Origin of the sequence: Microcystis sp. LEGE 00066, assembly GCF_015207925.1 — a bacterium.
GTDB lineage: Bacteria > Cyanobacteriota > Cyanobacteriia > Cyanobacteriales > Microcystaceae > Microcystis > Microcystis ichthyoblabe_A.
In genome coordinates, this window is record NZ_JADEVX010000013.1 from 1 (window position 1) to 48,561 (window position 48,561).

Consider the following 48,561-nt stretch of genomic DNA (forward strand, 5'->3'; position numbering starts at 1 on the left):
TTGCGGGGGTGTCTTCGCTGGTTTTTTGTTCTTCCCGGGGACAGGCTGCCGATTCTAAACCGAGATGACATCGGACTTCCTCCCGTCCCAAAGATACGGCAATTCCCGACACCGACATTAAAAAAGCTAGGATGGGTAAGATATTCTTCATAAAATTAGACTTGATTCTACTCCTCGACATCACATTATCTATTTTAGATAGGATCGAACTGATATTGAGAACCCTTTGGCCCCTCATTGCCGCGATTAGCGCGTACTAGGGGAACTTGATTAAAAATGTTAAAATCCGTGGTGCTTCCCTGCAAGGTGATTCCTCGATTTAAAGTTTCGACTGCACTAGCACGGTCAGAACTTTTAGCGATCGCTTCTCCTAATACTTTCATGGTATCGTAGGCGGTAGCAGTACGCCAACTGACGCGACCGCGCCAACTTTTCAGCGCATCTTTGGCAAAAGGATCCGTTGCTTGGAAACTCCAAGGTACTGCTAAAACTAATCCGTCGATGCTATCCGCTCCTTGAATAAGGATATCGGGTGTATAAAGTTCATTTCCGCCCAATAATAGCATTCCAGACGATTCTTGGGCAATAGCCACGGCTTGATTAATGCGATCGCCATCTTTGCTGAGGGCCAAAAATACCACCTTAGCGCCGGCTTGTTTTGCCTGATCTATGGCGGTTTTAGCGTTAAAATTGGCTTTGGTGGTGTCTATTTCCTTAACTATCTTGCCTCCCGGTTGCTTTATTGCTTTAGCAAAGGAATCCCTTAATTTTTGACTATAGGGACTATCGGAATTATAAAAAAGAACCACTGACGGAGAATTCTCTTGCTGACTAGCATAATTAGCCAAAGTTTTGGCCACTGCTTCCAGATAACTACCGAAAACTTCCTGAGATTTATCGTCAAGGGGAATAGTTTTCAGGGTTGATTTTCCCGTTTGACTAACACGGGTAGTCAGGGGAGAAAGAATCGCTAATCCTTCTTTTTCGTAACTTTCAATCGCTTTTTGACTAAAAGGATCGATTCCGTGGCCCATAACTGCTAAAACTTGACCGGATTGAATCAGATCATCGGCGATCGCTTTTGATTGTAACCCACCACCATCATTAGCGATAACTATTTCCAAAGGATTACCCGGATTAGAATTATTAAACTCCTCTTGATACCTGGCCACACCTCGGAGAATTTCCTTGGCGCTGTTGGGGTCGTTAGCGATGGGGACAACGACGGCTATAGTATTTTGATTACCTTTTTGTCTAGCTTTGGCGTTATTGTAATAGATTTTGCCCTCCGGATCATTTGCTTGGGGAGTGGCTGCTAGTTGGTAAGCTGCGATCGCATTTGCCCAATCTTCCTTTTTAAAGGCCGCTGCGCCTTTTTCTTTGTTAGGAGTGGAATTAAGCAGTATTTTCTCACCTTGGCTAAATAAATCGGGATTTTTAGCCGTATCACTCACAAAAGTTGCCTCGGTTTGCTTGTCTGGGGTTTCTTCCCCGACAACTTGGGGAGTATCGGGTTTGGGAATCAGCATTTGCAATAGACTCCAACCCCCTAAACCTGCGGTTAAAGCGGTAATTATCAAAGCGAAGGGAAGTAACCAGTTAGATTTTTGACCGACTCTAGTTGTACCCCCCGGAGACACCACCACCGTGGTTTTAACCGTGGTTGTTACGGGATCCATCGCTTCCCTAGGCAGGCCACAGATAGGACAATCAGGAGTAGTATTTTCGCAGGGTTCATGACCTCCCGCAATCGCTTGCGGATAAGTTTTACCATCTTTAGGGATACCGTCACATTGCCAAGTAGTCATAATCAGTTATCAGTTATCAGTTATCAGTTATCAGTTATCAGTTATCAGTTATCAGTTATCAGTTATCAGTTATCAGTTATCAGTGGGTAAGTTAACAGTTATCAGATGTGAGTTTTTAAGTGAACAGTATTAAATAGCAGTTTCTTGCCATCTTTTCACTGTTTACTGATTACTGTTTACTGATTACTGTTTGAGGACGTTGTCGTAAGCTTTGGAAATAGAGGCCACCGATAAGCAGTAAAAAGAGGATATAAGCAACAATTTGACTGATATAGAGGTTTTGACGATAACCAAACAGAGATTTAAGGAGGAGTCCGGGGAAAGTGCGATCGCTCAAAATTTGGGAACCGTCCCAAACTTGAAAACCGAGAAGACAGGAGGAGGGGAGAGAAGGACAGAAATTGCGATAAAAAGGGTCAATTTCACTTAAAAGACTGATTCCTGCGTCGATATGTTTCAAAACACCGATGAGTAATCCCGCAACGATTAAGAGGAGGAAAGTCCCCATAATTTGGAAAAAGAGACGGATATTAATTTTTACTCCCCCCGCAAATAGGAGAATTCCCAACAAGGTTGCGACACTTAACCCCGCTATCGCACCGAAGGTTTGTATCTGCCAATCTTTTTGGAATTGGGCCAGGATAAAGAGAACAGTTTCAAATCCCTCTCGCAAGACAGCGATAAAAACGAGCAGAAAAATCGCTTTTCCTGCCCCATTTTCCGATTTTAAACCCGCTTTTACCGCACTTTCTACCTCAGATTTCAAGGATTTGGCCTGTTGAGTCATCCAAATTAACATCCAACTCAACATCAAGACGGCAATCAGTCCAAAAGTGGCGGCCAGCAATTCCTTGAGCATTGGTACGAATGGACTAGGAGAGGCATCCACTTGCAAAAGGATTCCCCCTAGCAAAACACCGACCAAAACACTAGCCACTACTCCCGCACCAATACCACGATACACCCATGAGTTAAGTTGCGATCGACCCGATTTTTGTAAACAAGCGAGGACAATTCCCACCACTAAAGCGGCCTCGAAACCTTCCCGGAGAGTGATAATAAAAGTGGGTAAAGCGGAACTAAGATTCATAAGCTAGTGGATAAACTCTAGGTTTGATCCTAGCTTAAGCAAAATCCCGCAGCATCTTGCGAATTTCCAGATTGTGTAATTCTTCTTGTCCGATCATACCGCGAGCGAATTCTTCCAGGTAAATACTGGCATCTTCGACGGTTTCTAGGAGTGCTTTGTACAAATCAAGGGATTTTTTCTCATGATTGAGGCTCTCACTCAAGATTGCTTTGATATTGTGTTCATAGCTTTCCTCGATTGGGGCAATTTTTAAGCTAGGATGACCTTCTAAACCGGTGAGAATTTCCCCAACTTGTTGCGCGTGGGTGAGGGATTCCGTGGCCTGGGTCTGGAAAAATTGGACGATGGGGATGCGATGGGGACCTGTCACCATCAGGGAATAGTGGGTGTAACGGACAACTCCCGCTAGTTCAAATTCCATGATTTCGTTCAGTTGTTCGATGGTTTTGTCTCTGTCTAGTTCTCGCATAAGATTCTCAATAATTTTTCTCTAATTGCAATTGTAGCTAATCCAAACCGGCTAAATGAATCTAAAAACCTTGTTGACTAATATTTTTAGGCTTTTTTGCCATTAAAAAAGTGCCAGATATTGGAGCAATCGGGGGGAAATTTTCGGCACTTTTTCCCTGAAAATGCCGAAAATTCCACACACCCCACGAAAAACCCTTTCAGCAAACCCTAGGTGCTGCAAAAAGACTTTAGCTGGGGGAATAGCAACTCAAGAGGTCATTAAAGGTTTCATTTTGCCTTAAACCATCGAAAACAAAGTTATTACGCACTAATTCGCCACATATATCCGGTTCTATGTCCATGGCTTCGCGTAAACAGTCGATCGCTTTTTCTTGTTGACCGAGGGCAGCATAACAGCAGGCGGCATTGTACCACGCATAGCGATCATCTCGATCAATTTTTAACGATTCTTCATAACAGGCGATCGCTTCTGGTAAACGCTGTAATTCCTGTAGGATCACACCCTGTTGATACCAGGACCAGTAATCTTGCGGTCGGATATCGAGGGCGGTACGATAATTAAATAAAGCCTCTTGGGGATTGCCCCAATCCCGGAAAGCGTCGCCGCGACGATACCAGGCCCAATAATCCCGGGGTCGCGCCCCTAGGGCCAGATCATAGGAAGTAATAGCGCGTTCGTAGTTTTTGAGCAATCGATAGGCCTCTCCTTGCCGATAGGCGGCCCAATAGTCCCCCGGACTGTGACTTAGGGCCCGTTGAAAACAAGCGATCGCTTTTTCGTATTCCTTTAGTTCCTGTAGATAAACACAACCTTGATCATACCAAGCCCAATAGTTATCGGCCTTTACCTGTGCGGCGTTAGAGTAACTTTCAGCCGCTTCTTCATACATTCCCAAGTCTTCTAGTATCATACCCCTTTTGTACCATGCCCAATAATCATCTGGATAATATTCTAAGGCTTTTTCGTAGCTGATTAAGGCTCCAAAATAGTCCATTCTTTCTTTTAAAATATTGCCTTGGTCATACCAGTCCCGATAGGTATCCGGACGGCATTCGAGCGCTCGATAGACAGTAAGTAGATAGGTCATAGTTATTAATCTTTAACGGAGTCAGGAGTCAGTCGGCAGGAGAATTCAGAATAAGCATTTAATTAAATGCTCTATTTAACCTGAGCTAGGGATAAGCTAAAACCCTAATTTTTTCGTTCGCTGTCAACCCTATTCTTTTGTGGAATGAGTAGGAAAATAGCCTTAACCAGAACCGAGGTTATTTAGGGATTTTATGCAATTTTATGTCTATTTTTCTCGTTTTTGCACTCTCAAAAATTAATTATGCAAGAACTCTACTGATTACTGTTTACCGATCACAGCAAAAAAGCTCTGGTGTTCCCTAACTAATATAACAAAGAAACGGCGATCGATTGTGATCGCCATTCCTAGTTATACTTTTAGAACAGATTCAAATCCGTTAAAGCGCCGAGACTGCTAGAGGAGACTAACTTGGCGAATTTGCCGAGAATTCCCGTTTTATAGCGTGGGGGACGCGGTTGCCAATGGTGACGACGACGGGTTAATTCTTCCTCCGATACATTTAAACTCAAGAGACGTTGACGAGCATCAATAGTGATTTGATCCCCTTCCTCTACTAGGGCAATTGTACCACCCACCGCCGCTTCTGGAGCGACGTGACCAACTACCATGCCATAGGTTCCCCCGGAAAAACGACCATCGGTAATTAATCCCACGGAATCCCCCAAACCAGCGCCGATAATTGCCGAAGTGGGGGCCAACATTTCCCGCATACCCGGTCCACCTACTGGTCCCTCGTAACGGACAACCACCACATCCCCGGCTTGAATTTTTCCGGCTAAAATTGCCTCTAAACAGGTTTCTTCCGACTCAAACACCCGCGCGGGCCCAGTGATGACCGGAGTTTTCACGCCGCTGATTTTGGCCACAGACCCCTCCGTGGCCAGATTTCCTTTTAAAATGGCTAAATGACCCTCTTTATAGACAGGATTGCTAAAAGGACGGATAACATCTTGGCCTGAGGGCGGTTGGTCGGGAATATCGGCTAAAATCTCGGCGATAGTCTGACCGCTAATGGTGAGAGCATCCCCGTGTAGTAAACCATTAACCAGGAGAATTTTCATCACTTGGGGAATACCGCCGGCTTTATGCAGATCTACGGTAACGTAACGCCCGGAGGGTTTAAGATCGCAGATAACTGGTACACGCTGGCGGATGGTTTCAAAATCATCGATCGATAATTCTACCCCGATGGTGCGGGAAATGGCTAAAAGGTGCAGGACAGCGTTAGTGGAACCTCCCACCGCCATAATTACCGAAATAGCGTTTTCAAAGGCTTTACGGGTCAAAATTTGGCTAGGTAGAATCTGTTTTCTAACCGCCTCGACTAAAACCTTGGCCGATTCTTCGGTACTATCGGCTTTTTCCTCATCTTCGGCGGCCATGGTTGAGGAATAGGGTAAACTCATCCCCATGGCTTCAAAAATGGAAGACATGGTATTAGCAGTAAACATTCCACCACAGGAACCAGCACCGGGGCAAGCGTTGCGTTCAATCCCGATGAGGTCTTCTTCGCTGATTTTACCGGCGCTGTACTGTCCCACGGCTTCAAAGGAACTGACCACGGTTAAATCGCAATCTTTGTAGCGTCCCGGTTTAATTGTGCCACCATAGACGAAAATAGCGGGAATATTCATCCGGGCCATGGCAATCATTGCTCCCGGCATATTTTTGTCACAACCCCCGATAGCGAGGACTCCATCGAGACTTTGACCATTACAGACGGTTTCAATGGAATCGGCGATTACTTCCCTAGAAACGAGAGAATATTTCATTCCTTCTGTTCCCATGGAAATCCCGTCACTAATGGTGATAGTCCCGAAAAGTTGCGGCATTCCCCCCGCTAATCTGGTGGCTGCTTCGGCACGCATTGCTAAATCATTAATTCCCATGTTACAGGGGGTAATGGTGCTAAATCCGTTAGCAATGCCGATGATTGGTTTGCTAAAGTCCTCATCCCCAAAACCTACCGCTCTTAACATGGCCCGATTAGGACTGCGTTGGGTACCTTGGGTAACAATGCGACTTCTGTAGTTATCTGCCATAACTTTATCTTTCTCCAATGGCGGCTGACAGGTGCGATCGCGGCTCAAGTTCTCTAATCGCACCTTTATTTCTATTTTCTGACTTTTGGCCGCTCTGAGCAGGTTTTAGGACAGTCCATCTCTAAAGAAAATATAAAACTGCGGGAGTATTCAGGGGACAGGAGGTAGCAGCGGGAGTGTATCATCGATTTGAAAAAAGCTGGAAATCCTGTTTAAAAGGTATAGAAAATGGCGTTGCTAAATCAATATATGAATACTAATTGTACATCCTATCCACAAGTTAGCTTAGTCCTAGGTTTGGAACACTACCTAAAGGGCTCTTCTAGGTTCTGTGTGATAAGTTTAACTTACATAGGATTGATCAGTCTTTGTGTCCTTTGTGTCTTTGTGGTTCGTTCCACCCCCTCGCTAGGAAGAATATATCTTAGAATACATTTTACCCACCAAACCCAAGAGAGCCCCTAAAGGACAATTGATACCAAATCCGACTTATAAAACCCAGTTATGAATTAGGTATCTTGAACCCAACTATGATAGGATGAGTTTTTAATTTTTCTCCTTATTTGTTGGTATTCAAATAGAAGTGATCAAAAGATTTACAACTTAGTAAATTTACGAAGAGTAAATACACACGATAACATCCCTTTTTATCATAATTTAATCCTGTTAATTGGATGTAGTTTTAATCCTTTAAATCTTTACAAACTCTTGAAATTTCAAACATTTAACACCGTACAAACAGGGAAAATTGGCCAAAAAAAACTCTCCCCAGAAAAGGGAGAGAGGGGGGGTAAATATTTAAAAGCTTACCATTTGAGCAGATTAAACTGTTCCATATCGATCGTGTCGCGGTTACGATAGATAGTCAGGATAATCGCTAAACCCACGGCTGCTTCGGCTGCCGCTACGGTAATCACGAAAATAGTAAAAATTTGTCCTCGAATATTAGCGGGGTCAAGATAGTTGGAAAAACCCATTAAGTTAATGTTAACAGAATTGAGCATCAATTCGATCGACATTAAAACCCGGACGGCATTGCGACTGGTGACTAAACCATAAATTCCGATACAAAATAAAGCCGCCGCTAATAACAAATAATACTCTAACTGAATCTGCATAATACCTCTAACATCGTACAGTGCAAAGTTCATGAGGTAAAAAATTATGATAACCGCCGCTTATTTAGATACCTGTATCTTTGATATATTTTTTAAACACAGGAGATAAATTAAATAAGATTTCTGATTCTTGAATTTTAGTTAACAAATATCTTTTTTGTAAAGATTGTAACCCTTTAATCAAGTCATCCCCTGATAAATCTAAACTTAATTTTAATTCATTTCTTGAACAATCTTTTTCTAGGTTACTTAAGGCTTGAATAATTTGTTTTTCAATCGGCGATAATCTCTTAATTATCGTAGTTAAACTTTCCTCTATTTTTGCTGTAATAACAATATTTTCCTCTTGTAAAAACTCACCGACACAACCATGATAAACATCTTCAATTAAAACAGCAATATCTTTTAAATAAAATAAATTTCTTTCGTATAACTGAACTACTTTTAACCAGCTTTCTTCATCTTCAGAACCTAAATTATTGAGGATTGCCCGATTATTTAAACCTTGTAATTCAAGTAAATCTAATTTTTCATCTGAATAATACATTTCTGCACATCGCTCTTGACTAATTAAAATTAAACTACTTTGATGTTCAATTTCGTTAGTAATTATTGAAAAGAAATCCTGATACTTTTTATGTTTAGTTTGATATTGCCCTGCTAATTCACCCTCGCTAAATAATTCCTGTACATTGTCAAAAACAATTAAACACTTTTTCCGTTGCAATAACTTTAAAAACAGAGTCAATTTATCGTGATCACTTAAAATAAAATCCGTATTAATTTTAGTGAAAATATCAGTAATAATTGTGTCTAAACAATTGAATATTTTTAGATTTTGCCAAATAATTACTTCAAATTTTTCTAAGTTTAATTCCACAAAGTGTCTAACTAAGGTAGTTTTCCCAATTCCACTTAATCCTAATACGGAAATTAAGGGCCTTTTCTCAATTAATATTCTCTGTGTTAAGATTTCTAATTCTGAAATGCGATCGCAGAAATTACGATTTATCTTTGGAGCTAAACTTAAATCATGATATGATGTTTCTGATGGAGATTTTTCTTTATTTTCAATTGGTTTAGTGGTGTCAGGTTGAGGAGACTTTACACAATAATTAATATTTTTATTTAGTATTGTAAAAAGTTGAGAATTAACTGCTTTTTCGATATTCCAACGAAAATTAGACTTATTAAGCTCTTTTTCTTCTAATCCTAATTGCTTAGATAAAACCTTAAATATTTTATTTCTACTCACATCGCCAATATGTTTCTCATCATAACCATAACTATCCGCAATTTCTTTATAGGTTTTGCCGTTTAATAACTCTTCAATAATGTGTCGCTGAATATCGCTAAGACTTTGCCCATCTTCCTCTATCAATAAATCTTCGATAAAACGCAACAAGTGTAAACTATCCTTCATGGTGTGAAAGTGAATAAATTGTTACCTATATTATAGTTCAGTTATTGTAAAACAAGATCAAGTCATTTCTGGCCTTGTCTTAACATTTCTTTACAAAACATCAGGTGAAATCTGGTGGTGGTTGAAAAAAATCTTTGCGATGATTATAGGTAGCAATCCAAATATCAGAAATACTAAATTATGAACTTTCAACCTAGTTATCATGGACAGAACAAAGAAGTCCAAGATGTTTTAAATGAGACTAACGATCTCATAAGCGAGGCAAACATACTACTTAATCATCAGTCAAGTCCAACACAGACATCTTCAACTGATAGTGACAATCTCGTTAGATCAAATTATACATTACAAAGAGAGATTAACAGGTTAAATCATAACATTGAAATAGAAAAGATAGAGGAATTAGCAGAATTGGGTAGCCCTTATAGTTACTACGAAAGTTCTTTTGATGACTATGATGATTACGGTGACTACTAATAAAAAATAAAGAACAATTAATCAAAGAGGTTGCAACTAATCATGAAAAACATCTTCAATTTATCGAAAGTTATTCCTTTTATCTGCATATCCCCATATATCATTACATCAATTATTGTTTCAATTCCACCAGCAAATGCTCAAAGTGCCGCTATAGGTCGCCAAGTATCAAAATCCTTAGCTCGCATCTGGGCTGAAAATTTCGCCGCTGGTGCTGGAAGAGAGGCGGGGCAATATATTGTTGTAGTAGCGACAGGGGCTGTACTATCAGGACGACAAGCCCAAAGATTTGTCAACTCAGGACAAACATATGTAAGACACGGTATAGTTTACGATTATTATGGACGACCATATAGAGTTTGTCAACACTTTCAAGGAAATACTCCAGTATCTTATGTTTATTACTGTTAGCTTGTCGGTTGGGTTGCATACCGTAATCCAACTTGATGATTATTTTCTATCTTGATTCGTTGGGTTTCATGAAATTATGATTAAAAATATCATCATTTTGATTCTATTAGCTTTGGGAGGTGTATTTTACCATCTCAATAGTGTAAATCAAAGAGCTTTGGAATGTGTTGCTTATGTACATGAAGGGGTTGATCTTACTGGAAGAGGAAAAAATAACTGTACCAATCCCGAACTTATTCCTTAATTTTTAGAGCGATCGCCTTTTTGTTTGTAGCAATGGCTTTAGTTTCATGTTATTCAACCCTGCCTACATTTAAAAGCGATCGCCTTTTTGTTTGTAATCATGACTTCAATAACCCCTAAAAGCGTTACTATGAAAGGGGTGATCTCTTTTTGAGTGACAATCTCGCAGAGAAAAATTTTAAAATTATAAAACGGCAATATTAAGTTTTATGGAATTTAAACAATCTGTGTCCTTCGTTTTATCTGGATTATTGACTATCGCCAGCATAGCAAACACAACTTCAGCTATAGCTCAGGGTTCCAATTTTTTTCCTTCTTTTTTTGAATTATGTAATCGTTTACAGTCTCTTCCACCAGATCAAAAATACACTATAGAAATACTGCTACGAGAAGCAAAAACTGAAAATTGTCAAACAGCCTCAAATTATTTAACAAATCTTCAGAAGTTGTCTTTAGTTAATAATCAAATAGTAGATCTAACGCCTTTAGCTAATTTAACTAATCTTACCGAGTTGCGTTTACGTCAGAATCAAATAGTAAATGTAAATGCGTTAGCTAATTTAACTAACCTTACCCACTTAGATTTACAAACCAATCAAATAATAGACATAACCTCATTAGCTAATTTAACTAATCTTGAGGTATTGTTTTTATCAGACAATAAAATAAAAGATTTAACTCCCTTAGCTAATTTTACTAATCTTAGGACTTTGTCTTTAATGGATAATCAAATAGTAGATGTAAGTCCTTTAGCTAACTTAAATAATCTTGAGGTATTGTTTTTATCAGACAATAAAATAAAAGATTTAACTCCTATATATAAGTTAGGTCTTCATGTGGATTTGTTAGGTGGAATTATTATCAACATCAGCCCTGAAGGAGTACCTGCTATCGATGGTGGTTATTCCTGTGAGTGTGATCGTTCTTCCTGTGTGTGCGATCGCCTTCAGCCCACGACTCCAACCCAACCCATCCCAGAGCTTAAAAAAAACTCTTATTGAGAAATATCCTCAACAAAATAGGGCTAATCCACGACAACCCTACTCAAAAATTACTTTGGCAAAATTTTGCCCCTGATACCCTATCCACTCCCCTAAGACTGCTCTCTTAGGTTTGGTGGGCAAAATGTATTCGGCTCTTCGGTTTGTGTTATGCAATGGACTGGGGTTATAGGGGATGTAACCCTTATGTAGAAAGGCATTTGGCGATTTTTGTCAATTGTTTTTCATCTAAAGCGAACTCATCAATTAAGTCTCTTGCCAGATAAGGATTTAGTCAATTTATGCCCCCCTATCGAACCATACCAAGTAACGAAGAGCCATGTATTCTAAGATACAGTCCTGCTGGCGAGCGAGTGGAAGGAACCACAAAGACACAAAGGACACAAAGATTGAGCGATCATAATGTAAGTTAAACTTATCACACAGAACCTAGAAGAGCCAACTCTTGAAATTTCAAACATTTAACACCGTACAAACAGGGAAAATTAACCAAAAAAAACTCTCCCCAGAAAAGGGAGAGGGGGGGGTAAATATTTAAAAGCTTACCATTTGAGCAGATTAAACTGTTCCATATCAATCGTGTCGCGGTTACGATAGATAGTCAGGATAATCGCTAAACCCACGGCTGCCTCGGCTGCCGCTACGGTAATCACGAAAATAGTAAAAATTTGGCCTCGGATATTAGCGGGGTCAAGATAGTTGGAAAAACCCATTAAGTTAATGTTAACAGAATTGAGCATCAATTCGATCGACATTAAAACCCGGACGGCATTGCGACTGGTGACTAAACCATAAATTCCGATACAAAATAAAGCCGCCGCTAATAACAAATAATACTCTAACTGAATCTGCATGATACCTCTTTTTTGGCTCTTATTTAGGGGCGGTTAATTCTCTAGGTCGTTCGGGTAATGTTAAAGCTGTGGCCGTAGGTTCTTCAGCTTTCAGGGTGGGGATAAGGTCACGACGAGCTAAAATAATTGCTCCGACCATGGCCATTAATAATAGCACGGAAGCTAATTCAAAAGGTAGTAAGAAATCACTAAAGAAATGCTTACCGATTTCTACTAAAGTATTAGTTACTACGGCGGGAGAAGTGCTAGAAATTGACCAAGGTGTGATTAAAACCATGGTCGATAACAGTACAAATAAACCCACACAAACTAAAGCGGTAGATGCCTGACGAATCCAACGTTTAGGAATATCAGAAAAGTCCTCTTGCTTGTTAACAAGCATAATAGCAAAGAGAATTAAAACGTTAATCGCGCCCACATAAATTAGAATTTGTGCCGCCGCTACAAAATCAGCATTTAGTAAGAGATATAAACCCGAAATGCTGATAAAAACACCACCCAATAAAAAGGCGGAATAAACGATATTAGATAATAGTACCACGCCTAAAGCTGTCCCGATTACTAGGGCTGCTAAAATGCCAAAAGATACTATTTGAACGCCCTCGGCTAAATTCACAGTAGTTTCATCTCCTTTTATGTTTGAGAGTTATTAATTATTAGTTATCAGTTATCAGTTATCAGTTATTACTGTTAAATTTCCAACTCCTGACGGCTGATAGCTAACTGCTAATTAATCAGTAATTTCTTCTGGACGTTTACCGGCGCGTTGACTACCGACGGGTAAATCGTGGGGTTCGATGACACCTTTAGGCAGATAACCTAATTCCCTCAGAGGTGTTACCATCGGGTCTTGGGTGACTTTGTAGGGTAAACGGCCTAGGGCGACGTTATCATAGTTTAATTCATGACGATCATAGGTCGCTAGTTCGTATTCTTCGGTCATCGATAGGCAATTAGTCGGACAGTATTCCACACAATTACCGCAGAAAATACAGACCCCAAAATCGATACTGTAGTGTTTGAGTTCTTTCTTTTTAATTTCCTTGTTAAAAGTCCAATCCACTACTGGTAAATTAATCGGACAAACTCGCACACAAACTTCACAAGCGATACATTTATCGAACTCAAAGTGAATTCTACCCCGATAACGTTCCGAGGGAATTAACTTTTCGTAGGGATACTGGACGGTAATCGGACGACGACGCATATGATCAAAGGTAACGGATAAACCTTCGCCGATGTATTTCGCCGCTTGAATGCTACCTTTGGCGTAATCGCTGACTTGTTTGAGGATGTTAAACATGATGGTCAGAGGGGTAGTGGGTTAAAAGGGCAAAAACGGAAATTAACCGCCAAAAGCAAAGGGAAAAGCTAGTTTTAGGGCGGCGGTAAGTAGTAGGTTAACTAAAGATACCGGTAGGAGGAATTTCCAGCCTAAATCGAGTAATTGGTCAATGCGAACCCGGGGTACAGTCCAACGCAAGAGAATAGCGATGAAGATGAGAAAATAGGCTTTTAATACCGTCATCGTAATCCCTAGGGAAGCGGTGATAATTTGTAGCCAAGGATTGGTTTCACTAACTCCCAACCAGCCGGCCAAAGCATTGACGGGGATAGGAAATTCCCAACCGCCAAGATAGAGGACGGCGAAAACTAGGGCCGACAGCACGAGGTTAACGTAGGAACCCACATAAAAGAGAGCGAATTTCATCCCCGCGTATTCGGTTTGATAACCGGCGACTAATTCCTCCTCCGCTTCCGGTAAATCGAAAGGCAGACGTTCACACTCAGCTAAAGCGGCAATCCAGAAAATCAGAAACCCCACCGGTTGGCGCCAGATATTCCAGCCTAAAATGCCATAACCGGATTGTTGTTCGACAATATCAATGGTACTGAGACTATTAGACATCATCGCGATCGCTAATACCGATAAAGCCAAGGGAATTTCATAACTAATCGATTGCGCCGCGGCCCGCAGGCCTCCCAGCAAGGAATACTTATTATTCGAGGCATAACCCGCCATTAATAAACCAATGGGGGCAATACTGGACAAGGAAATCCATAAAAAGATACCTACGTTTAAGTCAGTAATCAGCAGATTTTGACCGAAGGGGACGATGAGATAGGAGACAAACACCGGCATCACCACCAAAATTGGCCCAAAGAGGAATAACCAAGGGTCAGCCTTAGCGGGGACGACATCTTCTTTAAAGACTAATTTCAGACCGTCGGCGACTGGTTGTAAAACGCCCAAGGGTCCCGCGTATTCGGGCCCGATACGCTGTTGGACGGCGGCGGAAATTTTTCTTTCTAACCAGACGCAGACTAAAACCCCCACCGTGGCGGCTATAATCATCAGGAACATGGGTAAAGGCATCCAAATCGCTTTAGCCAGTCCTCCACTTAATCCCAAGTCTGTTAGGGATTTAATGAAACTTTCTTGTAAATCTATGCCTTGATTCATATTTGGCGATCGCTGTACTGTCAATAGTTCGGCATGGTCTGAAGATTTTTAAGCAAATCTTATAGCCTAGTATACAGTTAGTCGGTCTGAGGGTTATCAGTAAAGTGACAAAGGCTTCAACTCATTAGCAGCCAAGAGAGTCAAGGAATCTTGATTCCCCCGCCGACAATAGGTATTAGTCAATAGTTAGACTCTGAATCTATCAATGTTCCTAGCTGTTTCTTCGGGACGAAAACCTCGGCTAGTTACCAATTATTCACAGGAAAAAAATCTAGTTAAGTAGCTGGTTATAATTAAATTAAAAATGGATTTTAGGTTCGATCCCCCCTGCCCCCCTTGATAAGGGGGGTGCCGATAGGCGGGGGGATCCCCCTTGATAAGGGGGGTTTCTGATAATTTTTAACGCCTACCTACTTAACTTATCGTTTAGGCAACGAAAGCAGCCCGCTTGAATCTGTCTTCCTCTTTGTGTTCTTTGTGCCTTTGTGGTTTATCCCCACAGCCAATCCGACTTTTAAAACCCAGTTATCGAGCGTTTCTCGCCAATCGCCGCTATTTATTGTGATAAGCCGCCTGTAGGTCCCGAATCGAAAACAAAGCTTGAAACTTTATTCCCTGAGATTGGTAAAATTCCGCCCCTCCTTGTTCTCTATCCACCAAAGCAATGATTAAATCTACTTGATAACCGGCATTGCGTAATCTTTCTACCGCTACCATGGCACTTTTACCCGTTGTCACCACATCTTCGAGGACAACTACCGCAGCCCCGGGGTTTAAAGTCGGCCCCTCGATATAAGCCATAGTACCGTGACCTTTTGCCTCTTTACGGACAATTAAGGCTGGAATAGGGCGATTTTCGTAGGCAGATACCACACTAACAGCACTGACAATCGGATCCGCTCCTAGGGTTAATCCTGCCACCGCTTGGGTATCTGGAGGCAGTAGAGACAGCAATAAACGCCCCACGGCTAAAGCTCCCTCCCCAGTGAGAGTAACTTGTTTACCGTTGATATAGTAGCTGCTTTTTTGTCCTGAGGACAGGGTGAAATCTCCCTCTCGATAGGCAAGACGGACAAGAGCATCGAGGAGAAATTGACGCAGGGAAGCAGTGTCAAGATTCGCTACCGAGGAATTAGCCATATTTTCAGGATTGGGAGACTGATTGACTCCAAAATTTCAGTTACAATTAAGCCAAATGTCATTATATATTGACTCGATCGCTAGTATTGATTTCTTTCTCATCCTACTTGAAGCAATTTTTTAATTAACCCTACCCCTGTGAGGAGATTTTTACCCATGCGCGCTAAGTTTTTACTTCCTCCCCTGTTTTGTTTAACCGGTTTAGTCTGGTTAAGTTCGCCTATTGCGATCGCACAAAATTCACCCGCCACCAATCCTGCACCGGTAAAAACCCAACAATTGCAACTTGTCCCCTCTCCCGATACGGCGGTGGGATTTAATAATATCCCTGGTTTGTTTAACCGCGCTGTTAATAACAATACGGGTCGTTTCTACGACTACACCAACATTTTAGGACAGTTAAACTCTCTTTTTGGTTGGCGTACTTTTATGCAAGGTTCCTATTTCGATAATCTGATTACTCGGGATGCCAAATTAACCGAAACTTTATACTATGATGTTATGCAACAGCAACAGTCTGGACCTTTAATTCGCACCCAAGATTTACCCAATCCCTTCGATACTTCCCTACAGGAAAATCCGAGTTATTTAAGTCCAGGCGGATTTTAATCCACCTGAGAAGCTAAACTCTCACCCATTTGGCAATATCAAGGGTTTTGTCATAACGATAGCTCATGCCATCATTGGCAACAATCGTTTGACCTCGACGGGCTTTGTTTTTGATCGTACTTAAGCTATAGTTGGTCAGTTTTTGCATTTCTTGATGGGTAAAATTGTCTTGATTGTTTATTTCAGAGACAATTTCTATCGTTTCATCAACGGTTTGCTCATTGTTGGTATGAGTTGCAATCGCTGCTGATGGATGATAGTCTGCCATGCTCATTAAACGCCAAGTAGAATCCTCGGAAAGTTCCAAAACCCTTTGATGGTAGTTAAACAAACTTTCTCGATGTCCGACACTGATAAAGGTCTTGCCAGTTTGTTGTAACTGTTTATATAAATGATCTTCATTTTTTAAATCTAAAGCACTGGTGGCTTCATCTAAAATCACAAAATCTGGCTGATTAACGAATAGTCGCGCAAAGGCTAGACGCTGTTGTTCTCCTAAAGATAAAATATTTTCCCAATCCACTTCCTCATCAAAATTTTTGATGCGATTAAGAACATCTTGTAGGTTAACTTCTTGTAAGATTTCTTTTAATTGGGATTCACTCATCTCCGTTGTCGTTTGAGGATAAATTAGCTGTTCGCGCAAGTTTCCTAAAATGATGTAAGGACGTTGGGGTAAAAATAATAAATCGTCGAGGGGAGGTCGCATCAAATGACCTGTACCTGTATTCCATAACCCAGAAATAGCGCGTAAAAGAGAACTTTTTCCTCGACCACTTGGACCAACAATTAATAAACCTTCCCCTGGTTCAACGGACAGGGATAAATGTTCGACAATCACTTTAGCAGCATCGGGAGTTTGTAAGGTGACATCCTCAAAAGTTAGATTGTTATTTTCAATGACTTTAATGGTATTAACTGGGTTGGTTTGTTTGCTTACATCCTCTAAAGCTTGGGAAAAATTTTCTAACCGTTCAATATAATTAATAAACGCACCAGAGCGTCCAAATTCATCGACTAACACAGATAAAGCTGTGGAAAAAAAATAGCAACAATAGCTAGCTTGATTAACTTGTCCAAACTCAATTTCACCACTAATATATAATGGGGAAACAATTAAAAAGGGGAAGATTTGAACCATGGATTCATAGCCGCGGTTAAAAAATTCTTGGTTTCTTTCCCAATTAATCCTTTCAATGATAATTTTAATCAACTGATTGAACTTCCTTTGAATAATATTTAACTCTTTTTCTTCCCCTCTAAAAAATGCAATTGATTCGGCGTGAGTCCGAACATGAGTAATGGCGTATTTATAGTTTCCTTCGGTTTCTAATTGTTGTTTACTGACTTTATTTAATTGTTGAGTAATATAGGTAGCAAGAATATTTCCAATAATCGTATAAACCAGAAGCACTATAGAAATGGTTTTAGAAATTGACCAAAGGATGACAATAAAAACCAGCATCTCCATGAGTTTTTCGACGCAGGTTGTTAAAAAGTCCATCGTTGTTCTGGTGATGGGTTGAATTTCTTGGGATAAACGTTGATCTGGATTTTCAATATCTCTTTGAAAATTGATTTGATAATAAGCACGATTTTTAAAATATTTTTGCAAGATACTACTATTGATCCATTGATACCAATCCAGCGCAATTAGTTTTTTAAGAAACTTGGACAATCCTCCGAAAAACGTCATGCTGCCTAGGGTAATCCCATAAATAATGACAAGATGAGTTAATTTTTCTACATCCCTAGCTTCTGTGAAGGTAATTAAGTCTCTAAAAACAAAACTATTAAACGCATTAAGACCTACTAATCCCACTAATAATAAAAACAATAAAACGAGCATTCCCCAGGAACGAATAATCTGCGAAAAAGCTCTATCCTGGTGTTCTTTCGGATACCAATAAGCTTGAATAAATCTTAAAAATTCTTGAAGAGATTGATTGAAAGTTTGGACATCTTCTTTGAGATTTATACTATCTGAGGTTTTTTCTGAAACATTCATAGGATTCTCCTTGATCTAAAATGGTGACATTATAACTTTGAATGTCTATCTCTTGAGTTAGACATTAATTCAGCATACCATAAAAATCTGCACTGTTATCAGAAGTTATATTATTACTATTTTCTGGATTTTCTACAGATCAGGAATGAATATTAACCGAATTGAATCAGATTCATAATCGTTTGATAATTTTGGCAGGATTACCTGCAACGATTGTAAAAGGTTCTACATCTTTTGTTACAACAGAACCTGCTCCAATAATTGCCCCTTTCCCAATCGTAACCCCTTTAAGAATCGCAACATTAAATCCAATCCAAACATGATCTTCTATCACCACGGGTGCAGATTGTATATCAACATCCTCAGCATCCTTAATCAGATTATTCAAAATGAGTACTTCCATAAATTCTTTCTGTCTTAAAACATAATTTAATGAATGAGCATCGGTATCATAAATACTGACATCATCGGAAATTATAACTTCGTTTCCAATTTTGATAGAAGTAGCTGATCTAATTCGAGTTCCTTCACCAATATAACAATTTCTCCCTATTTCTATTTTTCCACCATAAGGAAATATAGCTAATTCTCCGATAATTACTGTATTCTCTCCAATTTGAATTAGAGTTTTATCCTCCCTATAGTTTATACACTTTCCGATAAATTTGACGGAACTGTGAAATGTAGCATTGTCGGAAAGTTTTTTATGTTTTTCGATCCGTTCTTGTTCTTCTAAAAATTTTGAAATTAATAAATATAATTTATGTTTTAAGTTAAACATAAGATTGAACTCGTGGAATTCATGATCTGGATTTTTGAATTTAGAGGTGTGATAAAATCGACATTTATTGTGTTAAAAACCCACTTTTAGTAAAATATTCAAAATATTTTTTTAACAATTTGTGATCAATCGGGGGAAAATTAAAGGCCGTACCCTTTAACCCCATTACCGTATTTTGAGCATCAAACTGGGGGGGATAACCTGCGGATAAATTTTCATCTGAAAAATTATCTAACACCGCAGATAAAGCATTATCTGTATTAATTTTACATTGTTCTGTTAAATGCAATCGCCATTTTTCAAAAGAAACAAACTGCAACGGATAACCCATTTCCCGAACACAATCAAATAAGTCACGATTTAAGGTTGGGTGAGAATTCAACAAATGAAATGCTTTCCCTAAAGAGCTTTCTTGACTGGCTAAATGTACAATTGCACCACTGACATAATCCACAGGAGTGAGGTCTTCTGTACTATCGCCAAAATCAGGAATCATTCCTAATTGAATACAGCCTTTAATCATACGACAAAACAAATCTTCTCTATTACAAATTCCAGTTTTACTATGTCCAATAATTCGAGATGCTCTAAAAATTGTCATCGGAAGTCCCCGCTTTCGAGCTTCCATGATTAATTTTTCAGCGACCCATTTACTTTGAGTATAACCGGCATTGAGTCCATGATTCATACCCAAGGGATCAGATTCTTGAATTAAGTTTCCTTGAGCATAACTGGGGGAAAAAACAGAAATCGTCGAGACAAAATGAACAGGTTTAGTTTTAATTAAGCACGCTAATCTCAAGATTTCTTCTGTTCCTAAAACATTAGTGGGTTTCAGTATTGAATAGGGATAAATAGCATTCACCCAAGCTCCATTATGATAAATCACATCAATTTGATTGGCTAATTCCAGAAAATCAGGTTCACACATTCCTAAACGCTTTTGGGATAAATCACCAATAACAGGAATAATACGAGAGCTTTTCTGTTCATCCCATAATTGAAAGGTTTTTAATTTCTGGTAAATTTTGGCTTGAGCTTGTTCTAAACTTTTGTCTCGGATTAAACAATGAATATTAGCTTCGGTTTTGTCCAACAATTCAGCTAATAAATGAATTCCGAGAAAACCCGTAGCTCCTGTTAGCAAAATATCAGCAGGTTTTTCAGGAAAGGGAGCCACAAGATTCGGCGGTTGAATGGAGGTATCTAAGGTAATTTCGACTTGCCAATCTGGGATTTGCTCACTCTCAATTTTATCAGATAAATTCAAGTCTAAATTCGAGGATAATCCTGCTACCGTCGGTTCTGAAAAAAGATAGTTTAAAGGAATATTAATAGCTAATTGTTCTCGCAGTCGAGAAATCACTTGGGCAGCTTTTAAAGAATGGCCACCTAAGTCAAAGAAATTATCGAAAATACTAATTTGCTTTAACCCTAAAACATCTTGCCAAATCTCAGCAACAATTTTTTCTGTAGCTGTTCGGGGTGTAATCATCGTTTTTTGATCCCGAATTTCGGTGGGTGCGGGTAAAGCGTTACGATCAATTTTCCCACTGCTCATTAAGGGCAATTCTTGAAGCTGTACAAAGAAAGCTGGAATCATATAATCTGGTAATTTCTGTTTGAGAAAACTTCGCAATTTTGCAGGATCAATGGATGAGGATTTTGGCACAATATAAGCAACTAATTGTTTATTATTTGTTTGATCTTCTCTAACAATTACCGCCGTCCCTCGGACATCTGGGTATTCAGTTAATACGGCTTCAATTTCGCCAATTTCAATACGAAACCCTCGAATTTTGACTTGATTATCAATGCGTCCTAAAAACTTTATATTTCCATCGGGTAAATAACGAGCTAAATCTCCAGTTTTATAGAAACGTTGATATTCTGATGAATTAAAAGCATGAGTAATAAATTTTTCACGGGTTAAATCATCGCGATTGAGATAACCTTTGGCCAAACCTAAACCTCCAATTAACAGTTCTCCTGGTATTCCAATGGGGACTTGTTGACAATAGCGATCACAAATATAAACCTGTGTATTTGTAATCGGTTTACCAATAGCAACAGAATGAATTTGAGCAATTTTATGACTCAAATTGGGATTAAAAACCGTGGTAGTTATCGTCGCTTCTGTCGGACCATAAGCATTCAGCCAAGTGATATCTTCTCGTTGACTATTTGATAGTATTTTTTGCCATAATATTAATCGCTCTGGTAATACTTCTTCACTTCCTGTAATCACTAAGCGTAGGGTTTCAGGTAAAGTTATTAAAGTTTGAGATAAATCTAATACCCATTCATGCCAATAAGTAGCCGGAAGATTAATTACCGTTAAATGATTGTGCTGAATAAATTGAGTAAAATCAGCTAAAGAAGGGAACATTAATGCAGGACGCATGACTAAAGTTGCACCCGTTAAAAAGGTTGGATAAATTTCTTCAGCAGCTACATCAAAGGTAAAAGAAGCAAATTGTAAAATTCGATCACGACTTGTTAAATCATAGGCTTTAATAATTCCTAAGCTATGATTAACTAAACTTTGATGTTCAATCATAACCCCTTTAGGAGTGCCTGTTGAACCAGAAGTATAAATAATATAAGCTAAATTATTTGGCTGAATAGGGTTAACTAAATTGTTTTGGCTTTGACTAATAATTAAGTTTTCTTCAGTATCTAGACAAACCACTTCCGCTTGATGATCATGGAATAAATTAATCAGGGTATTTTGAGTGATTAATAGCAAGACTTGAGCATCATTTAAGATATAGTTTAAACGCTCTTGGGGATAATTGGGAGCTAGAACAAGATAAGCAGCACCGGTTTTAAGAATTGCCAAAAAACTGATAATAATAGATACAGATTGTTCTAAACAAATACCCACTAATGATTCAACTTTAACCCCATTAGATTGGAGATAATGAGCTAATTGATTGGCACGATAATTTAAGTCTTGATAGGTGATTTTTTCCCTGCCCCATTCTATTGCGATCCCATTTGGATTTTTTAAAACTTGATGTTCAAATAATTCATGAATACAAACCTTTGGATTTTCAGCAATATTAGTCTGATTCCATTGAGCTAATAACTTTTGTTCTGATAAAGGTAAAATAGGTAATAATTCAATCGATTGTTCAGGATTAACGGCAATTCCTTCTAATAAAGTTTTAAAGTGGGTAATCATGCGCTCAATTGTGTCTTGATTAAACAACGCGCAATTATAATCAAACGATCCAACTAAACCCTCAGTGGTTTCTTGCATGGCTAGGGTTAAATCAAATTGAGCAATTAAAGCATTCATCATAACGGGAGTTAATTTTAAATCCGCCATCGAAAAATGATTAATGTGCAGCATATCTTCCCAAGAAAACATCACTTGGAATAAAGGACTATAACTTATATTTCGTTCAGGATTTACCGCTTCTACCACCTTTTCTAAGGGTAAATCTTGATATTCATAAGCTTTTAAAACCACTTGTTTAACTTGATTTAATAAAGCTTGAAATGAGAGATTTTCTTTAAACTGAGTGCGAATGGGTAAGGTATTAACAAAGCAACCAATTAAGGGTTCAATTTCAGTAAACTGTCGGTTTCCACTGGGAATTCCAATCACGATATCTTCTTGACGGCTATAACGATATAATAAAATATTAAAAGCCGTTAACAGCGTCATATTCAAAGTAGCGGTTGATGTTTGGCTAATATTTTTCAGGTGTTGGCTTAATTCTGGACTTAGTTTAAATGTACAATTATTGCCTTTAAACGTTTGTATGGGAGGACGAGGATGATCAGTGGGAATTTCTAATAAGGGTGGAATTCCGGTTAATTGTTGTTGCCAATAATTAACTTCCTGGGTAAGTTTATCTCCTTGTAACTGTTGTCTTTGCCAAACGGCAAAATCACCATATTGAATAGGTAAATCGGGTAAAGGATTAGATTGTTTTTGTAAAAAAGCTTCATATAAACGAGAAAGTTCTTGAAGTAAAACCTTCATTGACCAGCCATCAAAAATAGAATGGTGTAAACTCAAAAATAAAAGATAAGAATCAGCTTTTAATTTAACCAAAAAAGTCCGCATTAAGGGAGCTTGGGTTAAGTCAAAGGGAGTATAAATTTCTTGTTCGGTTAATCGCTCTAATTCTTGGGTTTGTTCCGCAGAAGATAAAGACTGTAAATCCACTAAAGGCAAATTTAACTGAATTTTCGGTTTAATAATTTGTCGGGGAATTTCGTCAACTTCTTGAAAACAAGTTCGCAACAATTCATGACGTTGCATAATAGTTTCTAAAGCTTTTCTAAAGATATCAATATCCAAATTGCCGTCAATTTGAAAGCGAAACGGCATATTATAAGTATAGCCTTGAGCTTCTAATTGGTACAAAAACCAAAGTCGTTCTTGAGAAAAAGAAAGCGGTACAAGTTGAGATGGATTCCTAGGAGGTATTGTATTCGTTTTTACACCGATTCCTTTTTTTTGTAGTAACAGCTTGAGTAATTTCTGTTTGTCTTGAGAGTTATGGTTCATTTTTGACATGGGTTAATAGTATTTATTTAATTTAGTGATTTTAGGTTGGTTTAATGGATACAAATCAACCTAAAAATTGTTTAATTATTGATGCTAAATAGCAGTATAACCTCCATCTACCATTAAAATTGCTCCAGTGACATAAGAGGAAGCTGCGGACGCTAAAAACACGACAGGGCCAATTAACTCTTCTAAATCTCCGGTTCGTTTCATGGGAATTCTAGTATATAATTCGTCCATTTCATCGGAAGTTGAACGTAAACCTTCTGTTCCTTCCATCATATTATTCATATACCCCGGTGCAAAAGCATTGACTCGAATTTTGTGACTAGCTAATTCGACCGCTAGGGATTTTACTAATTGATTGACACCACCTTTTGCGGCGCTATATGCTCCTGAAGATTTGGGAACAGCAACGAAAGCACAGATAGAAGAATTCATAATAATTGATCCCTTTGTTCCTTGTTTGATCATTTGTTTGGTTGCTAGTTGAGCGCAATTAAAATAACCTTTTAAGTCAACATTAATAACCTGATCCCATTCAAATTCCTCTAATTCATCAGTGTTTTTGAGAATTTCAACCCCTGCATTACAGACCATAATATCGAGTTGACCATAATTAGCAACCGCCTGGTTAATTAAATTCTGACAAGCTTGACGTTGACGAACATCGGTCTGGATTGCGATGGCCTCGCCTCCTGCTTCTTGAATCAGTTGAACCGTTTGTTCAGCACCAACTTGATTAATATCACCAATTACTACCTTAGCTCCAGCTTGTGCTAATCCTTGCGCTAATACCCGACCAATTCCTCGGGCAGCACCCGTGATAATTGCCACTCTACCTGTTAAATCAAAGAGATGATTTGTCATTTTTTTCCTTCAGTTTAAATCAATGTCCATTATAGAAAGTTTAAGTCATTTAGGTTCAGCTTTGAGATAGTAAAGCTTGAACTTCTTCTGGTGAAAGTTTAGAAATTTCTTGAACTGTTACGGCAATTTCATTTAGTAACCCTTCATTCCCCACTAATTCAATCATGACTTGAGTTAATTGGCCGATGGTTGAGTGATTAAAAAGTTGACGCACAGAAATTTCAATTTCTAAGGTTTGACGGATTTTACTAATCAGTTGAATCGCTTTTAAAGAATGCCCACCTAACAGAAAGAAATCGTCTTCAATCCCAACTCGTTCGACTTCTAAAATTTCTGCCCAAATTCCTGCTAAAACTTCTTCAATTGCAGTTCGAGGAGCGACATAATTTTGAGTTAACGATAAGGGGTTTTTATCGGGTATTGGTAAGACTTTTCGATCAACTTTACCGTTAGGACTGAGTTGAAAAGATTCCATCACCACAAAAGCAGAGGGAATCATATAATCGGGTAGCCAGTTTTCAAGGAAATGACGTAATTCAACTTGGTTTACGGTTTCACCTGGACGGGGAATAAAATAAGCGGCTAAATATTTTTCTCTGGCGGTTTCTCCCTGAACTGTAGCAATGGCTTGGGCAATTTGAGGATGTTGATTTAAAATAGTTTCTACTTCCCCTAATTCAATTCTATAACCTCTAACTTTCACCACATCATCAATTCTTCCTAAATATTCAATGTCTCCATTGGGTAAATAACGAGCTAAATCTCCAGTTTTATACAACAATGAATTATCGCTAAAGGGATTAGCAATAAATTTTTCTTGGGTTAATTGGGGATTGTTGAAATAACCCCGCGCTAAACCGCCACCCGCAACATATAGCTCCCCAGTCACTCCGATAGGTACGGGTTGAAGATGGGAATTTAAAATATAAACTTGCACATTAATTGCAGGTTTACCAATGGGAATATACTTCGGCCAAAGGTCAGGATTAGGGTCAAAGGTATAACTGGTAACGATATCCGCTTCTGTGGGTCCATAATAATTGTAAAGGGTACAATGTTCGAGTTTTTTGAATACAGAAATCATCGTTGGAGTAATTTGTAATTGCTCTCCAGCTGAAATAATTTCACGCAAGTTAGCAAATAAGTAGGTTTCCTCACTATAGGTTTCAATTAATTGTTGTAACAAAGTAACGGGCAAAATCGCTTTATGAATGGGGTTATTTGCCAACAATTGACTTAATTTAGCAAGGTCTAAGCGAGAATCTTCTGGAATAATAAATAAGCTTCCCCCTAAACACAACGCGGCAAAGATTTCGTGATAGCTGACATCGAAATTAAAGGGAGCAAATTGTAAGAAATTCCTTTCGGATGACATTTTTACTTGATGATGCTCAATAATATTCGTTAAGGATTGATGCAGGATCATAATCCCTTTAGGTACACCCGTAGAGCCTGAACTGTAAATAATATAGGCCAAATCCTTTAAACTCACGGGGTTGTCAAGATTAGTCTTGGGTCCTAAGGCAATTTCTGACCCTTGTTTATCCAATAAAATCCGTTGAGAAATGGTTTCACTGTTTAAGAGTAACTGACAATCTTTTTGGGTTAAGAGGGTTTTCAGTTGGGTATCTTGCAGGATGTAAGAAAGTCTTTCTTGAGGATAGGTTGGATATAGGGGAACACAAACGCCGCCTACTTTTAACACCGCTAAAACGGCAATTACCATATTAACAGACCTTTCTAAACACATCCCCACTAAAGATTGAGAACTCACCCCAATTTTTTGTAAATAATGAGCCAATTGATTAGCAGATTCATTCAGTTCTTGGTAGGTTAATTGTTGCTCTTGAAAAACAACGGCAATGGCTGAAGGATTTTTGAGAGTTTGTTGCTCAAATAATTGATGAACGCAGTGTTTTAGAGGCTTTTGGGGTGCAGTTTGATTCCATTCAATTAATAATAATTGACCTTCAGCTTCCGTTAATAAAGTTAAGTCTTGAATCCGACTATGGGGATTAATGGCGATTCCTTCTAATAAGGTTTTAAAATGACCTAACATCGGTTCAATGGTGTCATTTTCAAATCGTTCTTGAGGATAAATAATTTTAATACTTAAGGCTTCTCCAGGGGTGACAATAACCGTTAAGGGGTAATCAGCATTGCCATAATCTTGCATTTCACCGACTTGTAAACCGCCTAAATTCTCACTATCATTTTCGCTAAAGGGTAAATTTTCAAAGACAACAAAACTTTCAAAAACTGAATGAGGGGAGGGAATTTCACTCCATTTTTGAATATCAATTAGAGAACTATAACTATATTGCTCTCGTTCTAAATGCTCTTGTTGTAATTGTTGAAACCAAGTTAATAATTCAAGTTGAGACTCAATTTGGATGCGAACGGGTAAGGTATTTAAAAACATCCCCACCATCGATTCAATCCCAGTAAAATTGGGCGGTCGTCCCGAAACGGTTGCCCCAAATACAATATCAGATTCACTACTATAATGATGCAATAATAAAGCCCAAGCTCCTTGAATTAGGGTAGAAAGAGTAAGGCGATATTCTTGGGCGAGTAATTTCAGACGACTGGTAATTTCTGGAGAAAGTTTTGATTTTTGATCAAGATAATTTTTACTTTGAGTAACAAGAGGATTTAACGGTTTATCAATGACTAATGGAGTTGGAGAGGTAAAACCTTGAAGATTTTGTTGCCAAAAGCGTTCGGACTGAGTTTGCTCTTGCTGTTGTACCCAATTAATATAGTCTTGGTAAGGGCGAGGTGTCGGTAAATTGACGGGTCGATAGTTGATGAGTCCAGCGTAAAACTCGAAAACTTCTTTCAACAGAATTGCTGTTGACCAACCATCTAATAAAATATGATGTCCAGTATGGATAAATTCATATTTTTGATCTTCGACTTGAATTAAATGACATCGAATTAAGGGGACTTTATCTAATTCAAAATATTGCTCTTTATCAGAGGTTAACAATTCCTGAAATTTAGTTTCTTGTTCGGCGGGAGAATGCGATCGCCAATCTTGATTAAACCAAGGCAAAGTGACATTTTTTCTAACCACTTGCAGAGGCTGTTTGGTTTTTTTCCAAGCAAAACAAGTCCGTAAAACACTATGTCTATCTACTACTTTTTGCCAAGCTTGTTGGAACGCATTAATATCTAAATTGCCTTGCAAGGTGATTTGAATTTGTGATAAATACGTCTTTAATTCTGGATTATATAAAGAATGAAATAGCATCCCCTGCTGCATGGGAGAAAGGGGATAAATGGATTCAATATCTTTTTTACTAACCTTAGATTGTTGAGGTGTTACCATTATTTTTACCAATAGATTAAATAAAAATGTGCGTGAGTTTCTTGAATCAAATTTAGAACGAATTACCTTTAAGGCTCTTCTAGGTTCTGTGTGATAAGTTTAACTTACAATATGATCGATCAATCTTTGTGTCCTCTGTGTCTCTGTGGTTCCTTCCACCCCCTCGCTAGTAGGATTAATTTTATCCCAAATTTTGGCAACAATTTCTGGGTTTAAATTATGAACATGATACACCGCTTTTCCTGCAGAAGTTTTTTTAATAGCAAGATAAGGATTAGCAGAACCAACTTTACCCATTTGATAAACTAGGATCAACGAAGGTTGTTGAAGCTCCTGTTTAAATTTGCGTTGCAGCCTCCAAATGTTAACATTATTAATAATACCGAAAAAATGGGAAAGTTACGAGTATCTTTAGTCGGATAATAGGGAACAAATTTGTCTAACATTTTAGATTTAGATTGGCTATTCATGACCCTTGTGGTTGTTGATTTTTACTTGATGGATAAGTTTAAAATGCTGACGAGGATAAACCCCCATCGAGGGGAATAGTAATTCCCGTTATATAACTCGCACATTCTGAAGCTAAAAATACAACGAGATTAGCAAATTCTTCAGTCGTACCAATTCGATTCATGGGAATTGTTTTAAGAATTCTTTCTCGGATTAAATCTGGGGTCGTTCCCTCCTTTTTGGCATAAATTTCTAAATATTCTCGATGTCTAGGGGTGTCAATAACGCCGGGGTTAACACTATTAATTAAAACATTATAGGGGGCGGTTTGTCTAGCTACTGATTTGGTAAAATTCATTAAAGCTGCATTGACAACACCAGATTTAACTAAACGAGGGGATGGCTCTTTTCCCGATGTGCCAATGATATTAACAATTCTTCCCCAATGTTGTTTTTTCATAATTGGTAATACTAAATTGGTTAAGCGAATATAACCCATTAATTTTCCTTGAAAAACGTTTAACCAATCTTCATCGGAAAGGTTTTCAATTAAATTTTCAGCAAAGTTAGCTCCTTCAGAATTATTGACTAAAATGTCAATTTTGCCGTATTGATTTAAAGAGTCCTGTATTAATTGTTCAGAATCTTGAGCTTGATGGACATCAGCCACTAAACGCAGAATTTGTTGGGCAGGATAAGCTTGAGCCAGAGATTGATAAGCTTGTTCTAAGCGTTGGGAATTGCGACCACAAATAATTAAGTGACAGCCTTCTTCTGCTAATTTTTCAGCAATGGTAAACCCAATTCCCGTACTACTTCCCGTAATCAAAGCCACTTTATCTTTTAATCCTAAATCCATAAACTTTGTCCTAGCATTTTGAGGTTAAACTAAAAATTTTAAAACGAACTAAATTAAAATTTTAATCAAATTAATATCTTGTTTCGATGAATTATATCCCTTTTTTAAAACTTTTGAAGGAGCATAATAAATTTGACCATATTCTAAAAACTGTCCTTCATTTTCTATGGAGATTTCTAATTTTCCATTCAAAATAAATCCGATTTCTTCTTGCTCACCTTGATGTGGGGGAATGGAATAACCAGAAGGGATTTTCATCATGACAATTTCAAACCAAGAACCTTTAACAGATTGACAAGGTAAATGAGTGATTTTATCTTGGTTGTTGGATAGTGTTAATAAAACATCTTCTGACGGTAAAGCAGAGGTAATCCGTTTAAGATCAAATCCAATCATCGGTTCTGATAAAGGATTAAAAGCACCATGAGGAATATTGCCATCAGCTATATAAACATCTTGCAAAGGTCTTAAGGGTTTAATCAAATCTTTAATATACAGTTCTAGTTCTGCTGAGAATACCATGCCAATTTGACTTTCAGGATGTTGGTGGGATTCAAGTTTAGCATTAGGAGCTATAACGTATAATTGAAAAATGGTATCTTGGCATTGAAAAACCTCTAATTCTACATGAGGATTGAGTTTAAGAGGATCGGGAATTGGGAAAAATTCAGACATGATTTTAGGGTACAGGTTCAAAATGAAATTGAGAGGTTAAACTTCAATTATTTTTATGTGATGAAGGCAACTATTTTGAGCGGATAGGAAGCTTTTTTAGGTATGCACAGGTAAATAAATACCTTGAATCATGGTGTTTTTCTTTTTGTGAAATAAAGACCAACTCATCTCAATTTTACCATATTGTGAAATAAATTCTAAATCATGTTCTCGGAGGGCATTTTCATTGGTAATGGCTAAATCTGCCAACCCCTGTTTAACTTGAATAGCGGCAACACTGGTAGAATTCACAAATTTGATTTTAATCTTGTTTTGATTCAGGTCGCTAGGTAATAAATAGGGAAGTAAAGGAAGAGGAGCGGGATGAGTAACCAGGGTACAATTTTCTACGACAATTTCTTCATTTTTTCGCTTGGCTAATCCGTAAACGGGTGTGGGATAGGTGAAGATAAAACCTAGTTTAAAACTCGGTTCCATGTAGAAATCATTAATTCTTTCATAGGCATGGGGTACTAACGCCAAATCTATCTGATTGTCGAGTAAAGATTCTTTTAAATCTGTAAAGCTATCAAATAAATGACCATTAACCGAAATCTGTTGTAATTTCCATTGAGAAATTAGATAATTTAAGGTTTGTTCGCTGCTGGTTTCTTTGGGACCCAAAGTGCCAACGCTTAAAGTTTTGACATCAAGCTGGGGATAATACAATTCCATTGAAAACTTTAACATGGTTTTAAGGCTCCTGAATGTTTAAGGGCGGATAAATTAGGATTTCCGGTACAAAATAAAACAATTTCAAGTTCAGCAATTAAAAATTTTACTAACTCATCAACGGCGGCTTCTGATTCAATCGCTCCTACCAGAAACGGTCGAGCTAACCCTCCTAAATCGGCTCCTAGAGCGATAGATTTGGCAATATCTAAGCCATTTTTTAAGCCACCAGAAGCAATTAAAGGAATGGTTGAATTCATAGACCGAATGGCAGTAATACATTCAGCCGTAGGCAAACCCCAATCGGCAAAAACTTGTCCGAGATGCCTTTGTCTGTTGTCTTTGGCTCTTTGGCTTTCGACTTTGGCCCAGGACGTGCCTCCGGCCCCCGCCACATCAATCGCGGCGACTCCGGCTTCAATTAATTGTTTGGCCATCACCGCAGAGACGCCATTTCCGACTTCTTTGGCGATGACGGGAACGGGCAATTGAGCGCAAATTTGCTGAATTTTAGCGAGTAACCCTTTAAAATTAGAATCGCCTCGCGATTGCACCCATTCTTGTAAAGGATTGAGATGCAGAATTAAGGCATCAGCTTCTAATAATTCCACCAATTTTAAACAGTCTTCTAAACCGCAGCCGTAATTTAACTGTACAGCCCCTAAATTCGCTAACAGGAGAATATCTGGCGCCAGAGAACGGACTGCAAAGGTCGGCGCTAATTCCGGTTGTTCGAGTGCAATGCGTTGAGAACCCACCCCCATCGCTAAACCATAACGTTGAGCGACCGTTGCCAATCGAGTATTGACTAAATGAGCTAATTCTGTTCCTCCGGTCATGGAAGAGATGAGAATTGGAGCTTTTAAAGATTTCCCCAAAAAGGTTGTCCCCAGTTCAATATCGCTACGGTCAAGTTCAGGAAGACAACAATGGGTAAAACGATATTTTTCTAAACCGCTTGTAAGTTGTTGAAATTCTACATCTTCTTCGATACAAACTCGCAGATGTTCGCTTTTACGATTTTCAATTTCACTGGGAAGATTAGGTGATGGCATAGTTGTTATCAAGCAGGAGGGTTAAACATTAAATTGAGTTTAAAAATCGAGTTCTGAAAGCAGTTCATCTAGTTCTACCTGATTAAGATCCGCATCGGGAAAATCCGATGGAGTATAGCCTCCTTCTGCTGATAAACAATGGTTAATCAGGCTTTCTAAAGAATCTCGATAAGCAGCAGCTAAATTTTTGATCGTTGTTTGATGATGAAAATTCTCACTATATTGCCATTCTATATCAAGTTGCCCATCAACCACAATTCCATGAATCGCAATTAAATGGGAACGTTGTCCCAAAGGACTATGAATGGAACCACTGGACTCTTGAGATAATTTCCAGCCTATCTCGCCGATTTGATGGCTGGTAAATTGACCTAAATAATTAAAGCTGACTTGAGCTTTTGGATAGTTTTTTAACGGGGATTGAATTGTTAAATCTGAGTTGAGATAATATCCAATTCCATAATCAAATCCTCGATTCGGAATTTGTCGTAATTGCTCTTTAATGGACTTGAGACACTCCCCCGGATGGTGAAGATTTTCTAAGGTCAAAAAGACGGGGAAAATACTGGTAAACCAACCCACAGTTCGAGATAAATTCACGGATTCAATTACATTCTCTCTTCCATGACCTTCCATGTCAAGCAAAAGCTTATAATTTCCTGTCCAACGGCCAAAAGCTTGGACTAAAGCGGTCAATAGAATATCATTAATTTGGGTGTTATAAGCTTGCGGAACCTCCTGTAAGAGTAAGCGGGTTTGTTCTTCGGTTAAGGTGAAAGAGACCGTTTTTGCATGGGCAACAATGTTGGACTGAGCTTCACCTTGACAGTCCAAAGGAAGAGGAGAAATTGAGGGAAAATCACGGTTTAGCCAATACTTGAATTGAGCGTGAAATTCTGGGGTTTTAGCATAGTTTTGCAGTTCCTCAGCCCAAGTTTTAAAAGAACTGGTTTTAGGAGGAAGTTGCAGAGGCTTTTGGGTTTCTAATTGGTGGTAAATCGTAACGAAATCTTCGAGGATAATCCGCCAAGAAATTCCATCTACTGCTAAATGATGAATGATAATTAACATTTTTCCCCTCTCACCCAAAGCGAAGAAACCCACCGCTATTAAGGGGCCTTCCTCTAAATTCAGTACCCGTTGTTGAACCTCAGAAATTTCTGCCATCTTGGTCAATTGTTCATGGTAAGATAGATGGGATAAATCCACCTTTTCAAAAGCAAAATTATTGCAATCATCGCTGTGATTTTGTTGCCATTGTTCTCCTTTTTGAACAAACCTTAACCGCAGCGCGTCATGGTGATAGAGTATTTTAGAAATAGTTTGTTTTAATAAATCTGGTTGTAGATTATTGGGAACTTCTAACAAGATAGATTGATTAAAGTGATGACGTTCGGGCCAGTTTTGTTCAAAAAACCATTTTTGAATCGGTGTTAATGGGACTTCACCTGTAACTAATCCCTGGTCAATTTCAGTGATAGCAGTTGTCTGAGCTACGGTGGCTAATTGAGCGATAGTTTGATGACTAAATAATTGTTTAGGAGTAATTTGTAATCCCGCTTGATTAGCTTTAGCGACAATTTGAATGGCGATAATTGAATCGCCTCCTAATTCAAAGAAATTCTCATTAATACTAATTTGATTTTGCCCTAAAACTTCCTGCCAAATTTGGGCTAAAATTGTTTCTTTCTCGTTACTAGGAAGAAGATAATTTTCTAATTCATCAACATCAATTTCTGGTCTAGGTAAAACACTGCGATCAATTTTTCCATTCTGATTAAGAGTAAAAGCATCTAAGAAAATCAAGAAAGCAGGAATCATATAATTGGGAAGCTTTTCTTGGAGAAAAATTCGTAATTCTGGCTGAGTGAGTTGTTTATCTTTCGGAACAACATAAGCATACAAACGCTTGATTCCAAGTAGATCTTCTCTGGCGATAACAATTCCATCTTTGACATGAGGATGCTGAAATAAAACGGCTTCTATCTCGCCTAATTCAATTCTAAAACCTCTGATTTTTACCTGATGATCAATCCGTCCAATAAATTCAATATTCCCATCGGCTAAATAGCGTACTATATCACCTGTTTTATACAGACGTGCTGACGAATCTTGACTAAAAGGATTGGGAATAAATTTTTGTTCAGTTAAGTCAGGACGATTGAGATAACAACGGGCTAAACCATCACCACCAATATGCAATTCGCCTTTAACACCAATAGGAACAGGTTGCAAATAGGGATCAAGAATATAAATTTCTGTATTAGCTAAAGGACGACCAATTGGAATAGTTGTAGCTTCTGAAGGAATATTTTTAATTAAATACCAAGAGGTAAAAGTTGTGCTTTCTGTTGGCCCATAAACATGAAGTAAATTTTGAGCGGTTCCTTTATTAAGGGATTCTTTGACCCATTGAGGATCAACTGCTTCGCCACCAAAAAGTAAATATCTTAAGCTTTGAAAAGCATGGGGAATAGTCTGAACTAACTGATTAAATAACGCTGTCGTTAAGAATAAAATAGTAATTTGATATTTTTGGAGAAAATGAACAAATTTTTCAGGAGAAAGAACTATATCTTTATCTACTCCTATTAACTGTGCGCCATGTATCAGCGCCCCCCAAATTTCAAAAGTAGCGGCATCAAAAGAAGGATTAGAAACCTGAGCCATTCTATCAGTTGGTTTTAAATATATATAGTTAGTATTACAGACTAAACGAGTCACTCCTCGATGGGGAATAGCAACTCCTTTAGGTTTACCTGTAGAACCTGAAGTATAGATGACGTAGGCTAAATTCTCAGCGTTAACATGACTGAGAGGATTCTGTTTACTTTGTTGTTTAATTGGGTCTTCATCTTGTTCTAAACAAATCAATTGATTGACTGTTGTTGGTAGTTTTTTGATGAGGTGCTGTTGCGTTAATAAAATTTTGATTTCAGCATCATTTATGATAGATTCAAGTCGTTCTTCGGGATAGCTTGTGTCCAGTGGTACATAAGCTCCTCCAGCTTTTAAGATTCCTAAAAATCCAATAATCATTAAGGGTAATCGCTCGACACAAATCCCAATTAATTGATCTGGTTTAACCCCTAATTTTTGTAAATAACGGGCAATCTGATTGGCTTTTTGATTTAACTGTTCATAGGTGAGGGATTTTTCTCTATCGATGACCGCTATAGCATCAGGTGTTTTAACAACCTGTTCTTCAAATAACTGATGAATACAGTAATGATCAGGATAAGACGTTTGAGTTTGATTCCATTCTACTAATAATTGCTGTTTTTCCGATTCAGTCAGTAACGGTAATTCCCCGATGGTTTGCTGAGGATTGGCTACAATCCCCTTTAATAAAGTTTGGAAATGACCCACCATGCGGGTAATTCTTTCAGGGGTAAATAGGTCGCTATCATATTCCCAAAAACCTTCTAAATAAGCTCCTTTTTCGGTTTCGATTTCTTCTAAAACTAAGCTGAGATCAAATTTAATTCTCTGGTTTTCAACAGCTAGATATTGAGCTTTTAAATTGGGTAATTCTAAAGCATTGAGGGGGGCATTTTGCAGCGCAAACATTACCTGAAATAAGGGATTATAACTTAAACTTCGTTCGATTTCTAACCCATCAACCACTTGCTCAAAGGGGACATCTTGATTGGCATAAGCTTCTAAAACAACATGGCGAGCTTGCTGTAATAATCCCGAAAAAGTCGGATTTCCTTCTAGGGAATTCCGCAGCACTAAAGTATTGACAAAAAAACCAATCAAAGGTTCAATTTCTTGTCGGTTTCGGTTGGCGGTGGGTGTCCCGATTAAAATATCATCTTGGCCACTATAACGGAAGAGTAAAGTGTTTAAAGCAGCCAGTAAGGTCATAAATAAGGTTCCCCCCGACTTTTGGCTCAAAAGTTTCAGTTTTTCTGTGAGTTCTGAGTCAATTTGAAACGAGATACTATGACCTCGAAAATTGGCAGTAGCTGGACGGGGTTTATCGGTTGGAAGTTCTAATAAAGGAGGAGCGCCCGTTAATTGTTTTTTCCAATAATTTAACTGATTTTCTAAGATTTCACCTTGTAACCATTGTCTTTGCCATACCGCAAAATCCGCATATTGTATAGGTAATTCGGGTAAATCTACGGTTGAATTGCATAAAAATGCTTGATAAAATTCAGATAATTCTTTAAATAAAATGCCCTTTGACCAACCATCGATAATAATATGATGGAAAACGTTAACTAAAATATAATTTTCATACCCCAGATCAAACAAAGTACATCGTAATAGGGGAGCTTGAGTTAAATCAAAGGGTTTTTGTAGTTCTTCAATAATCTGTTTGTCAATTTGCTCTTGGGGGATATCTTTTAAATTAACAACTAATAATTTAATCTTCAGAGATGGAGCAATTTTTTGAATAGGTTTTCCTTCAACCATTGGAAAGCTTGTGCGTAAGCTCTCATGGCGTTGAATAATAGCATTAATCGTTTGCTCTAAAATATCAATGTTTAAGCGTCCCGTTAAACGGATGGTTAGAGCTTCATTATAAGCCGAATTTTGCTGATCCATCTGATAGAGAAACCACATTCTCTGTTGAGCAAAAGATAGGGGTAAATCTTCAGTTCTGGCAACGGTATTAATGACCGATTCAAGGGGTTTAGATGGTGTTGTTGCGCTTCTTAAAAAAGTGAGAATTTCTGGTTTTCTTGTCCCGATTTCTTGCTTAATTTCTGGTGTCATCGCTCCCTGGGGAGCTTGATATTTTAACTTTTCTTCCTCAAGCCAAAGCTTGATGTCTAAACTATTTAAGTAAGATAAAAATTCTGCGACTTTCATTAATAGTATCCTTTTCCTTGATTGATGTTCTGGTATTTTTGGAATGGGGGTGATGTTTGGCTAATTTCAGTAGCCCTAACTTGAGCTACTGTTAGAGATATAATCAACGGTTCTCATAAATTTAAATACCCTCAAAGACTAAACACTATTGCACAAATAAAGGTTATCAATGGTAGGGAGTAGGTGGTTATTTTTAAAGTCAGTTGCTATGGGAGCAACCGCTTACATACTCCACAAAAAGACTGTTTGGCTACTTATAGCACATTCTGGATGATAAATTTTAGTGATGGATACAATTTTTTACATTTTTTCCAAAATGGCTCTGAAAAGCTTAAATTTTAGTTAAGCTATTTTCATAATTCTCCTTCTTCATAATTTTCTGAGGCTGTTGTCATAACTTTACCACTTTTGGATAGACTGTGACTATTTTTGGCTACATTAAGCACCTCAATCGTTTGAGTTAAACTGGCAACGGTTGGGTATTCTAATAAACTGTGCAACGACAATTCTACCGAGAAAACATCGCGTAAACGAGAAATAACTTGACTCGCCAGTAAAGAATGTCCTCCTAGTTCAAAGAAATTGTCATGAATTCCAATTTGAGATAAATTTAACACCTTTTGCCAAATCTTAGCAACTTGACGTTCAGCTTCCGTTCTGGGTGCTACCAATTCGTTATTTTCTTTACCTTGCAGTTCCTTGAGTAATTGCCGCTTATCAATATCTCCATTATCCTTGATAGGGAGATATTGTCGCAGAACCAGGGGACATTGATAGGACGTTCCCAATCGATCTTTTAGACTAACATGATTAGGTAGATTGACCGATTGAACTGTAGATTTACGAGTGTAATAAGCCGTTAACTTTTGGCATCCTTCAGACCTAGATGTGAAACGATTAATCTTGCCATTACTCCCATCTAAACCGATCATTAATTGTCTTTGGTTGTGATATAAACTCGTTAGAAATGAGTCTAAACCTTGCCGCACCGTCATATCATAATACCCTTGAGATCGGGTTATGTATTGCATCTGATAACCCTGGCTAATCCCAGTTTCTTGCCAAGTTGTCCAACTATAACAATAACTGGGGAACAAATTCTTAGATTTTTGATAGCTGTTCAAAGACTCAAGGAAACCATTAGCCGCCGCATAGGAACCCAAAGCCGCTCCTCCAAAAAAACTAGCCAAGGAAGAAAAACTAATAAAAATTCCCTGAGATTCTTTGAGAAGTTGATGTAAAACCCAAGTTCCTATTACTTTAGGACGAAGAATTGTCGATAAACCCTCTTGATTTTCGTCCAGAAGTAAACAATCTTTGTAAATTCCAGCCAGATGAATCACCCCATTAAGTTCTCCTTGCCATTGTTTTTTCACCTGTTCTACAGTCTGTTTAACTTGAGGGAAATTAGCCACATCTACCGCTTGATAAATTACTTCTCCCCCAAGATTTTCTAAAGCTTGGAGATTTTTGATTTTTAAGGACAATTGATCTTCGGTTTTGAGGTACTCACTCCAAAGGTGTTTTTCTGGTAAAGGTGTTTTTCCAATTAACAGTAAACGAGCTTGATAATTTTTGAGCAAATACTGAGCGATTTGTATGCCAATCCCTCCTAGTCCTCCGGTAATCAGATAAATTCCCCCTGATTTAAAGGGTAATTCCTGTTGGGGGTGTTGAAGTAAATTGACTTTTTCCAAACCTGCGATTAAACGTTTCCCGTTGCGATAGGCAATTTCTCTTTCCTTGGATAAAACGGATAGTTCTTGCAGCAGATAACTGACATTAATTTCGGTTTGATCCAGGGGTAAATCCAGATGACGAGTATTTAACCAAGGAAGTTCTTGAGCTAGGGTTTTGATCAGTCCTAAAACTGGAGATTTTTCATAGGCAATTTCATCGGTTTCTATGACAAATTGACTATAACTGGAAACAAATAGGAATTCAATTTTTAAATTCAGATCATGAATTTTAGCTAAGCCTTGAACTAGGAATAATAAATCATAAATTCCTCGCTCTTGTGCTTTTTCTAACTGTTCAATTGTTGAAATTTCTCCCTGATAGTCTTGATAAGTCCCCAGATGAATAATATTGCCAAGGATAATTTTTCGCTCGGATAAAGATGCCATTAACTGTTGATAATGATTGGCTGTCCCGGGTCTGAGGGTATAGCAATTTTGACTGATTTGAGAAAATTCTTCCGCTGCTAAAACCGTGATACAGGGTAAGTTTTGGCCTTGGATTTTTTCTGCTAAAGATGCTCCTAAACCCAAGGAATCGAGAAAAATTAAACTACAATACTTGGAAAGTTCGGGTTTTAAGTTAACTGGAGATCGAGGTTTCCAAACTTTCTGGTAAAACCAATCAGGAAGGGTTTGAGCATTTTCTAACAAAAGATCTATTTCTTTTAAAATAGAATTAAATTCTCCATTGCCGAACCGTTTTGTTAATTGTGATCGCTGAATTTTACCAATGGAAGTTTTAGGAATTTCAGTTTTATTTAAGGGGATTAAATATTCAGGATTAACCCCAAAACTGTTAATTACTTTTCGTCTAATCTTTTTCAGAAGTTCCGCTAGATGCTGGTGGTCAAAGGTTTCTGCACTAAAAAATAAAGCTAATTGATCGGTACTATTACTAGAATCATAAACAGCACAAGCGGCGGTGTAGGACACTTCTACTTCTTCAATGGTTTCAACCACAGTTTCAATTTCATGGCTATAATAATTGACTCCATTAATAATAATGGTTTCTTTACTTCTTCCAGTAATAACTAAATGACCGTTACTAATAAATGCTAAATCTCCTGTCTTAAACCAGCCATCTTTTAAGAAAGCGTCTTGATTCGCTTCTGGGTTTTTATAATACCCTGGTGACACTGCATCTCCTTTAACTTGTAAATGACCAATGGTTTCTTCTGGTAATAGGGAATTATCAGCATTAACAATTCTAATTGATATCCCCGGAATGGGTAATCCTAAATCCGTAAAGGTTGCACCATTGGGATGTTCAGGATGGACTCGTTTTAAGGAAGAATTCAAGGAGGATTTATCAACCGTATGAAAGAGTAATGGCTGTTGATCCGTCGGCTGATAATAGGTAATCCCTGAACCCATTTCTGCCATCCCAAAAGCAGGACGCATCGCCGTTTTTTTCAGATTATATTGAAGATGAAGGGTGTTAATAAATTCTCCAACGGCTTGACCAGAAACGGCTTCACCCGCCGCCAAAAAGAATTTGACACAATCTAAATTCCAATTTTGATCGGGTTCTTTTTTTAAAGCTTCATTGATCAAATTATAGGCAAAATTAGGAGCCCAACTATGGCTAATTCGATATTGATCAATTAAATCTAACCAATTCAAAGGACGACCTAATATATATTCAGTTTGAACATAAACCATTTGGCATCCTAACTCGACACAGCGAATATTCCAGTCGGAAATACTTCCAATATGATCAAAAGGAAGCCAATTAAGAATAATATCGTCGTTTTGATGTTCACAAATGATGTTTGTTCCTCGCGCACGAGAGATGACATTTTTATGGGTTAATGAGATACATTTCGGTATTCCTGTACTGCCTGATGTGAGATTAAAGAACGCGATATCATCCGGTTGACTAATATGAGTCTGATGGGGAGAATAAGTTTTTAATTCTTCAATGAAACTCAAGCTTAAGGTTTGATTAGGCAGCCATTGTTCTAAATGTTTTATCTCTTGCTGACGGGATTGATTTGTGATAATAATAGGTTCATCTAACAACTGCCAAACTTGAGAAATTTTATGAATTTCATTATTAAAATCTTTATAGCTGGGTGGTACTGAAATAATAACAGGAATAAATCCCCCTAAAAGACACCCCCAAAATGCAGAAATGATATCATAGTTTTCCGATAGCTGAAGAATTACTTTATCTTGAGCGTGTAAACCCTGCTTTTGTAATCCAGCTTGTATTTGTTGAGCGTCTTCCCATAATTGTTGATAAGACTGAAAAACTTCTGATCCATTAGATTGAATATAAATAATCCCTTTATTTGAATAATTTTCAGCAGCTTTTTGGAGTATCTCTGCCAAGGTTTTCGGTTGAAGTTCAGATTCTTCTAAAAGCTGTCCGTGACTGATTCCCCCTTGAGTGTTAGAAGTGTGAATCCCCAGATGAATCGGGGTTTCAGATTTTTGATGATCATTTCTTTTCTCTAGTTTTAAGGGCAATAATTCCGATAGATGTAGGGGTAAAATTTTGTTCTTTTTAGAAGTCATGACGACAGCAACTTGATCGATATCTGACAAAGATCGCAGTTTTTCTTCTGTTTCCTGAACTTGATGATCATCGATAATTTCAATATTCTTTAATGCAGTTTCATCGACATCACCGCTATCGGTTAAGGGTAAACTGGAAATTTGCACATAGATATTAGGTAGAAGATTTTCCAGTAACTGAGACTGTAAATCGGAGGACAATTGTTCAGAATTCCAAGCTCCAGAGGAAACGATATAGGCGACTAATTCATCCTCTCGTACCATAAAATAGCAATCTTCAATCAAAGGATTTGATAAAAAGACTTCTGCTAATTTCTGACAATTTAATTTTGGATTTTTGTGTTCCGTCCTCATGCCTAAAATCCTCGGTTCTGCGTACATCTTGTGAAAGCTTCTTCAATAAGGACTTTTAGGCGTAGCCAATTTGACATCTATAATACGCCAATTCAAGTCTGAATTGCATCACTGTCTGAGCTATCAGAGCATACCTCATTCGGGCTAGGATAGTCAAGATATTTTCGAGGACGATTGTTAAGTTTTTCGTAATTTAAATTGCCTGTTGAGATGAGGTACTTATGCAAGAGGCAAGACTCCCCCCAACTTTCCCACTTCCAGGGGGTGGGGGAGATTCGGCTAATCCAAGAATAAGGGATTTAGATCCGTCTGAGCTTAGTCCATTAGTCGGCTCGTTTAATCCCCTCTCCCAAGAATGATCAGGAGTAGCAAAATAAAAATCTACTCCTAGTTTCTCACTCAACTCTTGATGTCCAATAAATTCTTTGACCTTGTCACAAGGGTCGATTTTTCTTTTGTCAGAGGGAATCTCTTGGAAAAGTTTTTCTGCCACTAGATTGCTTTTACTTTAGCTTAGTTTTGATAGATCATTTGATAAGTAATAGGACAAAATTAACTTCTTGGAACACAATATCTAAAGCTCTGCCTTAAAATAGCATTAGTATTCAGGTAGAACCTAAAGAGAGCGTTCCCCGGTTCTACTTGGGAACGAGATATTACTCGGACTCTATTGGAGGACTTGGGGACGATTTACTTGAATATAGTAAAATGTAGAATTAGAGAGGGAAGTTATCGTTTTGCTAAGATAACTCGACCGACTTCTCTGCAACAGAAAGCGTTATATTTATTAGGGGTTTCCTTAATTTATAGCCAGTAACGAGCGGCACAAATTCTCTTAATCCCTGTCACAGCACAGGTTATGGCCTTTTGTCAACGGGGAAGTCTAGATATTTAACAAATCTAATTGCACTGAAAGATTAATTTAACCTTGATCGGTCGGGACTGATTTCTTAACCTTTTAATAAATTAATTTTTCCTCCAGTCAGGCTAAAATCAGTAGGACTAGCATCCAAGATAATCGGGGTAACTTTGGTTAATCTGGGGCAATGTAGCCTAAAAAACGCCAAAAATAGTCAAATTTAGACTTGAGTGGCTTCTTACTAACTGTTTAATCTATTATTTAGGTATTAGACTCTATGGCTAAAGCTTCTACCGTAACTTCTGAAATCGATCTTAAAGATTCGCAATATTACTTTAACCGAGAATTAAGCTGGTTAGAATTTAATCGTCGCGTGCTTTATGAGGCACTTGATCCTCGGACTCCCCTACTGGAAAGATTAAAATTTACCGCCATTTTTTGTGCCAATCTCGACGAATTTTTTATGGTACGGGTGGCAGTGCTTAAACAACAGGTAGAGGCAAATGTAGCCGTTTTAAGTACCGATGGCCGGACTGCCTCGGAACAGCTAATCGAGATCAGTAAACGTCTGCGTCCCCTTGTACAACAGCAGGATCGTCTTTTTGAACACACCCTAAAAAACCTCTTAGTGGAACAGGGAATTCATCTGATTAACTATGTAGATTTACATCAAGAACAGCGCAATTATCTCCATGATTACTTTGAACAAAATATTTTCCCCGTTTTAACTCCTCTAGCGGTGGATCCTAGTCATCCTTTTCCCTATATTTCTAATCTTAGTCTCAATTTAGCCGTAGTCGTTCGCGATCCCGACACCGATAAAGAACTATTTGCCAGGGTGAAAGTGCCGCAGGTTTTCCCCCGTTTTCTGGCATTATCCAAAGAATTACGCCACCAAGACGGAAAAGCTTCGATTTGGACGGGAGTACCCCTTGAACAGGTGGTAATGCACAATTTAGAGGCACTTTTCCCCGGCATGATCATTCAAGAATGTTATCCTTTTCGGGTGACACGCAACGCCGATATCTCCGTCGAAGAAGATGAGGCCGATGATTTATTATTAGCGATCGAGGAAGAAGTACGCAAGCGCCGCATCGGTAAATCGGCAGTACGTCTGGAAATTCACAGTTCTACCCCTAGCAATATTAAAGACCGGATCATGCGCGATCTGGGACTTGAGGAGATCGATGTTTACGATGTGGATGGACTGCTGGGACACAAAGATTTATTTTATTTTCTGTCCTTACCCTGTCCCGAACTGAAGGATCCCCCTTGGAGTCCCGTCACCCCACCGGTTTTACAGAGATTGCGAGAAATAGTTGACGGTAACGAAGACGGTATCCTAGAACAGGATGGCGAAGATATTTTTACTTTAATTCGCAATAACGATATTCTCGTTCATCACCCTTACCATTCCTTTAGTGCCTCGGTACAACAGTTTATCGCCCAGGCGGCCTATGATGCCCATGTTTTAGCGATTAAAATGACTTTGTATCGTACTTCTGGAGATTCCCCGATTGTCAATTCCCTGATTGCAGCCGCGGAAAATGGGAAACAGGTAGCAGCGTTAGTGGAACTAAAAGCTCGCTTTGATGAGGAAAATAACATTAGTTGGGCGAAAAAGCTCGAACAAGCCGGAGTTCACGTTGTTTATGGCTTAGTTGGTCTCAAAACCCACACAAAAGTGGTTCTCGTGGTCAGAAAAGAAGGGGATAAAATCCGTCGTTATTTCCATATTGGCACGGGCAATTATAACCCAAAAACTGCCAAATTATACACTGATTTGGGTTTATTTAGCTGTCGTGAGGATTTAGGAGCAGATATCACCGATTTATTTAACTTTCTGACTGGATACTCCCGTCAGCAATCCTACCGCAAACTTTTAATTGCTCCGGTGAGTTTGCGAAAACGGATGTTAGCAATGATCGATCGCGAGGCCAAAAACTGTAAAAATGGCGGTACGGGTCGCATTGTGGCGAAAATGAACTCTCTTGTGGATAAACCGATTATAGAAGCCTTATACGCTGCTTCTCGTGCCGGTGTGCAGATTGACTTAATTATTCGCGGCATCTGTTGTTTACGGCCCGGATTGCCAGAAATAAGCGAAAATATCCGAGTAATTAGCATTATCGGCCGCTTTTTGGAACATTCCCGCATTTTTTACTTTTACAATGGTGGTCAGGACGAGGTTTATATTGGTAGCGCCGATTGGATGACGCGGAACCTGAGTCGTCGCGTGGAAGCAGTGACACCCATCGATGAACCAGCGATCGCCAAGGAACTGGAAGAAATTCTCGGCATCATGTTGTCAGATAACCGACAAGCATGGGAATTACAATCCGATGGCAGTTATATTCAGCGTCGTGCTGACAATGAGGGACAGGAAAGCAGTACCCATGTAATTTTAATGGACAAAGCCCTTAAATCTGCGGGTATTAGTCCATAGGAACAGTGATCAGTTATTAGTTATTAGTTATCGGTTATCAACATTTTTCGCGGGTTAGACACAATGGCTGAAAATCTAGAGTTTTCGTTGAGGTGCGTCGATGCCTTGTCCAGTAAGGCTTTGAGCCTGATGACCGAGGTGACTATTGACAATTATTATTAATAATGTCTATGCTTTTCAATATCCCACGAAAAATCGTTGTACAATCCTTGTACAGCCTAGTTTTGCAAAGCTAGTCTTGCTTCCAATTCGTGAAGCGTATGAATGGAAACCCTAATATCTTCCGCAATGGCAAGCACTTCTGGGTTACTTGCTTCCAATTCGTGAAGCGTATGAATGGAAACCCTCCTTGCCATGGAAAGGAACTAGTGGTGGGGGGACTTGCTTCCAATTCGTGAAGCGTATGAATGGAAACGGCAAGCATCCATGCTACCATCATTAGCAAGCACCGCCTTGCTTCCAATTCGTGAAGCGTATGAATAGAAACAGTCTCTACCTCTGTAACAACAACGGGTACCTCGGCCTGCTTGCTTCCAATTCGTGAAGCGTATGAATGGAAACTCTTTTTCGGTAGAGGCCTCTGAGGAAACCCTCAAACTTGCTTCCAATTCGTGAAGCGTATGAATGGAAACACTCTATCCTTGGGGATAAGAGCACTTGTTTCCCCCAACTTGCTTCCAATTCGTGAAGCGTATGAATGGAAACCCAAATTGTTCTCCTGTGGGAGACAAAATCCACCAACTTGCTTCCAATTCGTGAAGCGTATGAATGGAAACGTTTCATCCGTCATCCACCATACAATCGGATCGATGCCTTGCTTCCAATTCGTGAAGCGTATGAATGGAAACTTTTTCAACATTGTTTTAAGGGACCTAGGGTTAACCTTGCTTCCAATTCGTGAAGCGTATGAATGGAAAAGATGTGTAGGGTTAATTCATGAATTGACCCTACAATTTTTTTAATTCCAATTAGTTAAGTGCCTGAATGGAAACAGAATGCCAGGGATCAATCCCATCTCATCGGTTAAGAAAAATCCGAGATTTCAGCGAGATTATGCGTCAGTGGGGACAACAATTTCAGAGGAACTTTAACCAGACTGAACTCGGCAGAATAATTTATGCGGGAGGAGATGATTTTTTAGGCATCGTTTATAATAGCCAATTTCCTGATCCACAACTCGACTCGATCGATCTCGATCGAGTTCTCCACTGGCTACAAACTCCTCATAAGTAGAGTTTGCTGAATAAATGTGAAATGTAGGCAAGGTCAGGGTTTTGTGGCTTTTCTCGTGAAACAGGTGCAAGATTTTGAGAGAATCGTGCTTCAAAACCTTGCGTCTTCATCGGCCCGCGTCCTGTAGGGGCGAAGCATTCGGGCAGTAACCTATCGGTGAAACCGTAGATTTTCTATCCGAATGCTTCGCCCGTACTTTTTCAGCAAACCCTAAGCAGCGATCGCACTTTCAAAAGACCAAATAATCACATTTAAAGGATTTTGCTTTAAATCTTTTCATAGGAAGCAATAAAATCATCTCGTGAGATACCCGCTTGAGTGCAAATAATCCTTAGTGTAGAGCTTTTAATTTGCTTGTGATTGGGTAGCGTTAAAAGTGTTGTTGTTCCATCTGGATTTTTTCTAATCATAGAAATATGCTCTTTTTATCTAACAATTGAAAAACCAAATTTTTCAAGAACTTTAATCACTTTGGCTTTAGGGGCATCAGCCGGAAATTTTGCCATTAGACTATTGCTTCTACAACAAAGGCTTCTAATAAAGATGAGTCAGCTTCGAGAACTGATTCCCCAAAGGTTTCAACATGAAAAGCGATCGCCGATTGCACATCAATAAGAGCATCTTCATGGGTATCACCCTCACCGACTACTACGCCTTGAATTCCCAATGGATAGGCGATATAGCCATCAGAATGTTTTTCCACAATGATTTTAATGGATTTCATAAATTCTTGACACTTTACAGGAATTTCCTGATCCTATCTCATTTCTATAGGACTTTGATAAGAAAACGATCGCCTCTCCTCCTCATCAAAATCTCCAAAAAAGTTGACTCTCCAAAAGTGATCGCTATTCCTCATCATCAAAAAGCGATCGCATCCTCCAATTGTATCCCCACAAAACGTGATCGCTATTCTTAAACGATGCTATAGTCAGAATAGTGAGTTCTAATTACAAGAATGCAAGTTAAAGACCTAAGTGTTGAAGATTTTAAGTTTTTGATTCAAGAAACTGTTACGGAAACAGTTCAATCTCTACTAAATGATCCTGATGTTGATAAACAACTTAAAACCGAAGTCTCTCAATCTCTAGCTGACTCTTTACAGCGAACTCGAAATGGAGAACGGGGAATTTCTGCGGAAGAAGTAGCTCAAAGATTAGGATTAGATTGGTAATGCGTCGCCATATAGAATTTACCGATAAAGCTTTTGAAGGTTTAGAGTCGCTTACGGCAGTTGTTCGGGAGCGTGTCTTTAAAAAAGTTCGTTGGATAAATGAAAATTTTGATGATATTAGACATCAAAGTTTAAGTTCTAATTTAAGCGGTTTGTTTAAACTTAGAATTGGCGATTACAGGGTGATATATTCTTTTGATGATGACTTTATTACGATTCATCAAGTTGGTCATCGTCGAGATATTTATTCTGATTAGTTTTAGTTTAATTACTTCCATTCCAAAAAATTGCTCCTTCTAAAAGCGATCGCACTCCTCCTCATCAAAATCTCCAAAAAAGTTGCTTCTTCCAAAAGTGATCGCTATTCCTCATCATCAAAAAGCGATGTCGTCCTGACAATGAGGGACAGGAAAGCAGTACCCATGTAATTTTAATGGACAAAGCCCTTAAATCTGCGGGTATTAGTCCATAGGAACAGTGATCAGTTATTAGTTATCAGTTATCGGTTATCAACATTTTTCGCGGGTTAGACACAATGGCTGAAAATCTAGAGTTTTCGTTGAGGTGCGTCGATGCCTTGTCCAGTAAGGCTTTGAGCCTGATGACCGAGGTGACTATTGACAATTATTATTAATAATGTCTATGCTTTTCAATATCCCACGAAAAATCGTTGTACAATCCTTGTACAGCCTAGCTTTGCAAAGCTAGTCTTGCTTCCAATTCGTGAAGCGTATGAATGGAAACGCGACCACTAGTCCGCTCACGATACCGAACGAATAAACTTGCTTCCAATTCGTGAAGCGTATGAATGGAAACTTGACTTTATTCTGTTTAGGAAGGGTCAATTTTCCTTGCTCTTGCTTCCAATTCGTGAAGCGTATGAATGGAAACCCCAATAAGAGAACAAACCCCATTATAAAAATTGGGGTTCTTGCTTCCAATTCGTGAAGCGTATGAATGGAAACGAGAAGTTAGATACTTTTGCACTACCCCACACATGAACTTGCTTCCAATTCGTGAAGCGTATGAATGGAAACGGTTTTAAACTCCTTCTCCAGAAGAATTGCGGAGAACTTGCTTCCAATTCGTGAAGCGTATGAATGGAAACGTGGTATCCTGGCTAGCCACCGTAGTGATTTTCGCCAGCTTGCTTCCAATTCGTGAAGCGTATGAATGGAAACATAAAGCTACATCGTCGCTGTTAGCCGCAACATACCTTGCTTCCAATTCGTGAAGCGTATGAATGGAAACAAATACCTCCTAGCTGGAATGCGACTAGCGCACCCACTTGCTTCCAATTCGTGAAGCGTATGAATGGAAACGATGTGTAGGGTTAATTCATGAATTAACCCTACAATTTTTTTAATTCCAATTAATTAAGCGTCTGAATAGAAACGATGCTTAATTAAGAAAAATCAATGAAAACAAAGATTGTTTAAAAAAAATTATTTAAAATTAACACAATAATTAGAAATTTAGTGATAGATATAAAAGTACAAAAGAGCCAATTAATCTAACAATCCTATTTTTTTAGCCAGAGATAAGTCTTTTCTAGGTCTTTTCAAGGCTGTTGAATATACCTCTTCAACAATCGAGTTTTCTATAGCTTTATGTCCAAATATATAGCCATCACCCTGACTGACGGACACAAGTGGGTCAAAACCTGACAAGACAAGGGTTGCCAAAAAGAAAAATATCTGGGTAGATAGGGAAAAAGCAAGAATCCCTACAAGATGAAAACCGAGAACAGAATCTTCTCCCAAGTTTATTCCTATCTAGAACAAGGAAGCCGATTTGTGGATAAAAGACATTTAACCGTCCTCAGTTGGATGGTGACAGCCCTACTCAGTAGTCAAAGTCTCAATCAAGCCAGATGGGAACCCTTTGTACAAAGCAGAG

General features: G+C 38.6%; 35 protein-coding genes, 2 pseudogenes and 2 CRISPR repeat arrays. Of the genes and pseudogenes, 9 read left to right on the forward strand and 28 right to left on the reverse strand.

The annotated features are described in order from the left end of the window. The 8 genes and pseudogenes from IQ224_RS03385 to IQ224_RS03420 all read right to left on the reverse strand — a co-directional run. Nucleotides 1–181: pseudogene (locus tag IQ224_RS03385) on the reverse strand (hypothetical protein); the annotation flags it as partial. A gap of 13 nt (nt 182–194) precedes the next feature. Then, nucleotides 195–1,808, reverse strand: coding sequence for an ABC transporter substrate-binding protein (locus tag IQ224_RS03390; RefSeq protein ID WP_194032550.1), 1,614 nt, complete (start codon nt 1,806–1,808; stop codon nt 195–197). Nucleotides 1,809–1,977: 169 nt separating this feature from the next. After that, nucleotides 1,978–2,898 carry an FTR1 family protein gene (locus IQ224_RS03395; RefSeq protein WP_194032551.1) on the reverse strand — a complete coding sequence of 307 codons (921 nt, stop codon included), beginning with the start codon at nt 2,896–2,898 and terminating at the stop codon, nt 1,978–1,980. A 34-nt stretch (nt 2,899–2,932) separates the two neighbouring features. Beyond that, on the reverse strand, nt 2,933–3,367 hold the full coding sequence (locus IQ224_RS03400) for a bacterioferritin (RefSeq protein WP_002731529.1): 435 nt from the start codon (nt 3,365–3,367) through the stop codon (nt 2,933–2,935). Between the two features lie 229 nt (nt 3,368–3,596). Continuing rightward, nucleotides 3,597–4,457, reverse strand: coding sequence for a lipopolysaccharide assembly protein LapB (locus IQ224_RS03405; protein ID WP_002741205.1), 861 nt, complete (start codon nt 4,455–4,457; stop codon nt 3,597–3,599). A gap of 359 nt (nt 4,458–4,816) precedes the next feature. Next, a complete protein-coding gene (ilvD, locus tag IQ224_RS03410; protein ID WP_002741203.1) occupies nt 4,817–6,502 on the reverse strand; it encodes a dihydroxy-acid dehydratase in 1,686 nt (561 codons plus the stop codon). A gap of 806 nt (nt 6,503–7,308) precedes the next feature. After that, nucleotides 7,309–7,614, reverse strand: coding sequence for an NADH-quinone oxidoreductase subunit NuoK (gene nuoK, locus IQ224_RS03415; protein ID WP_197533180.1), 306 nt, complete (start codon nt 7,612–7,614; stop codon nt 7,309–7,311). Between the two features lie 70 nt (nt 7,615–7,684). Beyond that, on the reverse strand, nt 7,685–9,043 hold the full coding sequence (locus tag IQ224_RS03420) for an AAA family ATPase (protein WP_194032552.1): 1,359 nt from the start codon (nt 9,041–9,043) through the stop codon (nt 7,685–7,687). Nucleotides 9,044–9,223: 180 nt separating this feature from the next. Between IQ224_RS03420 and IQ224_RS03425 the strand changes: the two genes are divergently transcribed. The 4 genes from IQ224_RS03425 (at nt 9,224) to IQ224_RS03435 (ending at nt 11,175) form a co-directional block, all read left to right on the forward strand. Next, nucleotides 9,224–9,520 (forward strand): hypothetical protein, encoded by a 297-nt coding sequence (locus IQ224_RS03425; RefSeq protein ID WP_002734992.1) that lies wholly within the window; start codon nt 9,224–9,226, stop codon nt 9,518–9,520. Between the two features lie 42 nt (nt 9,521–9,562). Continuing rightward, on the forward strand, nt 9,563–9,931 hold the full coding sequence (locus IQ224_RS03430) for a hypothetical protein (protein ID WP_002749711.1): 369 nt from the start codon (nt 9,563–9,565) through the stop codon (nt 9,929–9,931). A 76-nt stretch (nt 9,932–10,007) separates the two neighbouring features. Further along, nucleotides 10,008–10,175: a hypothetical protein gene (locus IQ224_RS23775; protein WP_196219961.1), complete on the forward strand. Its 168-nt coding sequence runs from the start codon at nt 10,008–10,010 to the stop codon at nt 10,173–10,175. Nucleotides 10,176–10,383: 208 nt separating this feature from the next. Then, a complete protein-coding gene (locus tag IQ224_RS03435) occupies nt 10,384–11,175 on the forward strand; it encodes a leucine-rich repeat domain-containing protein (protein WP_002749717.1) in 792 nt (263 codons plus the stop codon). Between the two features lie 542 nt (nt 11,176–11,717). Here the strand turns inward: IQ224_RS03435 and nuoK (IQ224_RS03440) are convergent. The 5 genes from nuoK (IQ224_RS03440) to pyrE form a co-directional block, all read right to left on the reverse strand. Next, a complete protein-coding gene (nuoK, locus tag IQ224_RS03440; RefSeq protein WP_197533180.1) occupies nt 11,718–12,023 on the reverse strand; it encodes an NADH-quinone oxidoreductase subunit NuoK in 306 nt (101 codons plus the stop codon). A gap of 25 nt (nt 12,024–12,048) precedes the next feature. Then, on the reverse strand, nt 12,049–12,645 hold the full coding sequence (locus IQ224_RS03445; protein WP_002734810.1) for an NADH-quinone oxidoreductase subunit J: 597 nt from the start codon (nt 12,643–12,645) through the stop codon (nt 12,049–12,051). A 114-nt stretch (nt 12,646–12,759) separates the two neighbouring features. Further along, entirely contained in the window at nt 12,760–13,332 is a 573-nt protein-coding gene (gene ndhI / locus IQ224_RS03450) for an NAD(P)H-quinone oxidoreductase subunit I (RefSeq protein WP_002741201.1), read from the reverse strand. 42 nt (nt 13,333–13,374) lie between these two features. Continuing rightward, the gene (nuoH, locus tag IQ224_RS03455) at nt 13,375–14,493 is read right to left on the reverse strand and encodes an NADH-quinone oxidoreductase subunit NuoH (RefSeq protein WP_002734266.1); all 1,119 of its coding nucleotides are present in this window, start codon (nt 14,491–14,493) and stop codon (nt 13,375–13,377) included. Nucleotides 14,494–15,045: 552 nt separating this feature from the next. Further along, nucleotides 15,046–15,633: an orotate phosphoribosyltransferase gene (pyrE, locus tag IQ224_RS03460; protein WP_194032553.1), complete on the reverse strand. Its 588-nt coding sequence runs from the start codon at nt 15,631–15,633 to the stop codon at nt 15,046–15,048. Nucleotides 15,634–15,789: 156 nt separating this feature from the next. Between pyrE and IQ224_RS03465 the strand changes: the two genes are divergently transcribed. Further along, nucleotides 15,790–16,242: a porin gene (locus IQ224_RS03465; RefSeq protein WP_194032554.1), complete on the forward strand. Its 453-nt coding sequence runs from the start codon at nt 15,790–15,792 to the stop codon at nt 16,240–16,242. A 13-nt stretch (nt 16,243–16,255) separates the two neighbouring features. On the opposite strand, the gene IQ224_RS03470 is transcribed toward IQ224_RS03465, so the two are convergent. The 13 genes and pseudogenes from IQ224_RS03470 to IQ224_RS03530 form a co-directional block, all read right to left on the reverse strand. Continuing rightward, entirely contained in the window at nt 16,256–18,250 is a 1,995-nt protein-coding gene (locus IQ224_RS03470; protein WP_194032555.1) for an ABC transporter ATP-binding protein/permease, read from the reverse strand. Between the two features lie 172 nt (nt 18,251–18,422). Continuing rightward, nucleotides 18,423–19,031: a DapH/DapD/GlmU-related protein gene (locus IQ224_RS03475; RefSeq protein WP_061432414.1), complete on the reverse strand. Its 609-nt coding sequence runs from the start codon at nt 19,029–19,031 to the stop codon at nt 18,423–18,425. Nucleotides 19,032–19,095: 64 nt separating this feature from the next. Then, nucleotides 19,096–23,568 carry a non-ribosomal peptide synthetase gene (locus tag IQ224_RS03480; RefSeq protein ID WP_194032556.1) on the reverse strand — a complete coding sequence of 1,491 codons (4,473 nt, stop codon included), beginning with the start codon at nt 23,566–23,568 and terminating at the stop codon, nt 19,096–19,098. An 84-nt stretch (nt 23,569–23,652) separates the two neighbouring features. Next, the gene (locus IQ224_RS03485; protein WP_194032557.1) at nt 23,653–24,429 is read right to left on the reverse strand and encodes an SDR family NAD(P)-dependent oxidoreductase; all 777 of its coding nucleotides are present in this window, start codon (nt 24,427–24,429) and stop codon (nt 23,653–23,655) included. Nucleotides 24,430–24,484: 55 nt separating this feature from the next. After that, nucleotides 24,485–27,763 (reverse strand): non-ribosomal peptide synthetase, encoded by a 3,279-nt coding sequence (locus IQ224_RS03490; protein WP_194032558.1) that lies wholly within the window; start codon nt 27,761–27,763, stop codon nt 24,485–24,487. A 99-nt stretch (nt 27,764–27,862) separates the two neighbouring features. Continuing rightward, the gene (locus IQ224_RS03495) at nt 27,863–28,078 is read right to left on the reverse strand and encodes a hypothetical protein (RefSeq protein ID WP_228036076.1); all 216 of its coding nucleotides are present in this window, start codon (nt 28,076–28,078) and stop codon (nt 27,863–27,865) included. A 193-nt stretch (nt 28,079–28,271) separates the two neighbouring features. Further along, nucleotides 28,272–29,072: an SDR family oxidoreductase gene (locus IQ224_RS03500; RefSeq protein ID WP_194032560.1), complete on the reverse strand. Its 801-nt coding sequence runs from the start codon at nt 29,070–29,072 to the stop codon at nt 28,272–28,274. Between the two features lie 48 nt (nt 29,073–29,120). Beyond that, nucleotides 29,121–29,747, reverse strand: coding sequence for a cupin domain-containing protein (locus tag IQ224_RS03505; RefSeq protein ID WP_002794053.1), 627 nt, complete (start codon nt 29,745–29,747; stop codon nt 29,121–29,123). A gap of 96 nt (nt 29,748–29,843) precedes the next feature. Continuing rightward, nucleotides 29,844–30,476 carry a LysR family transcriptional regulator gene (locus tag IQ224_RS03510; protein ID WP_194032561.1) on the reverse strand — a complete coding sequence of 211 codons (633 nt, stop codon included), beginning with the start codon at nt 30,474–30,476 and terminating at the stop codon, nt 29,844–29,846. After that, the gene (gene fni, locus IQ224_RS03515; protein ID WP_193958765.1) at nt 30,470–31,513 is read right to left on the reverse strand and encodes a type 2 isopentenyl-diphosphate Delta-isomerase; all 1,044 of its coding nucleotides are present in this window, start codon (nt 31,511–31,513) and stop codon (nt 30,470–30,472) included. The genes IQ224_RS03510 and fni overlap by 7 nt, the downstream gene beginning before the upstream one ends. 39 nt (nt 31,514–31,552) lie before the next feature. Then, a complete protein-coding gene (locus tag IQ224_RS03520) occupies nt 31,553–36,337 on the reverse strand; it encodes a non-ribosomal peptide synthetase (protein WP_194032562.1) in 4,785 nt (1,594 codons plus the stop codon). Between the two features lie 353 nt (nt 36,338–36,690). Further along, nucleotides 36,691–40,950, reverse strand: coding sequence for an SDR family NAD(P)-dependent oxidoreductase (locus IQ224_RS03525; RefSeq protein ID WP_194032563.1), 4,260 nt, complete (start codon nt 40,948–40,950; stop codon nt 36,691–36,693). A 316-nt stretch (nt 40,951–41,266) separates the two neighbouring features. Next, nucleotides 41,267–41,458: pseudogene (locus IQ224_RS03530) on the reverse strand (IS30 family transposase); the annotation flags it as partial. Nucleotides 41,459–42,086: 628 nt separating this feature from the next. Here IQ224_RS03530 and ppk1 point away from each other — a divergent pair. Together ppk1 and IQ224_RS03540 are read left to right on the forward strand one after the other, a co-directional pair. After that, complete coding sequence (ppk1, locus tag IQ224_RS03535; protein WP_002741163.1) at nt 42,087–44,255, forward strand: polyphosphate kinase 1; 2,169 nt, start codon at nt 42,087–42,089, stop codon at nt 44,253–44,255. A 237-nt stretch (nt 44,256–44,492) separates the two neighbouring features. After that, a CRISPR array of direct repeats spans nt 44,493–45,247; the repeat unit is 35 nt; unit sequence CTTGCTTCCAATTCGTGAAGCGTATGAATGGAAAC. 61 nt (nt 45,248–45,308) lie between these two features. Then, entirely contained in the window at nt 45,309–45,488 is a 180-nt protein-coding gene (locus IQ224_RS03540; protein WP_002741157.1) for a hypothetical protein, read from the forward strand. Between the two features lie 505 nt (nt 45,489–45,993). On the opposite strand, the gene IQ224_RS03545 is transcribed toward IQ224_RS03540, so the two are convergent. After that, nucleotides 45,994–46,212 carry a type II toxin-antitoxin system HicB family antitoxin gene (locus IQ224_RS03545; RefSeq protein ID WP_002741155.1) on the reverse strand — a complete coding sequence of 73 codons (219 nt, stop codon included), beginning with the start codon at nt 46,210–46,212 and terminating at the stop codon, nt 45,994–45,996. A 234-nt stretch (nt 46,213–46,446) separates the two neighbouring features. Here IQ224_RS03545 and IQ224_RS03550 point away from each other — a divergent pair, with 234 nt between their 5' ends. Both IQ224_RS03550 and IQ224_RS03555 read left to right on the forward strand, forming a co-directional pair. After that, nucleotides 46,447–46,662 (forward strand): hypothetical protein, encoded by a 216-nt coding sequence (locus tag IQ224_RS03550; RefSeq protein ID WP_002741152.1) that lies wholly within the window; start codon nt 46,447–46,449, stop codon nt 46,660–46,662. Further along, a complete protein-coding gene (locus IQ224_RS03555) occupies nt 46,662–46,919 on the forward strand; it encodes a type II toxin-antitoxin system RelE/ParE family toxin (protein ID WP_002741151.1) in 258 nt (85 codons plus the stop codon). The genes IQ224_RS03550 and IQ224_RS03555 overlap by 1 nt, the downstream gene beginning before the upstream one ends. 452 nt (nt 46,920–47,371) lie before the next feature. Next, nucleotides 47,372–48,058: a CRISPR direct-repeat array (repeat unit 35 nt; unit sequence CTTGCTTCCAATTCGTGAAGCGTATGAATGGAAAC). A 112-nt stretch (nt 48,059–48,170) separates the two neighbouring features. Here the strand turns inward: IQ224_RS03555 and IQ224_RS03560 are convergent. Continuing rightward, on the reverse strand, nt 48,171–48,425 hold the full coding sequence (locus tag IQ224_RS03560) for a hypothetical protein (protein ID WP_071591772.1): 255 nt from the start codon (nt 48,423–48,425) through the stop codon (nt 48,171–48,173). Nucleotides 48,426–48,561 lie beyond the last annotated feature (136 nt).

What these genes read in the sequence shown, in the direction of transcription:
- IQ224_RS03390 (WP_194032550.1), bottom strand. Translation starts at nt 1,808, where the DNA reads ATGACTACTTGGCAATGTGACGGTATCCCTAAAGATGGTAAAACTTAT.
- IQ224_RS03395 (WP_194032551.1), bottom strand. Translation starts at nt 2,898, where the DNA reads ATGAATCTTAGTTCCGCTTTACCCACTTTTATTATCACTCTCCGGGAA.
- IQ224_RS03400 (WP_002731529.1), bottom strand. Translation starts at nt 3,367, where the DNA reads ATGCGAGAACTAGACAGAGACAAAACCATCGAACAACTGAACGAAATC.
- IQ224_RS03405 (WP_002741205.1), bottom strand. Translation starts at nt 4,457, where the DNA reads ATGACCTATCTACTTACTGTCTATCGAGCGCTCGAATGCCGTCCGGAT.
- ilvD (WP_002741203.1), bottom strand. Translation starts at nt 6,502, where the DNA reads ATGGCAGATAACTACAGAAGTCGCATTGTTACCCAAGGTACCCAACGC.
- IQ224_RS03420 (WP_194032552.1), bottom strand. Translation starts at nt 9,043, where the DNA reads ATGAAGGATAGTTTACACTTGTTGCGTTTTATCGAAGATTTATTGATA.
- IQ224_RS03425 (WP_002734992.1), top strand. Translation starts at nt 9,224, where the DNA reads ATGAACTTTCAACCTAGTTATCATGGACAGAACAAAGAAGTCCAAGAT.
- IQ224_RS03430 (WP_002749711.1), top strand. Translation starts at nt 9,563, where the DNA reads ATGAAAAACATCTTCAATTTATCGAAAGTTATTCCTTTTATCTGCATA.
- IQ224_RS23775 (WP_196219961.1), top strand. Translation starts at nt 10,008, where the DNA reads ATGATTAAAAATATCATCATTTTGATTCTATTAGCTTTGGGAGGTGTA.
- IQ224_RS03435 (WP_002749717.1), top strand. Translation starts at nt 10,384, where the DNA reads ATGGAATTTAAACAATCTGTGTCCTTCGTTTTATCTGGATTATTGACT.
- ndhI (WP_002741201.1), bottom strand. Translation starts at nt 13,332, where the DNA reads ATGTTTAACATCCTCAAACAAGTCAGCGATTACGCCAAAGGTAGCATT.
- nuoH (WP_002734266.1), bottom strand. Translation starts at nt 14,493, where the DNA reads ATGAATCAAGGCATAGATTTACAAGAAAGTTTCATTAAATCCCTAACA.
- pyrE (WP_194032553.1), bottom strand. Translation starts at nt 15,633, where the DNA reads ATGGCTAATTCCTCGGTAGCGAATCTTGACACTGCTTCCCTGCGTCAA.
- IQ224_RS03465 (WP_194032554.1), top strand. Translation starts at nt 15,790, where the DNA reads ATGCGCGCTAAGTTTTTACTTCCTCCCCTGTTTTGTTTAACCGGTTTA.
- IQ224_RS03470 (WP_194032555.1), bottom strand. Translation starts at nt 18,250, where the DNA reads ATGAATGTTTCAGAAAAAACCTCAGATAGTATAAATCTCAAAGAAGAT.
- IQ224_RS03475 (WP_061432414.1), bottom strand. Translation starts at nt 19,031, where the DNA reads ATGTTTAACTTAAAACATAAATTATATTTATTAATTTCAAAATTTTTA.
- IQ224_RS03480 (WP_194032556.1), bottom strand. Translation starts at nt 23,568, where the DNA reads ATGTCAAAAATGAACCATAACTCTCAAGACAAACAGAAATTACTCAAG.
- IQ224_RS03485 (WP_194032557.1), bottom strand. Translation starts at nt 24,429, where the DNA reads ATGACAAATCATCTCTTTGATTTAACAGGTAGAGTGGCAATTATCACG.
- IQ224_RS03490 (WP_194032558.1), bottom strand. Translation starts at nt 27,763, where the DNA reads ATGGTAACACCTCAACAATCTAAGGTTAGTAAAAAAGATATTGAATCC.
- IQ224_RS03500 (WP_194032560.1), bottom strand. Translation starts at nt 29,072, where the DNA reads ATGGATTTAGGATTAAAAGATAAAGTGGCTTTGATTACGGGAAGTAGT.
- IQ224_RS03505 (WP_002794053.1), bottom strand. Translation starts at nt 29,747, where the DNA reads ATGTCTGAATTTTTCCCAATTCCCGATCCTCTTAAACTCAATCCTCAT.
- IQ224_RS03510 (WP_194032561.1), bottom strand. Translation starts at nt 30,476, where the DNA reads ATGTTAAAGTTTTCAATGGAATTGTATTATCCCCAGCTTGATGTCAAA.
- fni (WP_193958765.1), bottom strand. Translation starts at nt 31,513, where the DNA reads ATGCCATCACCTAATCTTCCCAGTGAAATTGAAAATCGTAAAAGCGAA.
- IQ224_RS03520 (WP_194032562.1), bottom strand. Translation starts at nt 36,337, where the DNA reads ATGAAAGTCGCAGAATTTTTATCTTACTTAAATAGTTTAGACATCAAG.
- IQ224_RS03525 (WP_194032563.1), bottom strand. Translation starts at nt 40,950, where the DNA reads ATGAGGACGGAACACAAAAATCCAAAATTAAATTGTCAGAAATTAGCA.
- ppk1 (WP_002741163.1), top strand. Translation starts at nt 42,087, where the DNA reads ATGGCTAAAGCTTCTACCGTAACTTCTGAAATCGATCTTAAAGATTCG.
- IQ224_RS03540 (WP_002741157.1), top strand. Translation starts at nt 45,309, where the DNA reads ATGCGTCAGTGGGGACAACAATTTCAGAGGAACTTTAACCAGACTGAA.
- IQ224_RS03545 (WP_002741155.1), bottom strand. Translation starts at nt 46,212, where the DNA reads ATGAAATCCATTAAAATCATTGTGGAAAAACATTCTGATGGCTATATC.
- IQ224_RS03550 (WP_002741152.1), top strand. Translation starts at nt 46,447, where the DNA reads ATGCAAGTTAAAGACCTAAGTGTTGAAGATTTTAAGTTTTTGATTCAA.
- IQ224_RS03555 (WP_002741151.1), top strand. Translation starts at nt 46,662, where the DNA reads ATGCGTCGCCATATAGAATTTACCGATAAAGCTTTTGAAGGTTTAGAG.